Raw genomic sequence first — 57671 nt, forward strand, 5'->3', positions numbered from 1 at the left:
GCCCAGCAGCCGCTCAAGCCCTGGCGCGTCAGCACGGAGGACGGGCTGCTGGATTTGAGTTTCAGCCCCGAGGGCGCGCGCCAGCAGAATCGCAATCTGCTCATCGCCGCCAGCCAGTACATCCAGCCCATCGGCACTTTCAGCGGCTGGGTCAAGCCTGCGGCTGACGCAGCGCCCTACGCGGTCAGCGATCTGCTCGGCGTGACCGAGGACCATCGCTCGACTTGGTAGACAAGCCCCGGGTCAATCGCCCAAGTCAATCAGCGCCGCCAGTGTCTGGCCAGCCAAGGCCGCAGGCAACTCGTAATCCGCCAGCACCCAAGCCTGGGTCTGGCTGGCAGCGGCCTGGCTCAGCAAGTCATGGACCCAGCGGCAAGAGCGACCATCCAGCGCGGCATAAGGCATGTCTAGCAGAAGCAGTTGAGCCCCACAGAGCGCCGCGGCCAACAAGCCGAGTTTGCGGCGGCTGCCGGTGGACAGCATGTACATCGGCTTGGCCATGTGCTCCGCCAAACCCAGGGCCTCGATCAAAGCAGGCTCCTCAGCCGCACGCCAGCCCGGATAGCTGGGCCGCAGCGCCGCCAACCACGCTTGTGCAGGCTCGGCGTCATGCTCCGAGGACTCCGGGCATTGGTAGTACAGGGATAGGCCCTCACTACGACGAAGCTGCCCGCTGCTGGGCGCCAAAACGCCGGCCATCAAACGGAGCAAGCTGGTCTTGCCGCGACCATCGCCACCGCGCACCATGCTCAAGCCGGGTCGCAGCGAAAAGCTCAAATCAGTCAACAAAGCACGGCCGCCCACCTCCAGGCACAGGTTCTCCACGATCAAGAAGGCGGCATTGGGCAAGCGGGTGGACTTATCTGGCGAATTCATGGCCAGCATTCTGCCTGCCGCGGCCAGCGCTGCCGCGACTGCCTGGCCCTTGAAAATATACGTTTCATCTGCATATCGTATAATTTTCGCCATGGGAATCGTCAAAATTTCAGACCAAATGCATGAGAGCCTGCGCATCGCCAGCAATGCGCTCTCGCGCTCCATCAATGCGCAAGCCGAGCATTGGATGCGCATCGGTATGGTGGCCGAGCTGCATCCTGACCTTGATCACCGCGAGATCAGCCAGCTATTGATTCGCGCCGAGCAGGCAGGCGGTTTCGATCTCGCCACCGTGGCTGCTTGTTGCGCCAGTGAGTTAGGGCAAGCCAAAGTCACACCGACGCACAAGCCCAATAAATCCGACAAGAACAGCAAAGCAGGTCTGCAATGAAAAGCATCAAAATTCGCAGTGCCAATGAAGTGGCCAAGTCCCGCGAGGCCGGCAAATTGGCCGCCCAAGTGCTGGCCATGATCGCGCCTCATGTGCAGCCCGGCGTCAGCACCGAAGACCTGGACCGCATTTGCCACGACTACATCGTCAATGACTTGAAGGTCACGCCCGCCAATGTGGGCTACCACGGCTTCACCAAGACCCTTTGCACCTCTGTCAATGAGGTGGTGTGCCACGGCATCCCCTCCGGCAAGAAGATTCTCAAGGCAGGTGACATCATCAATATCGATGTGGCCGTGATTAAGGACGGCTGGTTCGGCGACACCAGCCGGATGTACTTTGTGGGTGACGCCATCAGCCCCTTGGCGCGCCGCTTGGTCGACACCACTTACGAGGCACTCTGCGCCGCGATCCGAACCGTTCGCCCCGGCGCCCGCCTAGGCGATGTGGGCCACGCCATTCAGACGGTAGCGCACCGCGAAGGCTTCAGCATCGTGCGCGAGTACGGCGGCCACGGCATCGGCGACATCTATCACGATGAGCCGCATGTCTTCCACTTCGGCCAGGCCGGCCAGGGCCTGGTGCTGAAGGAAGGCATGATCTTCACCATCGAGCCCATGATCAATGCCGGCAAGCGCGGCATCCGTGAACTAGCCGATGGCTGGACCGTGGTCACTCAAGACCGTTCCTTGTCGGCCCAATGGGAGCATATGGTCGCGGTGACCTCCGATGGCTTCGAAGTGCTAACACCTTGGCCAGACGGCTACGGCGACTACCCCGGCATCAGCTGACGCTGTAGCAGAAAAGTCGCTTAGACCAGCACTTCGACGAACATCGGCTGGCTCAAAAAGCCAGCCGGGCTGGCGCTGGCCCCGTAGGCGCCGGATTGAAACACCACAACCAGATCGCCGATCTCGGCGGGCGGCAATTGCATCCGGTCCGCCAGCAAGTCCAGCGGCGTGCACAGCGGCCCCACCACCGACGCGAGTTCCAGGCTCGCTGACTCAGCCCCGGCAGCCACCGCACGATCCGCCACGATGGTGACCGGATAGTTCTTGCGGATGACCTGGCCGAAATTGCCAGACGCTGACAGGTGGTGGTTCAGTCCACCGTCGGTGACCAGATAAACCTGGCCACGCGAGACCTTGCGGTCGACCACCCGGGTCACGTACACCCCGGCCTCGCCCACGAAGTAGCGGCCCAACTCGATCACGAGCGAGGCGCTGGGCAGATCTTGAGCCGCACGCTGCACCAGCGTAGCCAAGTTGGCCGCAATCGGCCCCAGATCCAGCGCCGCTTCGCCCGGGAAATAGGGAATGCCGAAACCGCCACCCAGGTTCAAGAACTTGACCGGGCTGGGCGCATGGGCCGCCAGGCGCAGAGCCAATTCATACGACTTCTGCTGCGCCTCACAAATCGACTCGGCACGCAGGTTCTGCGAGCCCGCAAACAAGTGGAAGCCTTCGAAAGCCAGGCCCAGGCGGCCGATCTCCTGCAGCAGCGCGGGCACCTCTTCAGCATCCACGCCAAACTGTTTGGGGCCGCCGCCCATCTTCATGCCAGAACCCTTCAGCTCGAAGTCCGGGTTGACGCGAACCGCCACCCGCGCAGGCAAGCCCAATCGCGCCGAGGCTGCCGCCAGCACGGGCAACTCGCGGGCCGACTCCACATTCACCAGGACGCCGGCCGCCACCGCCTGATTCAGTTCGATATCCCGCTTGCCTGGCCCGGCAAAGCTGATCTCGGCCGGGTCAGCACCGGCGTCCAGCGCCACTTTCAGCTCACCGGCCGAGGCCACATCAATGCCGTCCACCAGGCCTGCCATCAGGCCCACCAAAGCGGGCATGGGGTTGGCCTTCATCGCGTAGTGCAGCTTGATTTCAGGTGGCAAGGTTTGCCGCAGCTGCGCCACGCGGGCGCGCAGCAAGTCGCGGTCGTAGGCGTAGAACGGCGTTTGCCCCACGCGCGCAGCCAAGCGGCGCAGCGGCTGCTGGCCCACCAGCAAATCGCCCTCTACGCGGCCGAACTGCGTCATGGGGGCATGCACAGGCGCGGGGCGGCTCGGTGCGGGAGGCGAGATGGGGCTATCAGTGGCCGAGCTGGACATGGTGCGAGGGTTCTCGATCAGAGTCTGCAATAGAAAAAAGGATGCGCTGAAATTGAGCGTTCGGGACTCAGGCCTGATCGCGCCGCTCCAGCCACTGGCCGGCCAAGAGCTTGCGGTCGATCTTGCCATTCGGATTGCGCGGCAAAGGCCCCGCCTGAACCTCGATGCCCGCTGGCACCATATAGGCCGGCATGTGCTGGCGGCATTGCGCTTGCAAGGCCGGCAAATCCACGCCCTCGGCGCCCACAGGCGCGGTAACGATGACCTGAATCGCCTGGCCCAAGCTTGGGTGATCAACGCCAAAGGCAATGCATTCCCCCACCAGCTGGGTAGCGTAAAGAATCTCTTCCACCTCGGTGGGGCTGACGCGATAGCCCGAGGTCTTCATCATCTCGTCGCGACGGCCGACAAAGTACAAATAGCCCTCGGCGTCCATGCGCACGTTATCGCCGGAAAACACCGCGTACTCCGGCAGCTGCAAGCCGGCCTCACGGCCTGGCGCCCCTGCGGGTAGCAGCTTGTAGCGCTCGGCGGTTTTCTCGGCATCATTCCAGTAGCCCAGGCCCACCAAGGCGCCGCGGTGCACCAGCTCACCCACCTCGTCCGGCGCGCAAGCGCTGCCGTCTTCGCGCAGCACCAGAATTTCGGCGTTAGGAATTGCCTTACCAATCGAATCCGGCCGACGATCCACCTCGGACGGCGGCAAATAGGTGGAGCGGAATGCCTCGGTCAAGCCGTACATCAGGAAGGGACTGGCGCTGGGCGCGCGCTGGCGCAACAAGCCCAGGGTCTCACGCGGCATGCGGCCGCCGGTATTGGCGAAATAGCGCAGCTTGGCGTCAATGGCGGCAGGCCAGTCCAGCTGAGCCAGCTGAATGTAGAGCGGCGGCACGGCGGTCAGGCCAGTGACGCCTTCGCGCTCCATGGCCCGCAGCACATCTCGCGGCATCAGATAGTTCAGCAAGACCACCCGCGCGCCCACGTGGAAGGCGGTGGTGAGCTGGCTAAAACCCGCATCGAACGACAAAGGCAAAGCGGCCAGCAGCACATCGTCCGCCCGGTTTTCCAGGTAGGAGGCCACGCTTTTGGCGCCTGCCACCATATTGCGATGCGACAAGACCACGCCCTTGGGCCGGCCGGTGCTCCCCGAGGTGTAGAGAATGGCGGCCATATCGGTGTCGATGACGCGGTAGCCTGCACGCGGCGCGGTCGCAACAAAGTCGGCCCAGAGAGGTAGGCGCAAGCGGGCATCGAGCGCAGCCGCGCCAATGTCAGCTACGCCCTGCCCGCCATCGCCAGCACCGGTGAGCAGCACATGGCGCAAGGAAGCCGAACCGGCCAAGGTGTCTTGCAACATGGCCAGCCGCTCAGGCGAAGTCAGCAGCACTTGCACGCCACAATCCGCCATGATGAAACCCACCTGCTCGGGCTTGAGCAAAGGGTTGATCGGCACGAAGACGCAGCCCGCCGCCGGCGCCGCGAAGCTGGCCACCACGGTCTCAAAACGCTTTTCAAGATAGATGCCAACCCGCGTGGCACGCGGCAAACCCAGCGCCATCAAGCCCGCCGCGAAGCCCTCGATCTGCGCGCCCAGCTCGGCGTAAGTCATCTGCTGCGAGCCAAAGCTCAAGGCAATCGCTGCCGGCCTGCGCGCCGCTTGAAGCAGCGGCAAATCATGAAGAAGCACCGAGAGGTCTTGCTGAGCGTCCGAAGAGGTGGCTGTCATGCGGTCAATAGCTGGTTGAACGGTGGCGTCACCATGGGAGGAGACGCCAAGGAAATCGCCAAAATGTAGCGTATCGCCAGAGCTTCGCCACCCTCGTCCGGAGGGGAGCGCCACTTTTTAACCCGCCCCATGTCTTGTCAAGTGCAGGTTCCCGCAATATTTCCTCATTTGGGCCTCGGATCAGGGGGGCATCCACACACGGAACTGAAAAATCCCACGGGTAAGATGCGGCGTCTCTCAATCAGCAAGACCGCCCCTGTATCCGGCACCTCGACTCCATGACTACTGAAAAGCACGTGTTGCGCATCCTCGACGAAGTTCTGAGCTTGAATGGGCGCAGCGCCACCTTCAACCGCAACACCTTGCTGTTAGGTGCGCTGCCGGAGTTGGACTCCATGGCCGTCGTCAGCCTGCTGACCGCGCTGGAAGAGCAATTGGGCATTGTGGTGGCGGACGATGAGATCGACGGCGCGACGTTTTCCAGCGTCGGTTCCCTGACTGACTTCGTCGCCGCCAAGTTGGACTGAGCGGACGCAGCAATCGCCCGCAAAGCATGAGCAAAGCCCAGCCCTTTTTTCTTGCCTCACCCCAGGGCAAGGGCCAACGTTTTTGCATTTTTCATCCTGCCGATGGCATTCAGCGCGGACGGGTTCTGCACATCCACCCCTTCGCCGAAGAGATGAACAAGTCACGTCGCATGGCGGCGCTGCAGGCGCGGGCCATGGCGAAGATTGGTTTTGCAGTTCTGCAAATCGACTTGTTTGGCTGCGGCGACAGCAGTGGCGATTTTGGGGACGCCAGCTGGCAGGACTGGCTGGATGATTTGAGTGCAGCCGCAAAGTGGCTGGCCACTCAAGGCGATGAACCTCTGTGGCTATGGGGCCACCGTGCCGGTTGTTTACTCGCCTGTGAATTGCTGGCCCGCATTGACGAGCCCACGTGCAATTTGCTGTTCTGGCACCCCCCGGCTCAAGGCCGAGTGTTGCTGCAGCAGTTCCTCCGGCTGAAGTTGGCCAACGGTTTGCTCGACGGTGGTGGCGGCACGACCATGGAGGCCTTGAAGACGCAATTGAGTAGCGTAGGCCACGTTGAAATCGCGGGTTATGCGCTCTCGTCCGAGCTTGCCGCCGGTCTAGAGGCGGCTAGCCTGAACATACCCGCCCAATCACGCATGCGGCTTACGGAGGCACATTGCTTCGAAATGTCCAGCCAACCCTCGCTGGAGCCGGCGCCCGCCTTGGCAAGCGCTTTGGCGCGCTGGCGAGAGCAAGGTTTAGCCATCCACCATCATCCGGTCACCGGCCCAGCCTTTTGGCAAACAAGTGAAATTGAAGATGCTCCTGCTCTGCTGGCGAGCACCTTGGCGACCTTAACTGCCAGGCAAGCCGAGGAAAGGAGCAATCTTTGATGGCTGATGCAGGTAGTTTTGACGCCACGACGATGGCCGATGGGGAACGCAAGGAAATTGACGCCGAACTGTGCCTGCCCTATCAAGAGCATGCCTTGCAGTTCAATTGCGAGGAAGACCAATTGCTGGGCTTGGTCTGTGCGCCTCGAGTAGTCGCGCCTGAGGTCAAGACGGCAATCCTGATTCTGGTCGGAGGCCCACAGTACCGAGCAGGCAGTCATAGGCAGTTCACGCTGCTGGCTCGATTTTTGGCGGAGCAGGGCTATCCCTCCTTGCGACTGGACTATCGCGGCATGGGTGACAGCGAGGGTGCGCAACGCAGTTTTGAGCATGTCTCCAAGGACATTGCCGCTGCCATCGATGCTTTGCTGGCCGGTACCACCAGCAAGATTCAACAAGTGGCAATCTGGGGTTTATGTGATGCTGCCGCTGCCGCGCTTTTGTACTGCGGTCATGCGAACGATGCCCGTGTACGCGGTTTGTGCCTTCTGAATCCCTGGGTGCGATCCGACACCACCCAAGCCAAGACCCAGATCAAACATTACTACGGGCAGCGTTTACGCCAGCCAGAGTTCTGGAAGAAGTTATTGAGTGGCAAGGTTGCAGTGACAGCGCTGACGGAAGTACTACGCACAGCCAAGCAGGCGATTTCTTCATCGACAAAAAAAAGGATGGCACCGCTTGCGCCATTTCAGACAAGGATGGCAAAAGCCTGGGCCTGTTTTGATGGCCGAATCCAGTTAATCATCAGTGGCCGAGACCTAGTAGCGAAAGAGTTTTTGGACAACTGCAAGAATGCCCCTGAGTGGCGCGGACTGCTTAGCGAAGAAAAGGTCTGCACACTGACTATTGCGCAGGCAGATCACACTTTCTCCAGTTACGAATATCGGCAGGCGGTGCACGCGCAAACGCTGGAATTCATCCGCAAGCTCAACGCATAAAGGCACTAAATTGGCAGCATACCGCACCTTGATCTTGGCACTTCTGGGCCTGCTTTGGCTACAGTCAAGTAACGCAGCAGTCAGCGAGGCATTATGCGGCTCCCTACGAGGCACCCATTACGGCCCCTACGACTATCGTCCAGCCAACTATAAGCCGGACGTTAACCGCCTATCACACGCAGAGCGACGCGCCCTAGTTGAAGATTACCACTTCACGCCACGGGTGGAGAACCTTATCGGCGCCCAATCCGGCGAGCGAGTTGGGCCGCCCGGCAAAGACCTTTCTTATACCCTACGTGCATTCCCAAACAATCATCGCGCCTTGGTTTCGGTTATGCGCTATGGAGAAAAATTCAAAACAGAAAGTCCACCCGGATTGCAGTATCCGGTGGAGTGCTATTTTGAGCGCGCCATTCGATTTGCCCCTGACGATGTCATTAGCCGAATCCTCTACTCGACGTATTTAAAAAAATACAATCGCACCGCAGAAGCGGCCGAGCAACTAAGAATTTCGACTGATCTCGCCAAGGATAGTCCTTTCAGTCATTACAACATTGGCTTAGCTTATTTCGAATTAAAAGACTACTCCGCGGCTTTGCAGAGTGCTTGGCGAGCCAAAGAGCTTGGCTTTGATCGCATCGACCTGAGCGAAAAACTCAAGGCCGTGGGGCAATGGCGCGAACCTCCTGAAGCAGTCGAGCCTCCTACTTCGCCAGCTGCCGATGCAGCAAGTGCTGCCGCTTCGAGTCCGGAATTAGTTGAGAAATGAGTGCTGACTATCTTGAGTAATCTGCCTCATCAACCCGCATTGGCGAAGAGCCCCCCAATTCCACGCCTGCCTGTCCTTGATTGGCAAACCTTCACTGGGCCCCAGTCTTCAAGCTTGCCTTGCTTGCTGAATTTGTCGGGGGCCGAGTTCACGAACAGCGGGCGGGCATCGATCTTGATCGCGCTGGAAATGTTTGGCATTGGCAAAGGCGACCAAGTATTGGTGCCGACCTATCATTGCCCGACCATGATTACGCCAATCATCAAGGTAGGGGCCGAACCTATTTTCTACCCCTTGAACGACGACGGTTCTGCGGATTTGCGCTGGATTGAAACCCAAGACATCAGCCGCGTTCGCGTCATTCTAGCCGCCCACTTTTTCGGTCTTCCGCAGGCCATGGCTGAATTAAGGACTTGGTGTGATACCCGAAAGATTAGGTTGATTGAAGATTGTGCTCATGCACTCTTTGGGATCAGCGATGGTCGACCTGTTGGCAATTGGGGGGACTTGGCAATTGCCAGCTTAACTAAGTTTTTGCCTGTCCCAGAAGGTGGTTGCCTCATCAATAATTCAGGCTTGCCAAATTTCCCACTTCTCAGCAAGCCGACGGCCAAAGAACAGGTCAAAGCGGCCTTCGATATTGTCCATGCAGGCGTCAATCACGGCCGACTCAAGGGCTTACGTTCCACTCTTGAATTCATGCTGAGTTTGCTTAAATTTGGACGCAAGCAAGCCCCCCTCATTCAAGCAGACGATGGCGTCGGTTCAAGCAACAGCCTCGAATTCAATCTAGGACCAACCCACCAAAAATTGACTGGTGCATGCCGTTGGTTGGCCTTGCAAACCCCCCGGCAACGTATTGTTGAAGGACGGCGGCAACAGTATCTATTTTTCGCACAGGCATTTCAGAGTTGTGAGTTCGCGCGACCACTGGTCGCCGAGCTTCCCGCTGACGCTGCCCCCTATGTTTTCCCCCTCTGGGTGGCTGACCCGGATCCCGGCTATTTCGAGTTGCGCCGCCTTGGCTTCCCGGTCTCGCGCTGGGACCGTCTGTGGCCAGATGTCAGTCATATTACTGGTGACGTCGGCCAGGAGTGGTCGCACCACATCCTGCAACTGGCCTGCCATCAAGACCTGACCCCGGACGAAATGCGCCGTATGGTGGCCATGATCAAAAGCGTCTATTCACCCACCAAAAGAACAAGTAAGGGCGAAGCATGAGTTGGTCCATTCATCCAATCCAAGAATTCGCCGCGCACAGCAGCGCCTGGGACACCTTGGCGCAAAGCCGTGTCGGGGCGCCATTTTTGCGGTCCGGATTCATTCAACCCGCGTTAGCTGCGTTCGGGCGCGGCGATGAATTGCTTTGCTTGTACGCAGCGCAGGGTCAATTGCGCATCGCGATGATTTTGACCAAGCAAGGCAAAGGCAAAGGCATGTGGCAAACCTTCCAGCCCTCGCAATTGCCACTCGGGGCCTTTCTCAGCGACGGCTCCGTGGACATCGAACTGGTTGCCCCCCGCCTTTGGAGCAAGCTGCCCGGCCTATGCCTTGGCCTGGGTCTAACGCAGCTGGATCCCAGTTTCGATCCGCGCCCGGCTGATTCACTCAAGCGTCAGAGCAAGGATTACATCCAAACCGCCTGGGTGGACATCAGTGGCAGCTTCGATGCGTACTGGGAAGCTCGGGGCAAGAACCTCAAGCAAAACACCCGCAAGCAACGCAACAAGCTACAGACCGAGGGCATTGAGCCTCGCCTCGAATGCCTGCAGGCTGTGGCTGACATGGGGCCTGCGATTGAGCAATACGGACGCTTGGAGAGCGCAGGCTGGAAAACGGCTGACGGTACGGCCATCCATCCCGACAATGAGCAGGGGCGGTTTTACCGCCAGATGTTGGAGAGTTTTGCAGCTCAAGGGCGAGCGCGGGTTTACCAATACTGGTTCGGCGACAAGGTCGTGGCCATGGACCTGTGCATCGAGGACAGCAGTGTCATCGTGATTCTCAAAACCACCTATGACGAATCCTACAAGGCAGTTTCCCCCTCCACCTTGATGCGCCAAACCGAATTCCAGCAACTGTTCGAAGAACAAAAATTCAAGCGAATCGAGTTCTACGGCAAGGTAATGGAATGGCACACCCGCTGGACGGACGTAGACCGTGGGCTTTACCACGCGAATTTTTTCCGCTTCGGGGCGATCCCCAAGCTCTTAGCGATCAAGGCCAAACTCAGCAAGCAAAGTTGATCACAGTCCATGAACACTAGCCCAAAGATCGCGGTCATCATTCCCTTCTTCCAAAGGGAGTCCGGCATTCTCGACCGCGCATTGAACTCCGTCCTCGCCCAAGGCTACCCTGCCGACTCGATCTATGTGCTGATCATTGATGACGGCTCGCCCGTCCCAGCCAAGGCAGAGTTGGAGAACAATCCCATCACACAGCAGTTGCGGGTTCATGTCGTTGAGCAGGCCAATGCTGGCCCCAATGAGGCGCGCAACACTGGCTTGGCCAATTTGGAACCGGGCACCGATTTTGTCGCCTACTTGGATTCGGATGACGAGTGGATTGGCCAGCATTTGCAGCGTGCTGTGCTCGCGCTGAGCTCAGGTAAAGGCAATGCTTATTTCGCCAACCTATTCCATCTCGGTGACACCACCAACGAGTTCGACAAGGCCAAGCGAGTTCGCCACGAAGATCACCCGCCTCTTGGCAGTGACCCCAGTCTTCGCGTCTACCAAGGCGATATGGTCCATCAAATCGCCACCGCCAACATCATCTTCATGCCCTCGCTGGTGATTAACGCTGCGAGCCTAGGCAAGGCCCGTTTTCCGCAGGCGCATCGGCATGGCGGCGGTGACTACTTGTACTGGATGGACCTGATCAGCCATGGCGCCCGCTTTGTCTACTCGACTGAAGCCGAGGTTCGCTGCGGCAGCGGTATCAATATGTGGTACGGCAGCGGCTGGGGTACAGACGGCTTGGCGATGCGCATCGTGGACGAAGCACGCTTTCGTCGAAAAGTGCTGCTCAGTTATGCCCAGGCCGAGCGAACTAAGTCCAGCTTGCGATCACGCTTGGCAGAGCTACAGGCCAATATGTTGCAGGATGTACTGCATCGACTGCGTGCTCGCAAGAAGGTCAACTGGCGCAATGTGTCGATGTTCTACCGTGAGAACCCCCCCAGTCTGGCTATGCTTGGTCATATCTTTGGCACCATCAAAGCAAAATTGGGCTGGGCTCGATGAGCGGTACTGTCCGCAAGGCCTTGCTCTGGTCTTTTGCTGAGCGATATTTCAGTCTAGGAATAACCGTGGTCAGCACCATGGTTTTGGCGCGCCTGCTGACACCCGCTCAGGTGGGCGTATTCTCAGTGTGTGCCGCCTTCACCGCCATCGCCGGCATCCTGCGCGACTTCGGCGTTAGTGAGTTCCTGATCCAGGAAAAAGAACTGACGAAGGACAAGATCAAGGCCGCCTTCGGCATCGCCATCGTTGTGGCCTGGTCGATTGGCCTGATTGTTTTTTTCTCCCGCTCCTTTGTCGCCAGCTACTTCGCCGAGCCTGGGGTCGCCAAGGTGCTGGCGGTGTTGAGTCTGAACTTTTTCATCCTGCCTTTTGCCTCTCCGGCCTTTGCCCTGCTCAATCGCGAGATGGCGTTTCGCAAGATTTTCATCGTCCAGACCGTGGCCAACACAGTGCAGACGGTTTCAGCCATTTCCCTGGCGCTGAATGGCTTCAGCTATATGAGTCTGGCCTGGGCGCCGGTGATCAGCATCACTTGTCAGACACTACTGCTGAGTTATCTGCGGCCGCGCGACTCCTTTGTGTGGCCCAGCCTGAAACACGCCAACAGCGTGCTGGGCTTTGGCTCGATGTTCGTCAGCTCGCGCGTCATCGAGACTCTGACCAATAACACTCACGAATTCTTCATTGCCAAGCAGTTTGGCTTTGCCTCGGTAGGCATCTTCAGCAAGGCCGCCGGCCTAATGGATTTGTTCCACCACAATGTGGCCTCAGCCATCATGCGAGTTGCCACCCCGGCTTTTGCCAAGGATCACCGTGCCGGCAACTCCTTGGTTGAGTCCTATGCGCGGGGAACGGCCATCCTGACCTCGCTGTCCTGGCCCTTCTTCGGCTTTGTGGCGATTGCCTCTGGCCCCATCATCCGGGTTTTGTTCGGCGCCAACTGGGATGCTGCAGCTGCAGTGGCCACCATCTTGGCAATCACCATCTTGCCGAATGCAATGATGAACTTGGCCCCTAATCTGTTGGCCGCCACGGGCAACATCAAACGCCGGCTCAAGGTCACGCTGGTCTATGCGCCCATTCACATCATTCTGATTGCCCTGGCTTCCACCTTCAGCCTCAAAGCCATGGCGGCGGTCTTTGGTCTGAGCAATGCCATCATGGTGTTCCTCTATCTACGCCAAGTCAGCGCGATTCTTGAAACCCGCATCAGAGACATCCTCCGCCCATCGCTAGCCAGCCTGTGGGTGGCCTTGGTCTCGGTAAGTTTGCAGGCCCTAGCATTTGAAGCTTGCGTGCTATTGGAACTGCCCAGTCTGATCAGCCTGATCGTCACCGGTGTTGCCGCCGTGTTGGGCTGGATCCTCTGCGCTCGCGCCATCAATCACCCAGCATACATAGAGCTCAGTCGCCTGGTGCTGGATGCCTGGAACAGAAAAAAAGCGCGAAGCGCCAAGACGCCATGAAGATAGGAATCGTCACCACTTGGTTTGAACGCGGCGCCGCCTATGTATCGCGCCAGTATCGCGATGTGCTGGCCAAGGAGCACGAGGTTTTCATCTACGCGCGCGGTGGCGAGTCCTATGCGCAGGGCGATCCGAATTGGGATACCCCCGACGTCACTTGGGGTCGCCAACTGCCGTCCAAAGTGCCAACAGAGATGTGCCTGAAGGATTTCGAGCATTGGATTCGGGCCCACCAGATCGAGCTCTTGATCTTCAACGAACAATGGTGGTGGCCGGCTGTGGCCCATGCCAATGCGCTCGGCGTGATCACCTGCGCCTACATCGACTACTACACCGAGACCACGGTGCCCTTCTTCGGCATCTACGACCGATTGATCTGCAATACAAAACGCCACTTGAGCGCTTTTGATTGGCACCCCGGGGCCGTTTTCGTGCCCTGGGGCACGGACGTCTCGGTCTTCAAGCCGCAAGCCCGACCAGCCTCGGCCTCAGCAGACAAGCAAGAGGTCGTTTTCTTCCATTCGGCCGGCATCAGCCCCGGGCGCAAAGGCACAGACCTGCTGCTGAGCGCGTTTGCGCATGTGCGCGGGCCCGCCAAGCTGTTGATCCACATCCAGCGCGACCTCAAGAAGGCCCTGCCCGAGCAAGCTGCCCTGATCGACCAACTGCGCACCGAGGGCCGACTCGAGACCGAAGAGCGCACCGTCACTGCGCCTGGGCTCTTCCATCTGGGCGATGTCTATGTCTACCCCACTCGGCTGGAGGGCATAGGCCTGACCATCATGGAGGCGGCAGCCTGCGGCCTGCCGGTCATCGTGACCGATGCGCCGCCCATGAATGAGTTCATCCGGCACGAACACAATGGCCGCCTAGTGAAAGTGGCGCGCCACATCGCGCGGGCCGACGGCTACCTCTGGCCTCAGGCCATCGTGGACGTGGCCAGCTTGACCGAAGCCCTGCAGTGGTATGTCGATCACCCGCAGCAACTCAGTACCTGCAAGGCCCAGGCCCGTGCGCATGCAGAGCAGCACTTTGATTGGCAGCGTGCCGGCGAGAGCCTGTTGCAAGCCCTGGCCACGGCCAGGAAGCGGCCGGTCACGGACGCTGATGCACTGCGCGGCCGCATCGCCGATTACACCGAACAACAACGCCTGCAGAACCGTATTAGCGGCAATCTATGGCTGCGCATGTGGCTGAGCTATCGCACACCGGGCCTGCTGGCACTGCTGAAAGGCCTGCGAGATTTCCTGACGGGCAAGCCTCTTAAGAAAGCCGCTGCACCATGAGCAAACTCAAAGTTTTGGCTATCTTCGGCACCCGCCCAGAAGCCATCAAGATGGCGCCCGTGGTGCTGGAATTGCAGCGCCACCCGGATCGATTCGAGGTGCTGACTTGCGTCACGGCCCAGCACCGCCAGATGCTGGATCAGGCCCTGTTGCACTTCAATCTGAAGCCCGACTTCGACCTGGACATCATGCAGTCCGGGCAAGACCTGTTCGACGTCACCTCTCGCTGCCTACTGGGACTGCGCGCAGTGTTACGCCAGGCCAAGCCCGATATGTGTCTGGTGCATGGCGACACGACGACAAGCTTCGCCGCTGCCTTGGCGGCCTTCTACGAACAGATTCCCGTTGGCCATGTAGAAGCCGGACTGCGCACTCACGAGCGTTACTCGCCTTTTCCCGAGGAACTCAATCGCAGTCTCACCGGCCGCCTGGCCAGCCTGCACTTTGCCCCCACGGCCAGCAGCCGGGACAATCTGCTGCGCGAAGGCATCCCCTCAGGCGACATCTTCGTCACCGGCAACACCGTCATCGATGCCCTGCTTTGGACCGTGGATCGCTTTCAGAATCAGCCCGAGGTGCGCGCCCGCCTGCATGAGCAAGTCGTGCAAAACGGCTACACGGTGGGCGAGCGGCCTTTTGTATTGATCACGGGCCACCGCCGCGAGAACTTTGGTGAGGGCTTCAAAAACGTTTGCCAGGCTTTGCTGCAAATCGCACGCAAGCGCCCCGACATCGATCTGGTCTACCCCCTCCACCTCAATCCCAACGTCAAGTTGGTGGTGGAGGAGATGACCGCCGGCCAGGCCAATATCCATTTGATCCCGCCACTGGAGTACGAGAGCTTTGCTTACCTGATGGATCAATCCAAGCTGATCCTCACCGACAGCGGTGGCATCCAGGAAGAAGGGCCCAGCTTAGGCAAGCCAGTGCTTGTCATGCGTGACGTGACCGAAAGGCCCGAGGCCGTGGCAGCAGGTTCGGTGCGCCTGGTGGGGACCTCGACCGAAAAAATTGTCGCTAATGTGCTTGAGTTACTGAACGATTCACAGGCCTACCAAGTCATGAGCCATGCCCAAAACCCATATGGTGACGGCAAAGCCGCAGAGCAAATCGTCGATATCCTGGGCCGCATCAAACCCTGATCTAGCTGCCCGCATTCCGCCCCTCGCTCAGTCCCGCTCTTAGGACCCCGCGCAGGGGCGCCGCTACACTTGAGCCCATTCAGAGCAGGTTTGGCCAATTGGCTAGCCTGCCCACAAGAACTCAAGGACGCACCGACCATGCAGATCACCATCAACTCGCAAATCACCGTCGCCAATGACAAGCCCTTCGTCTTGTTTGGCGGCATCAATGTGCTGGAGTCCAAAGAGTTGGCCCTGCGCGCTTGTGCCGAGTACGTTCGCGTCACGCAAAAACTTGGTATTCCCTACGTCTTCAAAGCTAGCTTCGACAAAGCAAATCGTTCCTCCATCCACTCCTACCGTGGCCCTGGACTGGAAGAGGGGCTCAAGATCTTTGAAGCAGTAAAGGCCGAATTCGGCGTGCCCCTGATCACCGATGTGCATGAGCCATGGCAAGCCAAGCCGGTGGCCGAGGTGGTGGACATACTGCAACTGCCGGCGTTCTTGGCGCGGCAGACTGATTTGGTCGTGGCTCTGGCTGAAACTGGCCGGGTCATCAATATCAAAAAGCCCCAGTTTCTCAGCCCCTCGCAGGTGCTCAACATCGTCGAGAAATTCAAGGAAGCAGGCAATGAGCAACTGATCCTCTGTGACCGCGGTACCTGCTTCGGCTACGACAATTTGGTGGTCGATATGTTGGGCTTTGGCGTGATGAAGAAAATCTGCCACGACTTGCCCGTAATTTTCGACGTTACCCATGCCCTGCAACAACGAGACCCGGGTGGTGCCGCCTCCGGCGGACGCCGCCAACAAGTGGCTGATCTGGCCCGTGCGGGCTTGGCTGTGGGCTTGGCGGGACTATTCCTCGAGGCGCATCCCGATCCGGATCAAGCCAAGTGCGATGGCCCAAGCGCCCTGCCCCTGGACCAGCTGGAGCCCTTCCTGAGCCAGCTCAAGGCGCTGGACGATCTAGTCAAGAGCTTCCCTGCCCTGGACATTCGCTGATCACCTGGCGCCTATAGTCAGCCGCCCGCGCTGACCCGATCAAACAGTGCTGCAAGCGCCACAGAGCGCTGGGCACGGGACGCGTCTGCAACGACGCTGCCCCGCGGCAGCTGAGCCACTCCTGCGCGCAACTTGGCCACCCATTGCGGCAAGGCTGCGGCAATAGCTTCGGCGTTATCCAGGGGCAGCACATCCGGTAGGCCGGCCGCTCGTAAGCAGGCAGCGGTATCTCCCGCTGCATCTGTCAGTGCCAGCACAGGACGATTCGCGCGCAAATACTCATAGAGCTTGGCGGGCACTTGGGTATTGCAGTTAGCTGCCTGCAGCAGCAGCAAGCCGTCGACCGACATCATTTCCGCCAAGGCCTCTTCATAGGGCAGCGGCGGGCACAACTCGACGAAGTCCGATACGCCGGCAGCCCTTGCCATTTCCATCAATTCTTCCTCGTGGGCTGAACCCCGAAAGCGTAGGCGCAGTTGGGCTGGTTTGAGTTGGTCGCAGGCTGTTAGGTGGGCCAGCGCGGCAAACAAGGGGCGTGGATCCCGCTCCCAGGGATAGACGATGCCGCTATGCAACAAGACCATCGGTTCTTCTAGCTTGGTGCGCCCCTCGGCACCCACCATATTCGCTGCAAGCGCGAGTTTCTTTTCCGCCGCTTGAAAACTCGGCTCGTCATAGCCGTTCTCCAGAAGAGAAATATCGTCTGCCCGCTGCGGATACCGTTGACGGTAATACTCCAAGGCGCCCGGTGTAGTGAATGTGCAATGGCTGGCTTGGTCAAAAACAATTTGCTCTACCCGCCGATATGAGGCCCAAATTTTGGGGTCGCGCGGATATTCATCATGCGCCATCGGATCACGAAAATCAGCCACCCAGGGCAAGCCGGATTTGCGCTGCAAATCCGCCGCAATCAAGTGCGCCGTCGCAATCGGGAAGGTGGACCAGATCAGGTCAGGTTGATAGCGCTTGATCATCTGCAGGCCCTGGCGCACCGCATCAAAGCGCCAACTCAACCAGCGATCGGGGCGCGCCATCCAGCCAGGGTAGCGGCCAAAAATCGATAACTGCCGCGCTGTATCCAGGGCAAAAGCACGCTGGACCACCAAGTCGGGGGGGATCTCAGCGAGCAAATCCGCGCTGGTACTGGGGTAGGCTCTTGGGTTGGCGCTCAGGACCAAAGGCTGCCAGCCCAGCGCAGGCAAATGCTGGGCGAAGCGCAACGTTCTTTGGATGCCACTGCTGCCCGCTAGAGGCGGGAAATGGTAGGCAATCATGAGAACTCGACGATTCAATGGGGCTCCGCGGAAAATCTGAAGCTGATGATACTTGAGCGAAACGCTGAATTCGCCCCCGTAAACAAAGGGCAATCAAGTGACGACTCGCTCATATCGCTGCAACGGCCATCGGTTATATTCGCTCGGCATTTCCGATACTGCGCTACCTGTGTAAAAGATCCCAGTTTTTTGATAAAGACCGAAAATGACAGCACTTTCCCGCGCCTTGTTGACCGGCAACCCACGTTTCAGTGCTGCGAAACAGCCACAGGCGCAGGACAACCAGGGCCTAGAAGCCGCGTGGCGACAAGCTTTTGCCAACGCAGGCCCAGCGCAGGTACTGGCTGGCATCGAGGGCAGTTTCGCTCTCGGCATGGATCTTGACGACGGCCGGACGGTGCTGGCGGTGGATCGCTTTGCCATCGAAACCCTGTGCTACCGGGTAGTTGGCAATGAGTTGCGTTTTGCCAGCCGGGCCGACGAGTTGGCCAGCGGAGCCGAAATCGATCCGCAGGCGATTTACGACTACCTCTACTTCCACGTCATCCCGGCGCCACGCACCATATTCAAAAATGTTTTCCGCTTGCCCGCCGGCCATTTCGCGGTTTTCTCACAAGGGAAGCTCAGCGTTCAGCCCTTCTGGACCGCCGATTTTCAGCCGCTCAGCAAGCCCGATTTCGGCACACTCAGGAGTGAGTTTTTGCAAACTCTGGCGGACTCGGTGCAGTCCCAGTTGGACGGCGGCAAAGCGGCGTGCTTTTTAAGTGGTGGCACCGACAGTTCCACCATCGCTGGCATGTTGGCTCGCGTCAGCGGCCAAAAACCGGCCAGTTACTCCATCGGCTTCGAGGCCGAGGGCTATGACGAGATGGAATATGCCCGTCTGGCCGCCAAACATTTCGACACCGAACACCACGAGTACTACGTCACCCCCAAAGACCTGGTGCAGAGCATTCCCTTGGTGGCGGGCTTCTACGACCAGCCCTTTGGCAACTCCTCAGCCCTGCCCGCTTATTACTGCGCCAAGATGGCCAAGCAAGACGGCGTCACCAAGATTTTGGCGGGTGACGGCGGCGATGAGCTATTCGGGGGCAACACCCGCTATGCCAAGCAAAAGGTTTTCGGCGTCTACGACGACATTCCTCAAGGCCTGCGGACGACACTCGTCGACCCCCTGCTGTTGAACCGCGCGGCTGAAGCCACGCCGCTCTTGCGCAAGGCGAGCAGCTATGTGCGCCAGGCCAAGGTCCCAATGCCTGGCCGCTTCCAAACCTACAACCTGCTGGAACGTCTGGGAGTCGCCGAGGTTCTATCGCCCGCCTTCCTCCAGTCGGTCGATCAAGCTAGCCCGCATGACCAGCAGGCCCAGGTCTGGGCGGAGCCCAAAGCCGATCATCTGGTGGATCGCATGTTGGCCTTCGATTGGCGCTACACCCTTGCCGAAGCCGATCTGCCCAAGGTTCGCGGCACCACCCAGTTGGCTGGCCTGAAGGTGGGCTTTCCGATGCTGGACGACCGCATGCTGGCCATCGCACTCAAGCTGCCACCGCAGTACAAGCTCAAAGGCTTGAAGCTGCGCTGGTTCTTCAAGGAGGCCCTGCGCGGATTCCTGCCTGATGAAACCATCACCAAGAAGAAGCAAGGCTTTGGTTTGCCCTTCGGCGTCTGGGCCAACCGGAATGAAGAGTTAAAGGGCCTGGCGGCGAATTCGCTGGAGAGCCTGCTTGCTCGCGGCGTGGTCAATAAGACTTTTGTCCGCCAACTGCTGGATCAGCGCTTGGCAGAGCACCCGGGCTATTACGGCGAAATGCTCTGGATTTTGATGATGCTGGAACAGTGGCTACAGCAGCACGCGCCCAACTACAAAGTCTAAACGCCTCTTGCGGACTGATTCCGCATCAGGCCAGCAAGTTGCGCATCAGGCGCAGACCAAAAGCTCCCTTGCTACGGTCCCAGGGTGTGAATCGCTGGAGTTGCAAGGGGTCTGCACCTTTTCCAGAGGCGCCCCAGGCGGTTGAAACGGCGGTCTTGAAACCCAACTCGCGCACCATTTCCACATGCTCGGGCAAATAGTCACGGCCGGGCTTGCCATTGGGGTAGGCAAATAGGCTGCAACCCTGCCCTAGCAAGTCCTCCAAATAGCATTTGCTGTCGAGGATTTCTTGCCTAGCAATCTGAGGCTCGGTTCTCGCCAAAATTGGATGCGAGACTGTGTGCGCACCGATCTGCATGCCCGCATCATGCAGGAGTCGAACGCCGTCCGGGCCCATCATCAGTTGCTCCTCTAAGCGCGCACCGCTTCGCTCGAGTAGATCTTCAGCCGCCGCCAAACGTTCTGCAATAGGCAGATATTTGATCGCTCCGATGATGGCCTCAATGGCTTTGCGGCGTGCTGAGGCGTTGCTCAAGGCAAAGCGGCCATACGCACCAAAGTCCAACTCAGGCTGGCGACAATGACGAACGGCTTCTATGACCGTGTCATTCCACATTCGCCCACCCTGTAAAAAACCTGTCGCAATGAAGAATGTCGCAGGCAGGCCATGCTTTTGCAGAATTGGCAAAGCAACCTCGTGGTTATCGGCATAACCGTCATCAAACGTGATGCAGCATGCACGCCCCGGCAGCCGACCTTCAACCAACATCTGGCCTGCCTGATCCAAGGGCAGCACTTCAAACCATTGCTTCAGCCAAGCGCAAATCTGGTCAAAGCGCTGGGCATCAGGTTCGTCTTGAAATATTTCATCCGGACGGGGCAGTACCCGGTGAAACATCAAAACTGATAGTCGCCCTGAAGCGGCCGTGGCAGAAAGTAGTTTGAAACCCTGACGAATGAAATCCATAGTCGAGCGCGAAAGATATGGGAATAAGTCTCAGGCTAGAGGCATGAAGACGACTAAGTCAAGTTGCGTGCCCGGGCCCGATCCGCGCCAAGTTCTAAGGGTGAAGGCAACTCCTTCACCTTGCCATCCATGAGGCGACAGGCTAGGACCACCAAAATCATAATGTTATAGGGTAAGTCGTAATACGACAGACTTAGAAATGCCCCACCAACGAAGTAGCCAACCAAACTCACCTGGCACATTGCACCCAAGTCGGACAACCATTTATCCTCAGCAGCGCTACTTGAGCATCGGTAAAGACGTCCAGCCGACCGCCAAACAAAATACCAAAGCAACAAGAAGAGAAACAAGCCCACAAAACCATGCTCACCCAGCACCATGAAGTAGATACTGTGCGCCGCATGCACAGCATTGGGGTCAGGTGCATATAGGGCAAAAAGGGAGCCCGAGCTCACCATAAAACCACCACCAAAGAAGTTATGGGAGGCAAGATTAAAAGCCATCCACCAGGCATTGATACGCCCCCCGGCCGAGGCGTCCTGGTCATAGGTCTTGATGGTGGACATTCGCTCGGTCCAGCTATCAGGCATGAATATGATAAGCATCACACCCAGAACCAGGAACACCAAACCCATTTCTAGCTTGCGCTTACCTCGCCACCAAAGGACCAGCGTCATCGCCGCAATCGCCAACAATGCCCCCCGCGACTGGCTTCCCAATGCAGAAGCGGCGCATAAAAGCATGGCCATGCTGAGTGCTCGGCTCGCCCACTTAGCCGTGGCGGGCAGTTGCATCTGCAAAAATCGAATCAAGGGAATCACCATGATCAGGGCCAAGGCAATCTCGTTATTGCCCTCGATATAGCTACCCTCCGGCCCCCACACCCGGTAGCTACCACCTGTGGCAAATGTGAATACGCCGCCCTTCACACCATAGAACCCAATCGATGCCACTATGGTCCAAGCAAGGGCCATGATGTGCTTCTTGCTGTAAAGCACCAGCATGGCCACCAAAATCATGAAATCGATTTTCATGACCCGGGTCCAGAGCTCGAAACTGCGGTCGAAAAAGAAAGAAAACGGCAATGTGATGCACATCCACAGCATGAATAGCATCAGCACACCAGACTCACGGCTGACAAAATAGTTAATCTTGTCCTTGGTCAGCAGAATGCCAATCATGGCTGAGCCAGCCATCGCTGCCGCTACCGGCAACTCACTCAAGCGATAACTGTAGGCATGCGGGTTCATGATGCTGATCCAGGTCCAGCCCATGATGCCAATCCAGGGATGCTTGATTGCTTTGAAGATCAGCCAAAGCAACACCACGCCCAAAACCAGGTCACGCATCGCGCACCGCCCTCCGCTGAGTGACGGCCGAATGGGCCCCACTTAACGAGCAAATTCGGCCAACACCGCATGCCGCCGCGCCACGAAGTTGCTCTAGGCGAGCCGACGTCCTCACCCGACCCGGCATAGCGGCCAAGAACCGCCTGAGCGCAGCAGCACGCGCTGTGCCGTGCCCTTTCGTCATGGACACTAACGAGCCCGGACTTGCAGACACACCTACGCTTGCCTTAGTGACACAAGACCAGAGCTGCGGTCCCATCACCGGGGATTCATCTTTGCCGTTTGCCACTAACTCAGGACGCTGAATTTGGGCCAAAAAAACATGTTCCAGATGAATCCTGTAAGCGGGCAACTTCGACAAGGCCGAAGGCATTTTGAGATTCGACATTACGAAGTCATCAGCGTCGCGGCTCGATCCTTAGCGCCAGCACGTGCCGCCAGTTTGACCACACGTTTTGCATTACCCAACCAAGTCAGATCCAAACGGCTAATCGTGTCATAGGCGCCACCGCCAAGACGGAGTCGCAGTTCAGAGTCATTGCTCAAACGGGCCAATGCTCGGGCTAAGGCGCCAATCTCATTCGGGTCAAAAAGCAAGGCATTGCGATCATGTTCCAACACCTCCGCAATATTGGGCTGATTTGGTGCCACAACGGCCTTGGCCAAGGCCAAATACTCGAACAGTTTCAAGGGCGAGGCGTATGCGACAACAGCAGGCTGCAGGGCAATATCAAAGGCCGCCACATAAGCCGGCACTTGGTCGCGCGCAACCACACCAGTGAACCGGACTCGGTCGCCCAAGTTCAACTCTTGCGCCAAGTGTTCCAAGTCTGTTCGCGCTGGGCCGTCTCCGACGATCAGCAGCTTTGCATCAAGCGGTGCATCGGCGCCCGCCATCCAGCGAATCACGTGATCCATGCCATGCCAATCGCGCACGAAACCGGTGAAGCCCAGCACAAGAGCCTTCTGCCAACCTAAGGCTTGCTTAGCCTGCTCGGCCGTAGGCGCTGTAGCAAAGTGATCCTCATTGATTCCGTTAGGGATCACAACGATACGCTCCGGTACAACGCCCGCTTGTTGTACCAAGCCGCCAAGTACCGCAGTAACAGGCAACACAAAGTCGGCACCGCGCCACACCAAGCCTTCACTCCAGCGAGCCAACCAAGTCAAGCTCAGGCCACCAAACTGCCCACGCTCTTGTGCTAAGGGGGCATTGACTTCAAGCAGTAGCGGCAGTCCCGTACGCTTTTTGAGCATCAAGCCTGCCAATAAGAACAGGTTGTAGCGCTCGTAGATTACATCGGGCTTGAATTCCTTCGCGGCCTTGGCCAGGCGCCAATAGGCCAATAACGAGTAGCCGAACTCGAGGAGCTCGTAGATCGCTTTGGGCAAACGCTGCCTCAGTCGCTGCACCCAACTGACATCCGCGCCCATCTGTGCGCCTCGATTGGCACTGCTGTCGGCTTCCGCCCCCTGGCCGGGAGCCACAACTCGAACCTCATGGCCCAACTCACGCAGCGAGTGAATCATCTCGTCGATGTGGACCGCTTGGCCATCCTTGGATGCTGTTCGGTGGTGATACAGAATTTTCATCGTTGCCCTGAAAAATTACTTGACTTGAGGCGCGGCCGTCTCGCCCATCACATTGCGCAAGAACGCGTCATACATCAGCAAACTCCACATGGGTGTGCTGTAGTCGCGGCGGCCGCTTTCATGCTTCTCAACCATGCCCTGCAAGGCGCTCACGTCGAACATGCCCGACTCCACCAAAGGCCCTGCCAGCAATGCGTCTCTAACGCGCTGTCTCAGCGGCCCGCGGAACCAGCGGGCCAGCGGTACGGCAAAGCCCATCTTCGGTCGGTACATGATGTCATTGGGCAGATAGGGCTCCATCGCTTTTTTGAGCAGGAACTTGCTCTCGCCACTGCGCATCTTCAAGGATGACGGCAGGGTCGCAAGCCACTCCACGATCTCATGGTCCATCAAAGGCTCACGCACCTCCAGCGAATGCGCCATCGAGGCACGGTCCACCTTGGTGTTGATATCACCCACCAGATAGGTGTGGGTGTCAATGTACTGAATCAGGGCCAGTGGATCATCGGTGCCGGCGTTCGCCGCATGGCGGCTGAATACTTCACATGCCGTGTAGCCGGCGAGTTCGGACTTGAAGGAATTGCTGTACAGCGCCATGCGCTCTTTGCCGCGCAGCAAGCTCATGGTGTGGAAATAGGCTTGCACCGAATCACGCGCCATGGCTTCAAAAGTAGTCTTGGCACGGAACACGCGCGGCGCCCAATCGGCCTTGGGATAGAGCTGGCCCAGCGCGCCAAACAGCGGTCGACGCACGCCCATGGGCAGCGTGGCGCGCAGGCGCTCTTCCATCAGGTGATCTTTGTAACGACGATAGCCGCCGAAGGTTTCATCCCCACCATCGCCACTCAAGGCAACGGTCACATGCTTTCGTGCCAACTGGCAAACACGGTAGGTCGGTATGGCCGAGCTGTCCGCATAGGGCTCGTCGTAGAGGCGCGCCAGGGTGTCGATCAGGTCGAAATCATCACTCTGCACGGTCTCCACCCGGTGGCGGGTGTGATACCGGTCCGCCACGGTCTGGGCAAAGGCGGCCTCGTTGAAGGCAGGATCATCGAACGCGATGGAGCAGGTATTGACCGACTCATCGCCTGATTGCCGCGCCATCATCGCCACCACCGCACTGGAGTCAACGCCACCGGACAAAAATGCCCCCAGCGGCACCTCGGCAATCATGCGTAGACGAATCGATTCCTGCAGCTTGGCAGTGAGGGTCTCACAAGCCTCCTGGTCGCTAATCTTGGCATCCAGGCTGAAGCGCACATCCCAGAAACGGCGAGGCTCCCCGACACGTTCACCCCGCCGAATCAACAATGTACTGGCGGGTGGTAGTTTTTTTGCTTGTTTGAAAATGGTGCGTGGTTCGGCCACATAGCCCAGCGCGAAATACTCTTCCACCGCACAGGGATCGATCTCGCGCTTCAGGCCCCCATGGGCCATCAGCGACTTCAGCTCCGAGCCAAACAGCAAGCAGCCATCATCGAGCAGCGCATAGTAGAAAGGCTTGACGCCAAGGCGGTCCCGGGCCATGAAAAAGGTCTGCTGATTGCGATCCCACAAGGCAAAGGCAAACATGCCGCGAAAGCGCTGCACACATTCAGCGCCCCAGGACTCCCAGGCATGAACGATGACCTCGGTATCGCTCTTGGTCTTAAACACATGGCCAAGAGCCTGCAGCTCGGGGATCAGGGATTGGTAGTTGTAGATCTCGCCGTTGAAGACCACGACCACCGATTCATCTTCGTTGAACAAGGGCTGCTGGCCGGTGGCGATGTCAATGATGGACAAACGCCGGTGCCCCAGCCCCAAGCCTGGCTCCAGATGCAAGCTGCCCTCGTCAGGACCGCGGTGCAGCTGGGAATCGTTCATGCGCTGCAGCACAGCACGCGAGATATCTCGCTGGCCGCGCGTGTCAAAAATTCCGGTGATGCCGCACATAATTCAGCTCAGTCGTTGTTGGAGTGCTCGAGGCCGCTTGCTGCGCGGCGCCGGCTCATATCCGTTTGGAAAATCCACAGCATGAAGCTCAGGCCGCATTGTGCTTCGGTCCGCCAGCCGGCCCAGCTACGGCTATCCCGCGTTCAGGGTGCTGAACCACGCCATTCGGAGATCGCCAAATCAGCCCGAGCTTGACGCAACCTACCTTCATGGCGAAAACGCCCGCGAGGTCTGCCCGGCAGCAGCGGTCAGCTTGCCTTGGCCATCGGCCAGCAAAGCCGCGTCGCGGGTGGCCTTCAGTAGCGTAGTAAATGCTTCAAGGTTGTCGCGTGCGAAAGCGCTCAGCAAGGCCTCGTCGGGGCCTAGCGTGGATTGATCGGCATAGAACACCAGCACGGCGGCGTCATCCCCGCGTCCGATCAGTCGATCAAAGGCGCCATACAGCTTGGCCTGCCAATCACTTGTGAGCAAACGGCCATTGATCCAATACAGCTGCCAGACCCGTAGGCGGCTGCCTGCCACGCCTTCATGGCCCATTTCCTTGCGACGCAGTTCTGCCGTGCGTACACGCATGGAGTACACGGGACTTGCCTGTTCACGGCTGCCCGAGGCGACCTGGCTCCAAACCGCGTCCTTTGACGTCACTAGCACATTGTTCGAACTGATCAGCTTGCTATTGAAGCTTTGGTGACGGTAGTAGCCCAGATACAAGCCGACCGCCGCCTCCCCGGGCTTGGCATAACTGGCTTGCAACACCGCACGCGGGTTCTCAAAAGCCGGCGTGAACACCGGCGCCGGGCCGGTCTGCAAAGCCCAGCCTCTATCACTCAAATCGGGTGCCGCCAATGTCACATCCGCCGAACGGGCGTTCACCAAGATCGAATGGAGGAAGAAATGCGGAGTGCCCAGCAACACCAGCAGGCCTGCCAAGGTCAATGCTGTCCTGACTGCCATGGAACGAACATCGCCGGCCTCGCTCAGTGCGGCCGCGGCATCTGTTGCCTTTGGCACGACATTAACCTCGCTGGCGGCTACGCCGGGCTGCGCATCAGGCTCCGACCATCGCGCACCGATCATGAACATGAGCAACATGACGGCACCGAAAAAGACCCAGCCGTACACCAGGTGGTCAGCGCCGGCCGCGAGCTTATTGCCAGAAACATGGCCGAGCAGCACGATCAGATAGGCTCGAATCCAATTCGCAGCCAAGGGCAGCACGATAGCCACGCCAACAAAAATCCAGCGGCGCATGTGGGAACGGTAATTCAGATAGGCGAACAAAGTACCCACCATCACCGAGGCCATCAAATAGCGGATGCCGCTGCAAGCCTCCACCACCGACCAACTGCCTGAAGGGATGACGAACTGCAAGCCTTCTCGGAACACGGGAATGCCGCTCAGTCGCAAAGCAGTGACAGTGAAATCAGCAGTCCACTCCATCAACTGAGGCATCACGAATTCACCGAAAGGCACGGAGAAAAACAAGAAGCCCAGCGGGAAGGCAATGCTGCGCGCCACTTGCCAGCCCAGGGTGGCAGGCACCAAAAGCACGATCAAGCCGACAAGCGCAAATTGGGTGGCGGCATTGACCACCGCCAATTCTGCAAACAGCCACAGCGCACAAAGCGCAGCAATGAGCAGCAGGCACAGTGGCGCCGGGCGCGGGTTCAAGCTCGCCAGCAGCGCACGCTGGCGCCAGATCAGCCAGAGCGAGATGGGCGGCACCACAAAAGCATGGGCAAAGGTTTCGGAGCGATTCCAAATCTCCACCATGGCCAAGCCGGTATCCCGGAACAACCACAGAAGCGCCAAAAGGCCCAATAGAAAGCCAGGCAAGGCGGCTTGCCACGCTTTTGATAACTTCAAATCTGATCGCATCATGCGGCTTGGTTTTCGGTGCTCGCCATGGCTTGGGCGAGATGGCGATCGAGCCCAGCCAAATGGGCATCCCAGCTATAGCTGGCTTGAACACGGGCACGGCCGGCCGCCCCGATGCGGGAGGCTAGTTGCGGGTCGGCCAGCAAGGCGCTCAAAGCCCGCACAAAGTCGGCAGGCTCGGTGGCACCCATCAGTTCTTGCCCATCGATCGCATCAATGGCTTGAACGCAACTCTGCGCGGCCACCACGGGCTGACCCATGGCCATGGCCTCCAAGATCTTGTTCTGTATACCGCGCGCCAAACGCAGTGGCGCCACCACGGCAGCGGCGTGCTGCAGATAGGGGCGAACATCGGGCACGGTCCCCGACACCGAAATACCCTCCCCGGCCAGCGCCTGCACCGCCGGCGTCGGGCTACGGCCCACGATGTGAAAGTGCAAGGCAGGCCACTGCGCGCGCAAGCTCGGCAAGACTTCAGCGGCGAACCAGATCACGGCATCCGCGTTCGGCCAATAGTCCATCGCGCCGGTGAATACCAGCGGCAACTGCCCGGCTGGAAAAGGCGATGGACGGTCCTTCGCGGGCGCGAAAAACTCGGCATCAACGCCATTGCAAAGCGACTCGACCGCGGCATGGCGCCCGGGCGTCAGCTGGCGGAACAGAGCCACCTCTTTGTCGGTGACGAAAAAGGAACAAGCCGACGCGTCGGCCGCATCCGCCTCAAACGCCAGCAACTGCCGCCCTTCCCTTCGATACAGCCAAGACATGGGCCAGGTGCGCGAGTTGGCGTAGTCCGCCCATTTGGCGGAATCGACGTCCACAAAATCAATCAACACCGGCACATCCGCCCCACCCCGCTGCAGGCCATGCGCGTGTTTCACGTACTGCGCCATCGGCGACGAGAACACGATGACAGCGTCGAATCCATGTGCCTGAGCCATCTCTTGAACCCAGCGGACCATGCCGGCATCGCGGTAATAGGGCAGGCTCAGGGCTTCGCCGCTCAGCAATCCCTGCAAGGACTTCAACTTAGCGAGGCCGGGCTGAAGTTCGCTCACATACAACTCGGTGCAGTACTCCCTTACCTTCGCGATGTACTGACGGTCATCCGGGTCATCAACAAAGGTCGCCAAAAAAACCTGATGCCGGGCGGCCAAATGCTTGAGTAAATGGAAGGAGCGTACCTTGTCACCCTTGTTGGGCGGGTATGGCAGGCGGTGGACCAGGTAGAGAATCTTGGCCATCGCTCAGGCAAGGTTGCGAACAATGAAAGGACCGAGCCAATTCGCCACACCGAGGGGCAGCTTGCGCCAGGCCTTGATCAGCAACTGGTACTTGGCATTGGAAGGATTGTTCTGCGGCACGCTGTCGCGCTTGAAGAGCTGGTACTCGTAGTGCAGCGGCGTCGGCTCAAAGCCCCAGTTCTTCTTGAAAGCGTAGGAGCCTGTGCCCTGCTTGCTGCGACCATAGTCAAACACCTTGAGCCCCTTGGCGCAGGCGCGCCGCATCAGCTCCCAGTACTTGAAGTCATTTGCGGCCAAGTCGCGTGCCGACTCATCGTCGCCGGCGTAATAAGGCAGGACTTCGTCGCGGAAATAGAAGCTCAGCACCGAACTCAGGGCGCGGCCTTTGTCGTCGGTGACGGTGAGCACTTCAGCGTCCGCGCCGAACTCATCCAGCAAGGCTTGGAAATAGCGCTTGGGCATGGCCGGCGTGCCATGACGGTGCACATTGTCGGCATAGAGCGAGAAGAAGCGCGAGGCGTCCGCATCGATATGGCTTTGCAGACCATTCTTCAGGCCTTTGCGCACCATGGCGCGCTGCTTCCGCGGGATGGCCAGCATATTGGCCTCTTCCTCCGGGAATATCTCCTTGCGAAAGGTGACGTAGAGGTCTTGCTTGGGCCAGTCAAGGTGCTGTGGACTGGTGTTGCGGTATTCCAGATGATCGACACCCAGACTTTGCGCAATGCGATGGGCCTCTTGCTCCAAGCTCGCGGCCACTTCCGCGTCATCGGCCACCACGCCGCCGTAGACAGTAAAAGGCAAGGCCACCAGCGAGTGCCCAAACAAGCGGCTCTTGACCTGGCCTAAAGGTAAGACGCCAACGATCTCGCCGCCGCGCTCGGCATAGAGAAAAAAGCCCTGATGGCGAAACACATCTTCCACCATACGCAGCCAACCGGCGCGGTGAAAGAATGTGGCCTGCGGGCTGGCGAACACAAAAGCATCCCAGCGCTTGGCATTGGCACTATCGCCTGACTGAAGGCGCTTGATCTGGACGTCGGCAGGGCTCATTCAGGCAGCAGCGGCAAGTGTGAGGGACTGAGCCACAGGCGGCTGAGCCAGAAAAATTTCGTCCATGCGTCCCCAGGAAAAATCGCTCAGCAATTGAGCAATACGGCCATGGGTGCGGGGGATGTTGACGTAGTGGCGGAAGCGCGATTTACCGTCGATGCCGGCCACACGTGGCTGTTCGGTGTCGATCTCCCAAGGGTGGAAATAGAACACCGCAGGCTGCTGGTCGATCTCATTGACCTGGCGAATCATCCAACGCGACAGGGCATAGGGCAGCAAACGGAAATAGCCGCCGCCACTAGACGGAAAGTTGCGATTGAACTTGCGCAAGGTGGTCACCGGCACCTCCAGCAAGCCCTCGCGCACCGGGTAGGCAAAGCGCGGTGAATCGGGCATGCCGTAATGGTCATGCTGAATCGGGTAGACGCTGGAGCTGTAGCGATAGCCCTGCTCCAGCAAGGTGTCGAAAGCCCACAAATTACGCTCGCCGATGGAAAAGCTCGGGGCGCGATAGCCCAGCACCGCTTGCCCGCCCAGATCCTCCAGCAGCTTCTTGGCGCGGCCAATATCCTCTGCAAAGGTCTGCGGGTTCAGGTCACTGACTCGCTCATGGCCATAGCCGTGGCTGGCCAACTCATGCCCGCCCGCCACGATGTCGCGCACCAACTGCGGGTAGCGCTCGGCGATCCAGCCCAGGGTGAAGAAGGTGGCCTTGGTTTGGCGCTCATCCAGCAAGGCCAAAATGCGCTCGATATTGCGCTCGACCCTGCACTCTCTCGCATCCCAATCGCTGCGCGCGATATAAGGCGCAAACGCCGAGACCTGGAAGTAGTCTTCCACGTCAATCGTCATGGCGTTGCGGATCGCCCCTGCCCTTGTTGCCATCAGCATAAAACCCCTGTTGTGCCGCCGGCTTGGATCCCTTTGGAACCGCCGATCTAGACGTATTTGGAATTGAACTGCGCCGAGCCCTAAGACTCAGTTCGACTTGACCGCCTCCACCAACTTTTGCAGCAAGGCCAGCGTTTGCATATTCACGCGCTCGAGGCGCACCAAGCTGTTCTCAATGCGCTGAAAGCGCTCGGCCATAGCCTCGTTGCCAAGGCTAGCAAACTCAGTTGACAGACCTGCGACGTCGCCAGCGTCAAGGCGCAAGCGCGACAGATCCAGAGTTAGGTCTTGATCGGGCTGCTTGCCGGCCTCATTCGCCACCGCTTTAGTCGGCGCCAATTCCTGGGCGATGTCTCGCAAGGCTTCATCCACTTCCGCCAAGCCCAAATGGGTCTTGCCGGCCATGAAGCCCAAGAGCAAGAGGCGGTCACACAAAGAGTTGATACGACGCGGGATGCCGCCGCTGGCCTTGTAGATGGCAGGGAAGGCATCGGCCTCAAAGCTGGGCTTGCCGGTACTGCCCGAGCACTTCAGGCGGTGCTCGATATAGCGCTGCGTTTCTTCCTCGTCCAGCGGGCCGATATGGCAGGTTGCTGCCACACGCTGACGGAATTGCTCCATCTCGGGCCGCTGCAAGATACCGCGGAATTCGGGTTGCCCGACCAAAAAGGTTTGCAGCAGAGACTGATTGCCGAATTGAAAATTCGACAGCATGCGCAGCTCTTCAACCGCCCGCGCCGTCAGGTTCTGCGCCTCGTCCACGATCAGCAAGCAGCGCTTGCCGTGGCTGGCTTGATTGACGAAATAGGCCTCCAAGCTCATCAGCACTTCGGACTTAGGCAGATCCTTGACGCGCACGCCAAAGGCCGCACCGACCAGGCGCAAAGTGTCTTCCGCATCGACTTGCGTGGTGACCAGATTGCCGATCACCACATTGCTGCGATTCAGGCTGTCCAGCAAACCTCGCAGAAGCGTGGTCTTGCCGGCGCCGATTTCACCGGTGATGACGATGAAGCCGTCATTGCGCAAGACGCCGTAATCCAGGTAGGCCTTGGCCCGGCGATGCTGCTTGCTGCCGAAATAGAAGTTGGGATCAGGGCTGAGCTGGAACGGCTTGCTGCTGAGCCCATAAAAGGATTCATACATGGGCTAGAACTGGTGAACGAGTGTGGCAAAAACCGCGTTTTCACGGTAAGGCAGCAGCGAACTGTCGAAACGTGCAACCCGCCCGCCCAGCGAGACGCTAGAGCGCGGGTTCAGACGCATGGTCCAATTCGCAGTCACTGAACGCAAGGTGGTGCTCGAACTACTCACGGCATTCGCGTCACTTAGTGTTTCAGACTGTGTGTAGCTCACATTGGCGCTGGTCGTAGGCGTCAAATTGCGCGCCAGATTGATGCTGCCATTGCGCTGGACGATGTTGCCGGTTTGCCCACCCACGCCACCCGGGGGCACGCCGTTGCCCAGCTGCTTGGTGGTGGACTGCGTCGCCGATGCCGTCAAGGTCGTACGCAGCGCTTCGAATGAGAAAGACAGCCCTTGCGTGCGCACCAGGGTCGGGCCAGCATTCAGATAACTGTTTGCGGCCGCTGCATTAGCATTCAGACCGAGCTCAAGCAAGGTTTGGCGGACTTTGGCATCACGCTTGATCGGATCGGGCTCAATCGACGCATATTGGGTGAAGAGCAGATCGTAGTTCGTGTTTTGACCTGGCAAATTGCCACTTGTCTGAGTCGAAACGTTTTGCGAATCAGACACCCGCCAAACCGAGCGAGGCATGCGGTGTTCAAAGCTCAGCAGGTGCGAATTGCCGTAATCGTGGCTCTGCCAATCCGCCAGCAAGGTGGTCCGCGGCGTTGGCTGCCAATTGGCGCTGGCCCCGTAACTATTACCCCTTGTGGCGACGCCGAGCTGATAGTCAGAGCTCTCGCGCCCCGCATTGACCCGGAACAGCCAGTCAACATCAGGTTGATACCTCAAACCCAGTGAAACCAAGGCCGTGTTGTTGTCCACGCCAGACTTGAAGTGCGAGCGCTGCGTGTTGCCATTGATCCACCACCCCACTTGACCAAAGCTGGCACTGTCCAGGCGAAAGTTGCTGCCGACCACGGTGCTATCACTCACCGAAGTACCCTTGGCATTGGTTTCGGCATAAGTGCCGCGTAGCTCGTAGCTCGCCAAGCCGAACAAACGACCTCGCACAAAAGGCGAGAAATTGACGGTGGCAACCTCGGTGCTGTTCGGGTTGTTGAGCGACTGATCAACGCTTTGCTGACCAAAGGCCGAAGTGAGTTGCCGGCCAATCGTGGCGCGCCCGTCCACAAACAAGAAGTTATCAATCAACTCAGCCACGCCGCTGGCCGTCAGCGACTGTTGAGTCCTATCCTTCTGTTCGCTCTTGCCGTAGAACACGCCGCTGACAGCGTAGTCCAGCGAACCCTTCAACATCCCTGTCTTACTGGCCAGCGTCAAGCCAGGAGAAAGTACCGTGATCAAGGCCGCATCTTTGGCACCCGAGGACAAAGTATTGTTGTCGGTCCAGGTTTGGCTCAGCGTCACCCTCGGCGTGAGGGAGGTACCCGACCGCCCCACCGGCGCCGCCTCCTGCGCCTGAGCCTGCGCCGTGGCGAATGCAGCCAGGCAAGCCAACAGCGTGGAGGCCCGGCTGACGCGATGTAGCGACGGCGTGTGCAGAAGGCTCTTCACCGCGAGCGGCGAAGCGTCATGCCGATCAGCTCTTGCTTGATTCACTGGCATAACCGTAGCCGTAGCCGTAGCCGTATCCATAGCCATAGCCACCAATTGCGTTGGTGCTGGACTGGTTCAACAACATCATCTTCAGCGGGCAACTCTCGATCGCGGCAAGCGCTTGCATCACCGCGCTTTGTGGCGTCTTGCCCGCTTGCACCACCACCACGATCTGGCCCATATGCGAAGCCAGCACGCGCGATTCAGTCGTCAACAGCAGGGGCGGCGAGTCAAAGATGATGATTCGGTCCGGGTAGCGCTTGGCCATGTCGTCGAGCAAATGGCTCATCGCATCGCTGGCCAGCAACTCGGTCGCCCGGGGGTGGGGAGTGCCGCTAGGCAACAGGGTGAGCTTGTCGACATTTGTGCGCAGCATCACGCTGGCCATGTCAACAGAATCCTCCAGCACATCCAGCAAGCCCGGCCCCTGAGGCAGGCCCAACATACGCAAGACAGAAGGTCGGGCCACGTCAGCATCGACCAACATCACGGTGTTGTCCATTTCCGCCGCGATGCTCAGCGCCAGATTCAGCGAAGTGAAGCTCTTTCCCTCACCCGGCAAAGCGCTGGTCACCATGATCAGATTGGCGTGGTTCAGGGTCACAGCGCCCTTACCCATCGCGTTCTTGATCAGCGGCCGCTTAATCACACGGTACTGGTCCGCGAAATGGGAGCGTCCGGCATTGGGCGTCAAGAATCCCTGCTCCGCCAAGGCAGTGAAATCAAGGTCCACGCGTTTGCTGGCTGGGTGATGGGGCGTCTCAATTGGCGCACCCGCGGTACCGGGCACGGCCATCCCTACATCCGCACCAGCTTGTCCGGGCGCAGCTCCCGCCCCAATGGCCTGCACATCGTCCGGCATTGACACGCCGGCCTGGCGCAGTTGCTCGAGGCGTTGGGTGGCTTGCTCAATCAGGCTACTCATCTCAACCCACCTGCCGATTCATAAAAATTGCCATCACTGTCAGCCCGATCGCGAAAAGTACGAAAAAGCTCGCCGATGCAACGCTGAATCGGATCATGTCCATCCGGTGCCGACGCCTGTCCTCATCCGTGGTCAATCGGGTCACCACACCCAAGATAGGCAGATCCACCCGCGACCGAAGCTCATTGACATCGTGAAAAACGGGGCGCAATTGGCTGCTGACAAAAGCGGCAAACATGCCCAAACCCAGCGCCAAGACCATAGCCACAGCAAGCAGCAACAAACGGTTTGGCGCCACTGGCTTGGGTGAGACTCGCGGCGGGTCGATCAAGCGAAAGTCGGCCACACCCGATGCCACATCAAGCTCGCCCGAGATTGCAGCTGATTCGCGGCGTGACACCAAGTCTTCGTAGTTCTTCTTGTGAATCGCGTAATCTCGATTCAGCTGAGCGCCTTCGGCTTCCAACTGGGGTGCCGTCTTAACAGCAGCCATCGCTTGGGCGTAGCGGCTGGAATACTCATCCACCCGAGCCTTCATCGCCGCCACCTGCACCTCATAATTGGCCAGCAAGCGTCCCATTTCCTGGAACGCTAGGTTCGTATTGCCACCCGAGCCGACAGTTGGCGCGGCCAACGCGGCCTTGCGCAGTTCGGCAACCTCTTTCTTCTTTTGCGCCTCGAGTTCCTTCAGCGTCTTGCGAGCACTGACGATATCGGGGTGCTGCTCGGTGTAGCGCTGCAATAGCGCGTCGAGACTGCGGTTTTGAACATCGATCCGAGCATCAATCTCAGGCGTCGAAACAGCCGCCGCAGACTCCTGCAACGCGCTTTGCACCGCGCCGCCACCTGCCGAGCCCTTACGCTCTGCCTCAAGCTGCCCCTTAGCAGCATCGCGTGCATTCACAGCTTCGCGATAATCTAAGCGCGCACGCTCAAGCTGTGCACTGATTTCACCCAAGCGAGACGCGGAATCCTTGCCATCGCCCGACATGGTTTGAATATTGCGCAGGCGGAACTCCTTCAAGCGCGACTCCGCCTCCTCCAACTTCGCTTCATAACCCTTGATTTGCTCGTTGATGAAGGTCGTGGCAGTGGCCGTATCCTTGCGACTCGAACCCAGGCTCGACTCCAGAAAAATCGAAACAAAGGACTGCACCACCCGCTTGGCGCTTTCCTGATCGGTATCCCGATAAGCCAAGGTGTACAAATTATCCCGAGCCGTGCTTTGAATCGATAAATTTTTGGTCACCGTCTCAATCGTGGCCTCTTGCTGGCTCTTGGACTGGTTTTTAAGATCCAGATCAGCCATGCGGACCAGCTTCTCGACATTGGGTCGGCTGATCAAAGTGCGACTGAGCATCATCACCTGTTGCTCGACGTCGGGCTGCACCGCAAGCCCCGTCATCAAGGGCTTCAGGATTGACTGCGTATCCACGTAAATACGTGCACTCGCCTCATACCGATCAGGCAATATCAAAACAACAACGGCGCCAACTAACCCGGCAATCCAGGCCACCGCCAAACCGGTCCAGCGATGCTTCCACATCGACTTCACGACGGCCAGCAATTGAGCAATCAACAAATCCATTGAGGCGACTTTTCAAGTTCAAAGCGAGGAGATTCGCAATGTCGACGAATCGAAAGAACTAACCCTGGGTATCAACTAAGCCTGGCGAGCGCAGCACAGGCAAGCCAACTCAAAACAAGCTCTGCGGAATGATTAAAATATCACCTGGCCGCATTTCAACATTGGCCGACACATCACCGCGCTTGATCAGATCCTTCAATCTGACTGAATATTGCTTATTGCCTTCGCCAGAACGAACAATCGTCGCTTCATTGCCAGCAGCAAAATCGGTCAAACCACCCACTGCAATCATGACATCGAGGACCGTCATTTTCTGCTTGTACGGCAAGGCCTGGGGCTTAGACGCTTCGCCAACCACCCGAATCTGTTCGCTGTAAGGCCCAACAAAGCTCGTCACAATCACCGTCACCACCGGGTCGCGGACGTATTTACTGAGTTGCTGCTCGATATCCCTGGCGATTTCAGTGGAGTTTTTACCCTGCGCCGTCAACTCATCAATCAGCGGCGTGGATATTTTCCCGTCAGGCCGTACCGGGACACTCATCGACAATTCCGGATTACGCCAAACGATGATATTGAGTGAATCACCCGGACCAACAATGTAGCTATAACTTTCTGTGGATGCGGACACCGGAGCCGGCGGCAAACGCCCTGCAGTTGAAGCGCAGCCCGTCAAAAATGTCAGCGCGGTCAAAGCACCGCAGACCAACACGCGCTGGCAACCGCGCAGCCAGAAGATAGATTCAGTTTTTTTCAAGGCAATCCCCTCAACAAAATTCACAATCGAACCGGCCTACGCAATCACCGGATTGAACCACATCAACACCGCACTTAGCCCTGCAAGTTGTGTGGCGAGCACAACTCATCCGTGATTCAATGCCCAAATCAGGCCCGCATCCACCTTCAGGGCAAAGCCCGGTGAAAAATACCATCAAATCCACATGGCCGACCCGCACCACTAAACCCAGGTGAAGGCTCAATTTTGAAAATTGTATCGACCTGGTGAAATTATATTATCTGGATCGAAAACGGCTTTCAATTGACGAATAACCTTCCAGTAATCCGAATCGGCAGACACCACCTCCGGCATCATATCTACGCGCGCCCGATACACCTCCAAGCCCTGTGCCTTCACCTCCGCATGCAAGGCTCCAGCACACCGATGCGCCCGCTCAACAGCGGCCGGATCCGCGCGATCAAAAAGCAAATTCGTGACTGCCACCATTGAATTGTCAGTTTCGATATTGACGGTCACATACAAATCATGAGCGAACCCTGCCGCGATTTCGGTCATGCGCGCCACCAGCCTCGCCGCAAAGGCGCCATCCATCGGCAATGCCGGGCTGATAAACAACATTCCACAGTTTGATTCGGCCAAGCGTTCGGCCGGCAGATCAGACCGGCCAAAGCGCCACAGGAGATTGTCTATCGCAGCATCGGTCGGTATACCTGCAGCCAGACCATGCAAAGGCCGAATCGCTGATATCGCTGCCGCGTTTGCTTTAGCCCACGGTATGAACCGAAAACGATTCAACACCGCATAGCCCAGATCCAATTTGAAATCGTCAATGAACATGACACGAGCCACCTCGCCCATGCGCGAACGCACCTCATCCATCGCGGCTTTTACTTGCTTGGCTGTGCCAGCGATACCACCCAAGCTAGTCCATTGATCAGGCGCCACCAAAGCCAGAACCCGGTCCGCCTCACGCGTCAACTCCCCACCGGACAAGCCCCCTTGCGTCTCAAGATATTGAACGATCCCATACATCAAACTCGACCTAGTTCGCGCGCGATTACCAATATGAGTTACGCTGCCCATCACCTTTTCACGCTTCAATCCAGCCAAAAGGTCAATAAACCTCGGCAAGTCGCGCTCGTTCAAAAGTGCAAGCGAAACAGCCACCTGTTTGGCTGGGCGCGGCAACAGCTTGAAGCAGGCACTCGTCACAACACCAAAATTCCCCTGGAAGAACAAGCCATCAAGCATTGGACCCAGGCCAAAAGGATGGCAGTGCGCCAAGGGTGACGCGTCACCCAATCGACGAAAGCCCGTACTCAGAACTGTCCCAGCCCCCGTCACCAATTCCATGCCAAACAGATCATCGCGGCGGGGCCCCAAATAGCCTACCCCCCGATCAAGGGCATTGCCAACGATGCTGCTGTTTCGAGCCGATCCAGTGACGTTGAAAAATAGCCCAGGATGATGGCGCAGCAAGAAATCCGACAACTGACCTTGCGTAACCCCAGGCTCGATGACCGCAACAGGATTCGAGACTGAAATTTGATCCGCATTGAGGATACGGTCGAGCCCACTGAGATCCATCAACTCAATGTCCGAGCCAGCCTGAGGCATATGCCCATAGCCCCAATTGAGACCCGTCGAGGTGGGATGCAAGGCAATCTTGCGCCGCCGCGCCTCAAGGACAAGCGCTTGAACCTCCGCGACTGACTTGGGGCGATGCACCACGCCTGAAAAGGCGGCAGCACCGGTGACATCTTTCGCAAGAATTGATTGATCCGCATTCACTTTCAGCACTCCAGTCGCGTTGCCAAGCAAGTATCGATCCTTATCAGGATCTCATCCGCCTCAGGATTACACCACCACACCTCCGCAAGCAAACGTCGGAATTCTTTACAACAATACACCTGCCTCGTCAGGGCAAATTCGTAAGTGCTTGTTGAACAACACTTTTTTACACCTGGCACTAAACCTGCTTCAGTTGACGTGCTTCTTCTTTTTCAACCGGGGTACGCAAATGAAACTGAAACTGTCTTCCATCGCAGCAGTCGTCGCACTCGCTGCAACTACGCTGACCGCTAACGCTAGCGTCATCGGCATGGCTGATCTGACGATCGGTCTGCTGGCCATCCGTAATCTGGATACTGGCAAATTTGTGCTCGAAGACGATGTCAAAATCGTTGGTGGCACCCGCACCAGCAAGAGCAGCGCCTTCCTCAATGGCGTGAGCGCCAACGACTCTAAGTCGGCCGACGCTGTCGGCAATGCTGACGCACTGGGCCAATGCTTGGGCGCTTGCGGCGACGCAGCCCTCCTCGCAGCCTATGGCGGCAACCTGGTCAACAACAACGCTACGACGCACATCAACCTGCCCCAAGTGCCGGCCGTCACGTACGCTTTGGGCGACAGCCAAATTCTGGGTAGCGCCTTGCAAGGTGGTTCGGCTGGCCTGACACGGGCCAACGGCCAGATCAGCGGCCCAACCAATTTTGCCAATGCAAACGGCAACCTGATCAATGAAGTGTCGGTAGAGGCGGTCTTCACTGCTGTCTCCACGTTCAACGCCGATTTCTACGCGATCTACGACTCCTTCATGCGCACCTTCATCGATGCACAGCATTACGGCAATAACGGCAAGTCGTCGACCTCCGCTGGCATCAACTTCAATTTGACCGTGTTTGACGAGACCGATGGTGTTTGGCTGCAACTCGGCACCGGTCAAGACGGTGCCTGGCAGCCAAGCGGCATGAATGGCAGCATTTCTACCGCGACGGCAAACAATGGTTCGGCTAAGAAGGTCGAGAACAGCGGTGCGGTTGATTCGCTTGACGTTGTCCTGAAGGCAGGCCACTCCTACCAATTCACTGCTACTCAAAACAGCTCGGTGCAGATGAGCTCTATTCCTGAGCCAGCCAGCTTGGCCCTGGTTGGCTTGGCGCTGACCGCAGTTGGCTTCGCACGCCGCAGCAAGAACGCCAAGTAATTTGACTCGATTGAGCCTCAGTGGCTCAATCAAAAGGCCCCGCATTGCGGGGCCTTTTTTTTGCCAGTCGCTCTCAGTCGGGACGCGCCAACAGCTTCGCAACTAAATCAACAGGAATCGCGTAGCTGATGCCAGTCGGATGCGTCAAGGCCGACTCTCTCGATCCCTTGATCAGCACCATATTCAAAACGCCCACGACGGCACCAGTTTCCAGATCAAGCACCGGTCCGCCGCTATTGCCAGGATAGGCCGTCGCATCGAGTTGAAGAATATTGAAACTGCCCTCACGGAGCTTTCGAATCGACTTCTCGTTCAAAGCATGCGCAGCACTCTGCGGCAATGCAATCGGCGCAATCGAAGAAATAATCCCACGATGGGTTACCAAGGAAAATCCCAGTGCTCCGCCAACCGGGAAACCCAGAATAGCGATGGCCTTACCCTCTTGCGCCACTTGCTCCCCCGCCAACGGCAATGGGAGAAGCGCATCTCCAAGAACTTTGAGCAGCACCAGATCACGCTCACGATCAAGCTTGAGGACCTCGACCTCACGCAGCACCCACCGGCCAGATGAGCCCGTTGCCGATTGAACCACTAAGCGCCGCCCGCCGGCTAGCGCACCAGCCTCAGGCAAGACATGGCTATTCGTAATAACAAGATTCCCTCGCGCCGCGACAAAGCCAGTGCCACGAAACATAAAACGAGGACTATCGGTTTCCCCGAATGTACCAACCAATAGTACCGAGCTTCGTGCGCGCCTGATCAAGGCTGGCAGATCAAATTGGTCGCCAGCCTTGCTTGCGCTCAACTCATCCGCGACGCTGGAAACTGCAGGCGCAGAAAGCGCAGTCAACGCAACCAGTGCTGATCGCCGATTCAAATTATTGCTCGCCCAGTTCATGCCATCGAAAGGTCGGCTGATGTTTGGCCCATTTCGAGAGCCGTGACGCAAGCGCGCCAAACGTCGTCGGGCTCCTCCACACGGAAGCCATAAAACACGCCAGCATCCGTCACTTTGGAGCGCAATGCCACGGCCGTGATCTCAGATTTATCGGCACTACCCAAAACAATACTGGCATGCCCAGACATTTGCAGCGGCACGTCAATCCTGCACTCGGCCTGGAAGCCAGACAATGATATCTCTATGATATTCAAGACAAAATTCCTAGGAACACCATTTAACTCAAAATGTATTTGAGCGGGGCACCTAATGGAATAACGTTGATGACGCCGCAGGGGATGCGATTCAAGCGCAGTACCTGACAGCATTGGCAACACCCGACGATACTCGATCAAATCATAAATTGACCAGAGCAAGGACTTCTTGCGATCATCCATTGCCTCAAATACTTTGCTTTTTTCATTAAAAAAGTAATCAAGCAATGCCGGGGTCATGACCGGATCATTGGTGGTGAAATACCTTCTCTTTGGCAGCTTTATATTAGGCAGGCTTTGCAAGAAGAAATAGCGATGTAAGTTCTTTCTACTTGGCCGCCCCTTGTATCCAGCCTTAAATACTTCGGCGGCATGCTTCAAATCCAATGTCGCACCGACTGCTGGCGCACCATTTGCAAAGTCATACTGATCCACTACATTCGCTTGCAGGCGCTCAAAAAACAACAAAGCCTCGTACAGCTCGATTTTCTCTGGATTGACGGCGATAACCAAATGGCGCGTATCAAAGTATTCCGTGCAATATTGATGCATGAACTTCATCAACGGAAACAGAATTGCACCGCCGGTAGCCCGGAAGTCTGGATGAACTGCCAAGGCTGATATTTCTGCGATATTGCCGCCCTTCGCCCTTACCTGCTGAAGATCAAAGACTGACTGCAAGGGAAATCCAAACACCCCTTCTCGAATCATTGAGATGGTGCCAACCACCTTGCCGTCATACTTGGCACACAGGGTGGTTGTCGTCGGCAACGCGTGATAAATCGTGACACGCATGCCCGAAGGATCCGGCAACATAAATCCACTCGCGACATAAGCGCCATGCAAAAGCTTGAAGCAGTCCTCTAATTCCGCCTGGGTGTCCGCGATTTTCAATTCCAGCCGAGCGTCCGGCGACGGATCACACTCCACCATCTGACGATATATCTTGAAGCGCAAGTGGCTGGGCAACACCCCAAAAAGTCTCCTCAGGCCTTGATGGAATTTCTTTTTCAGGCTGGAACCGCGGATTTTTGTCATACATCGTCCCTACACATGATATTTCAAGCGTAAATCGCTGCCACTAAACCTATTGCTACCGAGAGTAGCAATAGTGAAGCCAAGCAAGGGCAACCTACACGGTATCAAAGGCCGGCAGACAACTTCTTGACCACATCCTGCGCCGGGAACTTGTCACCCAAATCAGCCAACCGTTTCAACTCTTCCTTCGCCTCGGCCTTCTTACCGGCATTGACATAGAAGGTTGCAAGATGCAGTCGGTGCAGATGGGCACCCGGCATCAAATTCACTGCCTGTTTTTGCACCTCGATGGCCTTATCCATTTGGCCCCTGCTCGCGTAAATATCAGCCAAAGTATCAAGCAAAGGCGCCTGATTTGGCTGCAATTTCACTGCCCGCTCAGCGTACTCCAAGGCCTCAGCCTTCTTCTCCCGATTCAAAAGCCATGCCACATTATTCAATGCGGACGCATTCTCAGGCTGCAATTTGAGTACGGCCCGGTATTGCTGCTCCGCTTGGTCATATTGCTTTGCCGTCAAGGCCACATCACCCAAGTAATAGATAAACGCAACATCTCCCGAGTTCTTCTGCAACCAGCGCGTGGCAAATGCGCTCCCCTCCGCAGCTTTACCACCAGCCAAAAAAGCGTAATGAAGTTTGATCGCGACGTCCGTACTCGGTTTCTTGTTCAGTGCGGCCTGGTAGGCAGCAGTTGCGACGGCCCAGTTCTTTTTCTCACTCTCAAACTCGCCTTCTAAAAGCTGTCCCACGGCATCATTGGGATGTTGAGCTTGAACGACCTTGATAACCTTGCGCGCCGCGTCAGTACGCCCACGCCCTTCCTCAATAGCAATCAACATTCGTTGGGCAGGCAAAAAACGCTCATCAATTGCCAAGGCACGATTTAAGTTCTGTACCGCGCCTGCCGGATCCTTCATGGATACATACAACTCCGCCAAGCGCATCAGTGGTTGAACCGAATTAGGCTGCAAGGCCATCCACTTATTTGCAGTGGAGACTGCCTGATTGGCTTCTCCGTTCAACTGTTCTACTTGCGAGAGCGCTGCCAACATATTTGGCTGGTCAGGTAGAGCAACGGCCCCATCACGGGCCAAAGCCAGGGCAGCCTTCAATTCCTTCCGGTCAATCAATTTACGAATCAGCAATAGGCGCGGGGCTGCCTCATTCGGGGAATCCTTGACCAACTTGGCAAGTGCCTCCTCTATCTCTACGGAAGGCTTGCCAGACAACGACTGAAGCTCAATGATGCTCAGTTGCGCCTGCAAATTCTTAGGTTCAAGGGCCAGAAGTGCCGTAAGTCTAGCGATGGCGGCATCAGGTTTCTTGTCGCCCTGATCAAGCGCAGCCAAGGTCGCCACAGCAGGATAGTACTTTGGGTCAATCTTGAGGGCACGCTCAAATGCTGCACGCGCCGCCACCTTATCCCCTCGCATGAGTTCCATGCGGCCGCGAAGATTATCGGCAGTGGGACGATCCGGCTGCTTCTTCGCGATCGTCTCAAGCGCACGGCCTGCAGAGTCCCACTGCTTAAGATTCAAATAGGAACTAAATAAAGCCAAATCAGCAGTTATTTCCTTGTCGGAACTCGAAATAGCCTTCAACTCGTCAAAGCCACTTTCGCCGCCTTTTGACACCTTGGCCAAGGCCAGCGCAGTGCGACTTCTAATGTCTTTCGGATTGTTTTTGACTGCCTTTGAAAAGTAATTCTGAGCAGCCGCTGAGTCACCCTGCTGCAGATACGCTTCTGCCGCTAAGGAGTAAGCATTTGAATTGACTGAATCATTGGTCAGAAGTGGCTGCAAAATATTGAGCGCCTTGGCCGGTTCACCATTTCGAATATAAATTTGGCCGAGCATGAGTCGACTCGGCGCCTGCATCGACTCAGGCGCGCCCTTGACAAATTTCTTCAGGTGAGATTCAGCCTGGATAAGAGAGTTCCTGCGGAATTCGACGACCCCCGCCAACTGCATTGTCCTGAGACTATCTGGAGCCACCTTCAAAAGATACTGCGCCTGTTCTTGCGCAGTCTTCAAGTCCCCGGTTTCCAATGCGATCATGCCTTGGAAGAATCTCGTCTGCGGATGGTCTGGAAATATCTTCGCTAAGTCAGCGACATCCTTTTTTGCCGCTTCAATATCCTTCTTACTAAATTCTGTCCAAATGATGGCAACGTAGGAGAGCAGATTTTTCTTGTCAATCTTGATAGCCTGCCGATAGGCTGCCAATGCGGCTTCCGAAGATGCGCCGCTTTCCAGCATAGCGTCACCCTTCAACTGCCATGCATCTGCATTTTTTGGCGCAAGGCCAATTACTTCATCAAGCACCGCCATTGCGGCAGGAAAGTCGCGCTGGTGAATATACATTCGAGCTTGTAGCAACTGCGCAGAGACATTTTTGGGATCAGCAGAAAAAGCCTCCTGCAGCGCGCTCTTGGCCTCATCCCCTTTGCCTTGCTGCGCAAAGGCTAGCGCAACAGTCGCCTTCAACTCCGCAGTGGCAGCCGGACTCGCCAATTTGGATTTGGCAAAGCGAACCAACAAAGGTTCAAACTTTCCTTGAGCCAGCAAGCTTTTCGCCAAATGCGGGGCGACTTCTTCTGCGGAGTAACCTAGCTCTAGCGCCTTAATCAGCTCAACTTCAGCTCCAACCGCATCTCCGGTTTCAAGCAGCAGTTTGCCGAGCAAATAGCGAGCCTCAGGATTCGCCGGTTGTTTCTGCAAGGAATTCTTCAACTGGATGACTGCAGCACTTGACTCATTTTTTGAAATGTGCTCTTTGGCCGATTTCAACATGCTTTCGGCCGACCCTCCAGAACAAGCCGAAAGCGCAACCATCAAGCTCAGCAACAATGGCGTCACGGCATGGCTCTTGAAATTCATGCGAATCATCCTGGTTAAGCAATCAAGTGATATTCAGTTTAGTCATCAAGTCGTATAAAGTGGGGCGACTTACCCCCAGCATTAACGCCGCCTTACCAATGTTGCCATTGGAACGCGCCAAGGCATTGACCACAGCCTCGCGCTCAGCAGCTTCGCGCACCGCCTTGAGGCTAGGGAAGCCGTCTCCGGACTCAAGATCTGGCATTTCGACAGGCAGGTCAATATCTTGCATGGTGACCCGGTCGCCGTCAGCCATGATGGAGGCTCTTTTCACCACATTTTGCAGTTCCCGAACATTTCCGGGCCACTGATGCAATTCAATGGCCCGTACGGCTTCTTCAGAAAAGCTCATAGCAGCACGGCGTCGGTCTGCTGAGTATTTCTTCAAAAAGACATTTGCGAGCAACACGGCATCGCCGCAACGCTCTCGCAACGGTGGAATCTCCAGCACGATTTCGGCCAAGCGATAGTACAAGTCTTCCCGAAACTTGCCTTCGCTGATCAAATTCCTCAAATTCTGATGCGTCGCCCCAACCACCCGAACGTCAATCGGTATCTCCTGACGCCCGCCGACACGCTCAATGCTTCGCTCTTGCAAGAAGCGCAGCAATTTAGCCTGCAACGCCATTGGTAAATCACCAATTTCATCCAGCATCAAAGTGCCACCGTTGGCGGTTTCTATCTTGCCAACGGTAGTTTTTGACGCGCCAGTAAAGGCGCCCTTCTCGTAGCCGAAGAGTTCGCTTTCCAATAAGTTTTCTGGAATCGCCGCGCAATTGATGGCAACGAAACGACCTTTTCGTTTCGAAGTCTCATGCAGCCCCTGAGCCAGCAACTCTTTGCCGGTGCCACTTTCACCAAGCAACAACACAGTCGCGTCGCTGCTCGCAACCTTTTCCAAGGTTCTGCAAATGCGCAGCATGCCAGAGTCACGGGTGACCAAGCCGCTTAGCGCTTCGGTCTGCTGGGCAGCCTGCAAACGCCGATTTTCCTGCTGTAACTCATACAAACGATAAGCCCGTTCCACTGTCAAACTAAGAACTTCAGGTTCGACGGGCTTCGCTAGAAAATCGTACGCGCCGATCCGAATGGCACGCAAGGCATTTTCTTGATCATTTTGCCCAGTCAAGACAATGACTTTTACGGCTGGATCAATCTCCAGTAGCTTCTCTAAACAACGAAAGCCCTCAGAGACTGAATCGCGGTCTGGCGGCAAACCCAGGTCCATCGTGACCACCGACGGGGAATAGCGTCGAAATTGCAACACTGCAGACGCAACATCGTCCGCAACAACTGATTCATAGCGATCTAGAGACCACTTCAATTGTTTTTGGAGGGCCAGATCATCTTCTACGATCAACAACGGGGCCAAAAGGCGATCAGAACTCATTGATGCAGGGGCTCAGAATGGTCAGACACTACTGAAGTATGGAAAAGTGGCAGCAAAATAGTTACCACCGTCCCATGCTCTATTTTGCTTTCGACTGAGATTTTGCCTCCCAGCTCCTGCAAATACTGATAGCTTTCATAGGCGCCAATGCCCATACCTGACTCTTTTGTCGACTGGAAAGGCTTGAAAAGGCGATTTTGAATGAAATCTTCAGTCATGCCACAACCATCGTCGGTAATCTTTACACAGGCTTGGCTTCCAGAGCGTTCCAATACCGCGACAACCCGGCCACCCCGTGATGTGGCATCTAGGGCATTTTGCACCACGTGACCGAGGACCCGCTCAATTCGATCATCATGCCCTCGGGTACTGACGCCAGTATCCAACTGCAGTTCGAGTTTTCTTCCTTTTGCAGCTGTAGTATTGGCCAAGCGCTTTAAGATCTGCGCAAGATCAACCCCGCTAACGACACCGTGCGGTTTTTCCCCCTCGCGCAGCTGAAGCATCAGTTGACGCATCTTCGTCAATGAATTTTCTACGGTATCGAGCATATCTTGTTGGAACTCTGGGTTGTCGCGCAAGCGCTGAGCATTCTTCAACATTAAAGAAAGCTGAGTCACGATGTTTTTAAGATCATGGACGACAAACGCAGACATTCGGTTGAAAGAATCGAACTTCTTTGATTCCAGCAACGCTTCGGAAGCCAGCATTTGAGCCAGATAGCTGGACGCTTGTCGACTGGCAGTTTTCAACAGATCTCGAACTTCCCAGTTAATTTCAATGCTGGCGCGCGAATGCCCAAGGATCACAAAACCAAACAATTCATCACCAACCAAAAGGGGAATGAACAACCAGTATTTCGTGTCTGAGAGCAACCAAGCTGGCACGTGTACATCCCGGTACTGCGCCGGCTTGGTGCGAACGTCGTCGAGGTCAAGGATCCACGCTTGTTGGCGCAAAAACTCACTGAACTGCGAATTTGTAGGCTCAAGGTTTGCATCGGCCGGCAAATTCCAGCAGGCAGTTTGATTCAGTATTCGGTCTGAGCTGCGTTGCAGCCATAGCGATCCAGCAGGGCTCTCCACCAAATTCGCCAACGCCCGGACGACCACGATGCCCATGCCTTGCGATGCATCGCCTGAAGATAGCGTCGCCGTAAAGCGCAGCCACTCTTCGCGGTAGTCATATCGGTAATTGAAGAAATTCTTGCTGATATAGACTTTTAGCCTAGATCGCATCGATCCTGACAGCACCAGCGCGGCAAGTGCCAGCAAGGCACCCGAAACCAGGGCCAGTTGCAAGGCGCGACCCCACTCACCGCCGGTAAAGCGAACGTAGTATCCAATGGCCGAAACAAGCAGCAAATAGCTCCCCACAAGCAAAAGGCTTGCCGAATGGAATACTGCCGCACGGGAAACATGAAGCTTCTCGAGCCAATTGACATGACGCCGCGATGCGACGAAGAGCACGGGAACGGCGCAGGCATGAACAGCCGACCTGACCACCAAAGCATCGCCGTCAAATTGACGAAAGAGGGCTGCTTGAGAATAGGTAAAAAGGTCAAAAGCAAAGATGGTGCCCAAGCCCAGGCAAACCGGCTTGACATTCCAACGCGAATCTTCGGTGGCATTACGTAGTAATTGCTCCACCAAAAGCAGGCCCAACACGGCCTGAGCCAAGAGCGCAAACGCTGAATAGCGCGCCAGATCGCTTCCTAGTTTCTCGTCTGCCCCTCGAGCGATGAGCAAGACCAGGCCAAATCCAAGGCTAGCAAGAACAAATGGCAAGAACTGAGAAACTGACCCGTTCAGTTTTTTTTCGGCATTTGGCCGAAGCAGTAGCAACAGGAAGCCAAACCAGAGGCCATAGCGCAGCCAATCCGCAAATGGAATCACCAGTAGCACTAAGGTGTTCTGGCCAACCTGCCATTTCCCTAGCAGATTGAAACCTGCCCAAATGCCGCTGCACAAGAGTGCCGACATAAAGGTCAGAGAAACTGGATTGACCTGAGCCGTTCGGGTCAACCAAAGCCGGCGCCCGAAATACAGAGCGAATGCAGCATACGCCAGCATCGCCAAGCCATCGCCAATCAATGCAAGATCCACTAAGCCACTAAGCATGCGTGATTGGAACATGCGGTCGGGCCCGCCAGAGCTCCTGGTATTGTTACCAGGAAAAAATCTTGACGATTAGCGGGCACCTTTACCCGTCAGCACCACGGCGACGGTTTCAAGCATGATCAGCATGTCGAGGAACATGGTGTGGTTCTTGACGTAATAGAGGTCGTACTGCAGTTTTTCAACCGAGTCTTCGACCGTGGATCCATATTCATAGCGCACCTGCGCCCATCCGGTCACGCCAGGCTTGACGCTCTGACGCACTGCAAAATATGGAATCTTGTTGATCAACTCGTCAACAAAGTACTGGCGCTCCGGGCGAGGGCCGACCATGCTCATATCGCCTTGCAAGACGTTGATCAATTGCGGCAGCTCATCGATACGCACCTTGCGGATGAAACGACCAACCTTGGTCACCCGGTCATCATTCAGCGTCGCCCAACGGGGCTTGCCGTCCTTTTCAGCGTCTGTGCGCATGCTGCGGAACTTGATGACCTTGAATGGCTTGCCATTCAAGCCCACACGTTCTTGGCGGTAGAAAACTGGGCCGGTGGACTCCAGCTTGATAAAAACCGCGGTCACCAGCATGACCGGCAGGGCGGCGATAAAAATGAGCGAAGCAGAGACAACGTCGAACACGCGCTTGATGGCGGTGCGCACCACACCTTGATTGAAGCCATCGCCGAAAATCAGCCAGCCTGCATTGACGTGGCTAATCTTGATTTGCGCCAGAGTCTTCTCGAAGTGCGTCGCAATATCAACAACGCGAATGCCGTACAACTTGCAGTCAAGCAGTTGGCGCAGAGGCATGCTGCCGCCACGACGCTCAGACAAAGCCACCACGATTTCGTTGACATTAAGGCGGCGAGCGGTATCCGTCAGGGTGCCTTGCATCTGGATGATCTGATCCTCGGCGATGCATGAAGTCTCTTCGTTGGGGCCAGGGAGATAGCCAACGATCTGAGCCTGGGGGTCAGATGCCTTCAGCGTGGCACCTACCGACTTTGCCGGCGCACCGCAACCAAAAATCAGGATACGGCTACGCGATTGCGTCGCGGAGTGCGCAGCGTACACCCGGTGCACCATCACAGCAGCCACGGCGACCATGGCGCCCAGGGTAATCAGCTCGCGGTGCCCTGTGTTTGTCGGCAGGAAACTGAAAATGGCGTAGGCAAGTGGCAAGCCGAACATCAAGCCCAGCAGCGCACGGGCACAGGACTCAGTAATCGAGCGATTGTGGACATGCTGGTAAAGGCCACTCGCCGAATTGATGATGAACATGCAGCCCGCGAGGGACAAGCCATGTGAAGCCACAAAGGGGATTGCAGAAGCTACAGCTTCACCTTGACTGAGCACCACCGCCACGACAGCGAACAGAATCAATCCCAAGTCGAAAAGGACATGAAGCAGAGTCTGCCTGTGCAGGTAGTGACTGAAAATCCGGACCATGTCATTCCCCTAAGAATTCCAACTGCACCCGATTCGTTGGTGCTTCAAATATGTCAAATCGACGACCGTTACATGACGCATCGACAGGCCAATTGAAGCCGCCTTACGAACCCAAATCTAGCCAAATCTTGCGCTGAGACTTTGCTGAATTTGCGAGGTGATCATGCCTGCACAAGCCGCCATTGAAAGCCCCCCGTTTGAAGGGGGCGGCTGAGTAGCATTTCTCACTTCGCTGGCAATAAAAAGCCTTCGCATGCCCGCCTGCGCAATCGTGGTGGAGTAGATCGCAGGAATTGCCCTTTCGTGGTGGTCAACTTGGGCGCGAGCGTGCGTATTGCACAGGCCCGCAGGGCTTCTCGGAAGGAGGGGCAAATTGGACACAGTCCGGCAAGCGGAAAGGTAAAAAAGACCAACACGCAAATCAGTTGCTCAGCAAACTGAGCAAGCCCGCTTCATCAAGAATGCTGAGGCCAAGCTCCTGCGCCTTGACGAGTTTGCTCCCCGCTTCTGTGCCGGCAACGACAAAGTCAGTCTTTTTGGAGACCGACCCACTGACCTTGCCGCCGGCAGCTTCAATCAGGTCCTTGGCCGCGTCCCGCGACAAAGTCGGCAAAGTGCCGGTCAGCACCAAGGTTTTGCCCAGCAAGGGCTTGGGGCCCTGATCGGCCGCCGCGCCCTGCCCTTCGGGCCATTGCACACCAGCGGCCCGCAGTTGCTCCACCACTTCACGGTTGTGCGGCTGGGCAAAGAAGTGATGGATGCTTTGGGCCACGATGGGGCCGACATCTCGGACCTCCAGCAGTTGCTCGACGCTGGCGGACATCAAGGCATCGAGCGAGCCGAACTGACGCGCCAAATCCTTGGCCGTGGCCTCCCCGACTTGGCGGATCCCGAGCGCAAACAAAAAACGCGCCAAGGTGGTTTGCTTGCTCTTTTCCAGCGAGTCCAGCAAATTCAAGGCGCTGCGGTCCGCCATCCGAGCCAGTGCAGATAGCTTGCCCACGCCGAGTTTGTAGAGGCCAGGCAGGCTGTTGACGATGCCTTCATCAACCAACTGCTCCACCAATTTATCGCCCAGGCCCTCAATATCCATGGCGCGACGGCCGGCAAAGTGCAGCATCGCCTGCTTGCGTTGGGCCGGGCAAAAGATGCCGCCGCTGCAGCGGTAGTCCATGCCGCCACGCTCGCGCAGCACCTCGCTGCCGCATACCGGGCAAGCGCGCGGAATCCGAAAGTTAGGCACATAGCTGGCGCGCGTTCCGGGCATACGACCCACCACCTCGGGAATCACATCACCGGCGCGCCGCACAATCACCTGATCCCCCACCCGCACGCCTTTGCGGCGCAGTTCGAAGACGTTGTGTAAGGTGGCGTTGGACACCGTGGTACCGCCCACAAACACCGGCTCCAGCTTGGCCACCGGCGTGAGCTTGCCGGTGCGGCCGACCTGGATCTCGATGTCGTTCAATTGCGTGATCTGTTCTTGCGCCGGATATTTGTGGGCCACCGCCCAGCGCGGCTCGCGGGTCACAAAGCCAAGGCGCTGCTGCAAGGCCAGGCTATTGACCTTGTAGACGATGCCATCGATGTCAAACGCAAGGCTGTCGCGCTTGGCGCCCATGGTTTGGTGAAAAGCCACCAAGCCTGCCGCCCCCTGCACCACCGCGCGGTCCGCACAAACGGGTAGACCCATGGCAGCCAAAGCGTCCAACATGGCGCTGTGCGTTGCAGGCAAGTCCCAACCCTTGACCTCGCCCAGCCCATAGGCAAAAAAGCTCAAGGGGCGCTGCGCAGCCAAGGCGGGATCGAGTTGGCGCACCGCACCGGCAGCGGTATTGCGCGGGTTAACGAAGGTCTTCTCGCCGGCCTGGCGCTGCCGCTCGTTCAGGGCCTCGAAATCATCGCGGCGCATGAACACCTCGCCGCGCACCTCGATCACCGGCGCATCCACCGATTTGAGCCGCAAGGGAATCTGTCCGATGGTTTTGATGTTCTGCGTGACATCTTCGCCGGTCTCGCCGTCGCCACGGGTGGCCGCTTGCTTGAGCACGCCGAACTCATAGCGCAGATTGATGGCCAGCCCATCGAATTTCAACTCAGCGGCGTACTCCACGCCTGGCGCCGCCTCGTCCAGCTCCAGCTGCTTGCGCACCCGCTGGTCAAAGCCATGGGCCCCACTGGCCTCGGTATCGGTTTCGGTGCGGATGCTGAGCATGGGTACCGCATGCCGAACCGGGGCGAAACCATCCAATACTTTGCCGATGATGCGCTGAGTCGGGGAGTCCGGCGTCAGCACTTCGGGGTGATCTCGCTCCAAGGCCTGCAAGGCTTGAAACAGGCGGTCGTACTCGGCATCCGGCAGGCTGGGCTGGTCCAGCACGTAGTACAGATGAGCGTGGTGATTCAAGACCTCGCGCAAGCTGGCGGCTTGTTCGGCGGGCGAGGCAGACGGGGTGGAACTTGAAGGGGGAGGGCTAGGCAACTGACTCATAGCCGGATTGTCATTCAAGCCGGCGCGCTGCCAGCGAATGACGGGCCAATGTCACCGAAGCAAAGGATGCAAATCAGGCAAGGCGCAACTCAAATCAAGGCCCGTCGCGGCTCAAGCGCCCGCGCCATCATCCCGAACTGGCACGCGCGCGATCATCACCTGGTCGACCCGGTGGCTGTCCACGTCCACCACTTCGAAGCACCAGCCCTCCCACACCACTTGATCGGTGCGCTTAGGGATGCGGCGCAGCATCACCATCAGGAAGCCGGCCAGGGTGTCGTACTGGCCCGCATGGGGCCAAGCCTCCAACTCCAAAGCGCGCTGCACTTCGGGGATGGGCGTGATGCCGTCGGCAAGGAAGGAGCCATCGTCACGACGCACGATTTGCTGTTCCTCGTCATGCGAGGCAACCAAATTGCCCATCACCGTGCTCATCACATCGTTCAGCGTGATGATGCCCACCACCAAGCTGTACTCGTTGACGATGACGGCAAAGTCCTCATGCGCCTGGCGGAACTGACCCAGCGCCTCTGACAGGGTCAGGCGGTCCGGAATGATCAAGACCTTTTTCAACAGGCCGGCCGACTGGCTGCTGCGCAGATTGATGGCTTCCTCACGCAACACGCGCTGGAACAGATCGGTGGAATCCACATAGCCCATCACCTGATCGATCTCGCCGTCGCAGACCAGATAGGTGGAATGCGGGGCCTCGGCAATGCGGTTACGGATCAGGGTGTCATCGTCATCCAGCGAGAAGAACACCACATGCTCGCGGGTCGTCATGGCACTCTCAACCCGACGGGTATCCAACTCGAACACGTTCTCAATCATCTGCTGCTCGGCATCGGCCACCACACCCGCCAGATTGCCAGCTTCAGCCAAGGCCAAGATGTCGGCATGAGTAATGCTGTCATCGCGCGCAGCGGGCAGACCCAACAAACGAATCAAGACCTCACTCAGCTGGCTGAAAGCCCAGGACAAGGGCTTGAGCAAGGTGCACAACACCAGCATCGGCCCGATCAAAGCCAGCGCCACCCGCTCCGGCTCATTCATGGCCAGCCGCTTGGGCACCAGATCGGCCAAAACGATGAAGAGCGAGGTGATGCTGATGAAGGACAGCGCGAAGCCCAAGCTCTGCGCCTGATCCGCATCCAGCACCAGTTGCAGCGCAGCCGCGAAATGCGGCGTCAAAGCGCCCTCACCCACGATACCGCCCAGAATGGCCACGGTGTTGACGCCCATCTGCACCACGGTGAAGTAGTGGCCCGGTTGCGCCTGCACTTCCAGCACCCGCTCCGCACGCGCATCGCCTTCGTCGGCGAGTTGGCGCAGCTTGAGTCGACGTGAGGCTGCTACCGACAGCTCCGCCATCGAAAAAAAGGCGCTGCCAGCGATCAGCAAGGCGATGAACAGAAAACTTAGGCTCAAGTGGCTCCCTCCGTTAGTCCCAGGTGAGAGTGTAGCGAGCGCCTCAGCAACTGCCGCCAAAGAACCGAGCCGATTGCCCTAGCGACTCAAGCTCAAGGTCAGCCTCAATCAGCTGAACATGCGTCGCGCGGCCAACGAGCCGGCAGCCAGGTCGCGCGAACCCAAGGCCTTGTAAAGCGTGTTGAGTTCTTGCCCGATCGAGGCGAAGGCATGCAGATTGAGAATCTGCCCGCGGTCGTCGCACACGTCCGCATCGATGTCTCGCGCCAAGCCACGCGCGGCCTCTTGCCAGGAGGCAAATGGCTCCAGCGCCTCTGGGGTTTGCGGCACATCCAGGGCCAAAGCCAGCTCGCGCAGCGAGGATTGCTGCGGGTTCTCGGCCAGCGCGGCCTGTGCATCAAAGCTCAGTGTCAGGATGGGCGGTGCGCCCTCCTCGGCCGAGGCCATCACCAAGCGGCCCGGCATCGCGCCCGGCACAAAGCCATGGCGCAGCGCCATTTGCTGCACATAACCCAAAGTCCAGGCGGCATTGCGGGCCCGCAGCACCACGGCCAACTGTGCGTCATGTTCGCTAGCGAAATGGTCCAACTCGCGGGCGCGTGCCACCACATCCAGCATGTCGGGGAATTGCACAAAGGCGCCCACGCCGTCGGCAAAGCCCTGCACCTTCTGCACGAACTCCGAGTATTCAATCTCGTTCATCGCACCGCTGCGATTGGCCATTTGCACACCGGCCTGAAACTCGCCGTAGCGCTGACCGGGCATGGGCAGCTCCCACTCGCCGCTCTCGGCATTGAGCCCTTCGATGTGGAAGGGCTTGGTGCCGGCGCGGCGGCTGCCGGGCAGATGCGACAAGGCCATCTCGCCACTGATCGGCGCTTCCAGGGTCAGGGTGGCAATGGCGTCAATCAAGGCATCAATGCGGGCCGAGGGCTTGCGGCTGGGCCGCGCCACTACCGGCAGGCTGTCGTCGCAGACCTGCGCCTGCCCGTCCACCTGCGGCTCAGCGCTGTCGCCGGTGAGCGGGTTCAAGCCGGGCTCAAGCCGCTGGCCGTCCATCAAGGGTTCGAGTTGTTCGGCACGGCGCGGCCCGGCCTTGCGGGCGCTCCAGGCGCCATGCGCCACAACGGCGGCCAAAATCAAGCCACCCAGAATGGCCAACATGGTGGTCAAGCTCATGCCACCTCCGCCATGGCCAAGGCCTTGTCCATGTCCACCGCCACGATGCGCGACACCCCCTGCTCCTGCATCGTCACCCCAATCAATTGTTCAGCCATTTCCATTGCAATCTTGTTATGTGAGATGAAGAGGAACTGCGTGCCACTGCTCATCTCGGCCACCAGCTTGGCATAACGCTCGGTATTGGCGTCATCCAAAGGCGCGTCCACCTCGTCCAGCAAGCAAAACGGTGCTGGGTTGAGCTGGAAAATGGCGAACACCAAGGCGATGGCCGTCAGCGCCTTCTCGCCGCCCGAGAGCAGGTGAATCGTGCTGTTCTTCTTGCCCGGTGGCTGCGCCATCACCTGAATGCCGGCATCCAGAATTTCCTCGCCGGTCATCACCAGCTTGGCCTGGCCGCCGCCGAACAGCGTCGGGAACATGCGGCCAAAGTGCATATTGACCTGATCGAAGGTGGCGCCCAGCAAGTCGCGTGTTTCCAGGTCGATCTTGTGGATGGCGTCTTCCAGCGTCTTCATGGCCGATTGCAAATCGGCGCATTGCGAATCCAGGAAGGTCTTGCGCTCGCGCGCCGCCGTCAATTCGTCCAGCGCCGCCAGATTGACCGCGCCCAGGGCCGCCACCTCACGGTTGATGCGGTCGATCTCGCCTTGCAGGCCGTAGAGCTTGACCTGCCCCGCTTCCACGGTCTTGGCCAACTCGTCCAGGTCCACCGCGGCCGCGCTGAGTTGCTCCAGATACTGCGCGCCGCCCAGTTGCGCCGCCTGCTCTTCCAGCTGCAGCTTGGTGATGCGCTCGCGCAAGGGATCCAAGCTGCGCTCAAACGTCAGGCGCTGTTCATCGGCCTTGCGCAAGCGCAGGCTCAAGTCGTCATAGCCGCTGCGCACAGCGGCCAGCGCGTGTTCACGCTCCATCTTCAGGGCCAGGGCGTCTTGCAAACCGGCTTGTGCGGCGGCGTCATTGAGTGTGCCCAGCTCGCGCTGCAAGCTCTCAATCGACTGCGCATTGGTCTGCTGCTGCTGCACGGCCGTTTCAATCGAGCGCTGCAACTCGCCGCGCCGCGAGGCCAAAGCGCGGGCGCTGTACTGCGCCTCCTGCGCGCGGCGCTCCAGGGCGCGCAATTGCTCGCGCGCCTCGGACAGCTTGCGCTCGGCGGCAATCACCCCGTCGTCCAGCTCGGCATGGCGCTCCTGGGTGTTGGCCAGTTGCAGATCGAGTTCTTCAAAGCGGGCTTCGCCAGTCATACGGCGTTCCTGCAGCTCCTCGTTTTGCGCGTCGATCTCAAACAGCTCGTCTTCCAGCTGCGTGCGGCGGCTGCTGGCGGCTTCGGCTTGCTGCGACAGGCGCAACAACTCCACTTGCAGCTGATGGGCGCGGCTTTGCGCCTCACCGGCTTCGCGGCGCAGGTTGAGCAGGCGCTGCGAGCCTTCGGTGTAAGCAGCCTCGGCGCGCACCAGAGCGCTCTTGGCGTCTTCCGCGATCAGGGATTGCGCGCGCAGGTCCACCACCAACTGCTCAATTTCCTGGGCACGCGCCAGCATGCCGGCTTGCTCGGTATCAGGGGCGTAAAAGCTCACCGCGAACTGGCTCACCGCGTGGCCGCCGGCCGTCATGATCAACTCACCATGGGTCAGTTGGGCGCGCGCGGCCAAGGCCTCGTCCATAGACGCAGCCGTGTAGACGCCCTCCAGCCAGTCATTCAGCAAAGCCTTCAGGCCGGCGTCTTGCAAGCGCAGCAAATCACTCAGGCGCGGCAGCGTTTCATGCGTGTTGGCAATGAAGTTATTCGGTGGCGAATAGAAGGCCAGGCGAGCCGGCGGGGCATCGCTGGCGAAGGCGCGCACCGTTTCCAGCCTGCCCACTTCCAGTGCACCCAGGCGCTCGCGCAGCGCCGCTTCCAGCGCGTTTTCCCAGCCGGCTTCGATGTGCAGCTTGGTCCATAAGCCGGGCAATCCGTCCAGGCCATGCTTGGCCAACCAGGGCTTGAGCTTGCCTTCGGTCTGAACTTTTTCCTGCAGCGCACGCAAAGCATCCAGGCGCGCCGACAAATCACCTTGCCGACCTTGCTGGGCATTCGCGTCCTGCTGGGCCTGGCGGCGCGCTTCGTCGAGCGCCGGCACCTGTTCCTGCAATTCCTGCAGGCGCGCATCGGCAACATCGCGGCTCTCATCGGCCGCGGCACTTTGCTGCTTCAGCTCGTCCAAACGCGCGGCGTCCGGAGCGACCAGAGCTTGGCGCTCGGTTGCGAGGCGCTCACGGCGAGTGCGCAGCTGGCGGCTTTGCTCGTCGATGCTGCGACTCTCAGCGGCCAGCACCTGGATCTGCTGCTGCACTTGCACCACGGCGCTGCGCTGCTCATTGGCCTTGGCTTGCGCGGCGCGCACCGCGTCTTCCGCATTGGGCAGATTGGCTTGCTGCTCTTCGGCCTGGGCGGCCAGGATCTCGCTTTGTTCCTCGGCGCCTGCGATCTGTTCGGCAATGTTTTCCAGCTCGTCCTGCGCCTGCTGCGAACGCTCCAGCCACTGGCCGTTCTGCGTTTGCAATTCAAGCAAGCGGGCTTCAACGCGCTGGCGCCCCTCCACCACATAGCGGATGCGTTCTTCCAAGCGGCTGACTTCCAGCTGCGCCTCAGCAAAGCGGCCTTGCGAGGCGTGCAGCTCATCGCCGGCGGCGTAATGGGCTTGGCGCACTTCTTCAAGCTCGGCCTCCACATGGCGCAACTCGGCCATGCGGGACTCCAGCGCGTTGACTGCCTCGGAGTGTTCGGCCTTGACCCGCGTCTGCTCGGAGGTGGCATCCCGATGCTTGAGGAACCACAGCTGATGCAGCTTGAGCGTGCCGCTGTCTTGCAGGCTGCGGTAAGTGGCGGCCACCTCGGCTTGCTTTTCCAGCTTCTCGAGGTTGTTGTTCAGCTCGCGCAGGATATCGTCCACGCGGGTGAGGTTTTCGCGCGTGTCCTTGAGTCGGTTCTCGGTCTCGCGGCGGCGCTCTTTGTACTTGGAGACGCCGGCGGCTTCCTCCAAAAACATGCGCATCTCTTCGGGCTTGCTCTCGATGATGCGGCTGATGGTGCCCTGGCCGATGATGGCGTAGGCGCGCGGCCCCAGGCCCGTGCCCAGGAACACATCCTGCACATCACGGCGGCGCACCGGCTGGTTGTTGAT

At 58.0% G+C, this 57671-nt stretch carries 44 protein-coding genes (2 of these 44 only partly in view); 16 read left to right on the top strand and 28 right to left on the bottom strand.

Annotated elements, in window-relative coordinates; translation table 11 throughout:
• Positions 1 to 231: the 3' end of a DUF2804 domain-containing protein gene (locus AABB87_RS06335; protein WP_341970472.1), read on the top strand. 780 nt of this gene lie to the left of the window's left edge; the window shows 231 of its 1011 coding nt (coding positions 781-1011); its start codon lies beyond the left edge, outside the window; it ends in the stop codon at positions 229 to 231.
• Positions 232 to 243: 12 nt separating this feature from the next.
• Here the strand turns inward: AABB87_RS06335 and AABB87_RS06340 are convergent, their stop codons facing one another.
• Positions 244 to 876, bottom strand: a complete 633-nt coding sequence (locus AABB87_RS06340; protein ID WP_341970473.1) for an ABC transporter ATP-binding protein — start codon at positions 874 to 876, stop codon at positions 244 to 246.
• A gap of 91 nt (positions 877 to 967) precedes the next feature.
• Between AABB87_RS06340 and AABB87_RS06345 the strand changes: the two genes are divergently transcribed.
• Together AABB87_RS06345 and map are read left to right on the top strand one after the other, a co-directional pair.
• Positions 968 to 1267, top strand: a complete 300-nt coding sequence (locus AABB87_RS06345; RefSeq protein WP_341970620.1) for a ParD-like family protein — start codon at positions 968 to 970, stop codon at positions 1265 to 1267.
• Entirely contained in the window at positions 1264 to 2058 is a 795-nt protein-coding gene (gene map / locus AABB87_RS06350; protein ID WP_341970474.1) for a type I methionyl aminopeptidase, read from the top strand. The genes AABB87_RS06345 and map overlap by 4 nt, the downstream gene beginning before the upstream one ends.
• 20 nt (positions 2059 to 2078) lie before the next feature.
• On the opposite strand, the gene AABB87_RS06355 is transcribed toward map, so the two are convergent.
• Both AABB87_RS06355 and AABB87_RS06360 read right to left on the bottom strand, forming a co-directional pair.
• Entirely contained in the window at positions 2079 to 3374 is a 1296-nt protein-coding gene (locus AABB87_RS06355; RefSeq protein ID WP_445944838.1) for a pyridoxal-dependent decarboxylase, exosortase A system-associated, read from the bottom strand.
• 67 nt (positions 3375 to 3441) lie between these two features.
• A complete protein-coding gene (locus AABB87_RS06360) occupies positions 3442 to 5100 on the bottom strand; it encodes an acyl-CoA ligase (AMP-forming), exosortase A system-associated (RefSeq protein ID WP_341970475.1) in 1659 nt (552 codons plus the stop codon).
• Between the two features lie 278 nt (positions 5101 to 5378).
• Between AABB87_RS06360 and AABB87_RS06365 the strand changes: the two genes are divergently transcribed.
• The 11 genes from AABB87_RS06365 to kdsA all read left to right on the top strand — a co-directional run bounded on the left by AABB87_RS06365 (position 5379) and on the right by kdsA (position 16341).
• On the top strand, positions 5379 to 5627 hold the full coding sequence (locus AABB87_RS06365) for an acyl carrier protein (RefSeq protein ID WP_341970476.1): 249 nt from the start codon (positions 5379 to 5381) through the stop codon (positions 5625 to 5627).
• 26 nt (positions 5628 to 5653) lie between these two features.
• Entirely contained in the window at positions 5654 to 6508 is an 855-nt protein-coding gene (locus AABB87_RS06370) for a hydrolase 2, exosortase A system-associated (RefSeq protein WP_341970477.1), read from the top strand.
• Complete coding sequence (locus AABB87_RS06375) at positions 6508 to 7449, top strand: hydrolase 1, exosortase A system-associated (protein WP_341970622.1); 942 nt, start codon at positions 6508 to 6510, stop codon at positions 7447 to 7449. The genes AABB87_RS06370 and AABB87_RS06375 overlap by 1 nt, the downstream gene beginning before the upstream one ends.
• 28 nt (positions 7450 to 7477) lie before the next feature.
• Positions 7478 to 8218, top strand: coding sequence for a tetratricopeptide repeat protein (locus AABB87_RS06380; protein WP_341970478.1), 741 nt, complete (start codon positions 7478 to 7480; stop codon positions 8216 to 8218).
• A complete protein-coding gene (locus tag AABB87_RS06385) occupies positions 8219 to 9439 on the top strand; it encodes a DegT/DnrJ/EryC1/StrS family aminotransferase (RefSeq protein WP_341970479.1) in 1221 nt (406 codons plus the stop codon).
• Positions 9440 to 9495: 56 nt separating this feature from the next.
• Positions 9496 to 10464 carry a GNAT family N-acetyltransferase gene (locus tag AABB87_RS06390; protein WP_341970480.1) on the top strand — a complete coding sequence of 323 codons (969 nt, stop codon included), beginning with the start codon at positions 9496 to 9498 and terminating at the stop codon, positions 10462 to 10464.
• Between the two features lie 9 nt (positions 10465 to 10473).
• Positions 10474 to 11463 (top strand): glycosyltransferase family 2 protein, encoded by a 990-nt coding sequence (locus tag AABB87_RS06395; RefSeq protein WP_341970481.1) that lies wholly within the window; start codon positions 10474 to 10476, stop codon positions 11461 to 11463.
• On the top strand, positions 11460 to 12929 hold the full coding sequence (locus AABB87_RS06400) for a lipopolysaccharide biosynthesis protein (RefSeq protein WP_341970482.1): 1470 nt from the start codon (positions 11460 to 11462) through the stop codon (positions 12927 to 12929). The genes AABB87_RS06395 and AABB87_RS06400 overlap by 4 nt, the downstream gene beginning before the upstream one ends.
• Positions 12926 to 14215, top strand: coding sequence for a glycosyltransferase family 4 protein (locus AABB87_RS06405; RefSeq protein ID WP_341970483.1), 1290 nt, complete (start codon positions 12926 to 12928; stop codon positions 14213 to 14215). The genes AABB87_RS06400 and AABB87_RS06405 overlap by 4 nt, the downstream gene beginning before the upstream one ends.
• A complete protein-coding gene (gene wecB / locus AABB87_RS06410) occupies positions 14212 to 15357 on the top strand; it encodes a non-hydrolyzing UDP-N-acetylglucosamine 2-epimerase (RefSeq protein ID WP_341970484.1) in 1146 nt (381 codons plus the stop codon). The genes AABB87_RS06405 and wecB overlap by 4 nt, the downstream gene beginning before the upstream one ends.
• A gap of 138 nt (positions 15358 to 15495) precedes the next feature.
• Positions 15496 to 16341 (top strand): 3-deoxy-8-phosphooctulonate synthase, encoded by an 846-nt coding sequence (gene kdsA, locus AABB87_RS06415; RefSeq protein WP_341970485.1) that lies wholly within the window; start codon positions 15496 to 15498, stop codon positions 16339 to 16341.
• Between the two features lie 17 nt (positions 16342 to 16358).
• Here the strand turns inward: kdsA and AABB87_RS06420 are convergent, their stop codons facing one another.
• Positions 16359 to 17708: a glycosyltransferase gene (locus tag AABB87_RS06420; RefSeq protein WP_341970486.1), complete on the bottom strand. Its 1350-nt coding sequence runs from the start codon at positions 17706 to 17708 to the stop codon at positions 16359 to 16361.
• 112 nt (positions 17709 to 17820) lie between these two features.
• On the opposite strand from AABB87_RS06420, the gene AABB87_RS06425 reads away from it, so the two are divergent.
• Positions 17821 to 19488, top strand: coding sequence for an asparagine synthetase B family protein (locus AABB87_RS06425; protein WP_341970487.1), 1668 nt, complete (start codon positions 17821 to 17823; stop codon positions 19486 to 19488).
• 25 nt (positions 19489 to 19513) lie between these two features.
• Here AABB87_RS06425 and AABB87_RS06430 read toward each other — a convergent pair whose 3' ends face one another.
• From AABB87_RS06430 to AABB87_RS06495, 14 genes are all read right to left on the bottom strand, one after another.
• The gene (locus tag AABB87_RS06430; protein ID WP_341970488.1) at positions 19514 to 20455 is read right to left on the bottom strand and encodes a polysaccharide deacetylase family protein; all 942 of its coding nucleotides are present in this window, start codon (positions 20453 to 20455) and stop codon (positions 19514 to 19516) included.
• A 53-nt stretch (positions 20456 to 20508) separates the two neighbouring features.
• Entirely contained in the window at positions 20509 to 21804 is a 1296-nt protein-coding gene (locus tag AABB87_RS06435; protein WP_341970489.1) for a putative O-glycosylation ligase, exosortase A system-associated, read from the bottom strand.
• 387 nt (positions 21805 to 22191) lie between these two features.
• Positions 22192 to 23397 carry a glycosyltransferase family 4 protein gene (locus AABB87_RS06440; protein WP_341970490.1) on the bottom strand — a complete coding sequence of 402 codons (1206 nt, stop codon included), beginning with the start codon at positions 23395 to 23397 and terminating at the stop codon, positions 22192 to 22194.
• 15 nt (positions 23398 to 23412) lie between these two features.
• Entirely contained in the window at positions 23413 to 25332 is a 1920-nt protein-coding gene (locus AABB87_RS06445) for an XrtA/PEP-CTERM system amidotransferase (protein WP_341970491.1), read from the bottom strand.
• A 207-nt stretch (positions 25333 to 25539) separates the two neighbouring features.
• A complete protein-coding gene (xrtA, locus tag AABB87_RS06450) occupies positions 25540 to 27198 on the bottom strand; it encodes an exosortase A (protein ID WP_341970492.1) in 1659 nt (552 codons plus the stop codon).
• Positions 27199 to 27209: 11 nt separating this feature from the next.
• Positions 27210 to 28454 carry a TIGR03087 family PEP-CTERM/XrtA system glycosyltransferase gene (locus AABB87_RS06455; protein ID WP_341970493.1) on the bottom strand — a complete coding sequence of 415 codons (1245 nt, stop codon included), beginning with the start codon at positions 28452 to 28454 and terminating at the stop codon, positions 27210 to 27212.
• A gap of 3 nt (positions 28455 to 28457) precedes the next feature.
• Positions 28458 to 29507: a FemAB family XrtA/PEP-CTERM system-associated protein gene (locus tag AABB87_RS06460; protein ID WP_341970494.1), complete on the bottom strand. Its 1050-nt coding sequence runs from the start codon at positions 29505 to 29507 to the stop codon at positions 28458 to 28460.
• The gene (locus tag AABB87_RS06465; RefSeq protein WP_341970495.1) at positions 29508 to 30359 is read right to left on the bottom strand and encodes an XrtA system polysaccharide deacetylase; all 852 of its coding nucleotides are present in this window, start codon (positions 30357 to 30359) and stop codon (positions 29508 to 29510) included.
• Between the two features lie 126 nt (positions 30360 to 30485).
• Positions 30486 to 31544 carry an XrtA/PEP-CTERM system-associated ATPase gene (locus AABB87_RS06470; RefSeq protein ID WP_341970496.1) on the bottom strand — a complete coding sequence of 353 codons (1059 nt, stop codon included), beginning with the start codon at positions 31542 to 31544 and terminating at the stop codon, positions 30486 to 30488.
• Positions 31545 to 31547: 3 nt separating this feature from the next.
• Positions 31548 to 33104, bottom strand: coding sequence for a TIGR03016 family PEP-CTERM system-associated outer membrane protein (locus tag AABB87_RS06475; protein ID WP_341970497.1), 1557 nt, complete (start codon positions 33102 to 33104; stop codon positions 31548 to 31550).
• Between the two features lie 25 nt (positions 33105 to 33129).
• Positions 33130 to 34071 (bottom strand): XrtA-associated tyrosine autokinase, encoded by a 942-nt coding sequence (locus AABB87_RS06480; protein ID WP_341970498.1) that lies wholly within the window; start codon positions 34069 to 34071, stop codon positions 33130 to 33132.
• A gap of 1 nt (position 34072) precedes the next feature.
• Positions 34073 to 35659: an XrtA system polysaccharide chain length determinant gene (locus AABB87_RS06485; RefSeq protein ID WP_341970499.1), complete on the bottom strand. Its 1587-nt coding sequence runs from the start codon at positions 35657 to 35659 to the stop codon at positions 34073 to 34075.
• A gap of 109 nt (positions 35660 to 35768) precedes the next feature.
• Entirely contained in the window at positions 35769 to 36353 is a 585-nt protein-coding gene (locus AABB87_RS06490; RefSeq protein ID WP_341970623.1) for an XrtA/PEP-CTERM system exopolysaccharide export protein, read from the bottom strand.
• Positions 36354 to 36635: 282 nt separating this feature from the next.
• The gene (locus AABB87_RS06495; protein WP_341970500.1) at positions 36636 to 38189 is read right to left on the bottom strand and encodes an FAD-binding oxidoreductase; all 1554 of its coding nucleotides are present in this window, start codon (positions 38187 to 38189) and stop codon (positions 36636 to 36638) included.
• Between the two features lie 151 nt (positions 38190 to 38340).
• Here AABB87_RS06495 and AABB87_RS06500 point away from each other — a divergent pair, with 151 nt between their 5' ends.
• A complete protein-coding gene (locus tag AABB87_RS06500; protein ID WP_341970501.1) occupies positions 38341 to 39384 on the top strand; it encodes a PEP-CTERM sorting domain-containing protein in 1044 nt (347 codons plus the stop codon).
• A 73-nt stretch (positions 39385 to 39457) separates the two neighbouring features.
• Here AABB87_RS06500 and AABB87_RS06505 read toward each other — a convergent pair whose 3' ends face one another.
• From AABB87_RS06505 to smc, 10 genes are all read right to left on the bottom strand, one after another.
• Positions 39458 to 40282, bottom strand: a complete 825-nt coding sequence (locus AABB87_RS06505) for a S1 family peptidase (protein ID WP_341970502.1) — start codon at positions 40280 to 40282, stop codon at positions 39458 to 39460.
• Positions 40279 to 41574 carry a GNAT family N-acetyltransferase gene (locus AABB87_RS06510; protein ID WP_341970503.1) on the bottom strand — a complete coding sequence of 432 codons (1296 nt, stop codon included), beginning with the start codon at positions 41572 to 41574 and terminating at the stop codon, positions 40279 to 40281. Before AABB87_RS06510 ends, AABB87_RS06505 begins: the two co-directional genes overlap by 4 nt.
• Positions 41575 to 41678: 104 nt before the next feature.
• Complete coding sequence (prsT, locus tag AABB87_RS06515; RefSeq protein ID WP_341970504.1) at positions 41679 to 44453, bottom strand: XrtA/PEP-CTERM system TPR-repeat protein PrsT; 2775 nt, start codon at positions 44451 to 44453, stop codon at positions 41679 to 41681.
• Positions 44454 to 44475: 22 nt separating this feature from the next.
• Positions 44476 to 45843 carry a PEP-CTERM-box response regulator transcription factor gene (gene prsR, locus AABB87_RS06520; protein WP_341970505.1) on the bottom strand — a complete coding sequence of 456 codons (1368 nt, stop codon included), beginning with the start codon at positions 45841 to 45843 and terminating at the stop codon, positions 44476 to 44478.
• The gene (gene prsK / locus AABB87_RS06525; RefSeq protein WP_341970506.1) at positions 45840 to 47978 is read right to left on the bottom strand and encodes an XrtA/PEP-CTERM system histidine kinase PrsK; all 2139 of its coding nucleotides are present in this window, start codon (positions 47976 to 47978) and stop codon (positions 45840 to 45842) included. Before prsK ends, prsR begins: the two co-directional genes overlap by 4 nt.
• Before the next feature lie 54 nt (positions 47979 to 48032).
• Positions 48033 to 49409 (bottom strand): TIGR03013 family XrtA/PEP-CTERM system glycosyltransferase, encoded by a 1377-nt coding sequence (locus tag AABB87_RS06530; protein ID WP_341970507.1) that lies wholly within the window; start codon positions 49407 to 49409, stop codon positions 48033 to 48035.
• A gap of 421 nt (positions 49410 to 49830) precedes the next feature.
• Positions 49831 to 51918, bottom strand: coding sequence for an NAD-dependent DNA ligase LigA (gene ligA, locus AABB87_RS06535; protein WP_445944839.1), 2088 nt, complete (start codon positions 51916 to 51918; stop codon positions 49831 to 49833).
• Positions 51919 to 52011: 93 nt separating this feature from the next.
• Complete coding sequence (locus AABB87_RS06540; RefSeq protein ID WP_341970509.1) at positions 52012 to 53328, bottom strand: hemolysin family protein; 1317 nt, start codon at positions 53326 to 53328, stop codon at positions 52012 to 52014.
• Between the two features lie 108 nt (positions 53329 to 53436).
• Positions 53437 to 54507 carry a cell division protein ZipA C-terminal FtsZ-binding domain-containing protein gene (locus AABB87_RS06545; protein ID WP_058719800.1) on the bottom strand — a complete coding sequence of 357 codons (1071 nt, stop codon included), beginning with the start codon at positions 54505 to 54507 and terminating at the stop codon, positions 53437 to 53439.
• Positions 54504 to 57671, bottom strand: the 3' portion of a protein-coding gene (smc, locus tag AABB87_RS06550; RefSeq protein WP_341970510.1) for a chromosome segregation protein SMC. The gene runs 348 nt beyond the window's last position; only the last 3168 of its 3516 coding nucleotides appear in the window; its start codon lies off the right edge, out of view — the gene reads right to left on this strand; its stop codon occupies positions 54504 to 54506. The genes AABB87_RS06545 and smc overlap by 4 nt, the downstream gene beginning before the upstream one ends.

Source organism: Roseateles sp. PN1 (assembly GCF_038419725.1).
GTDB lineage: Bacteria > Pseudomonadota > Gammaproteobacteria > Burkholderiales > Burkholderiaceae_C > Paucibacter_A.

Excerpts from the sequence above, each read along its gene's own strand:
- AABB87_RS06340 (WP_341970473.1), bottom strand. The coding sequence starts at position 876 with ATGAATTCGCCAGATAAGTCCACCCGCTTGCCCAATGCCGCCTTCTTG.
- AABB87_RS06345 (WP_341970620.1), top strand. The coding sequence starts at position 968 with ATGGGAATCGTCAAAATTTCAGACCAAATGCATGAGAGCCTGCGCATC.
- map (WP_341970474.1), top strand. The coding sequence starts at position 1,264 with ATGAAAAGCATCAAAATTCGCAGTGCCAATGAAGTGGCCAAGTCCCGC.
- AABB87_RS06355 (WP_445944838.1), bottom strand. The coding sequence starts at position 3,374 with ATGTCCAGCTCGGCCACTGATAGCCCCATCTCGCCTCCCGCACCGAGC.
- AABB87_RS06360 (WP_341970475.1), bottom strand. The coding sequence starts at position 5,100 with ATGACAGCCACCTCTTCGGACGCTCAGCAAGACCTCTCGGTGCTTCTT.
- AABB87_RS06365 (WP_341970476.1), top strand. The coding sequence starts at position 5,379 with ATGACTACTGAAAAGCACGTGTTGCGCATCCTCGACGAAGTTCTGAGC.
- AABB87_RS06370 (WP_341970477.1), top strand. The coding sequence starts at position 5,654 with ATGAGCAAAGCCCAGCCCTTTTTTCTTGCCTCACCCCAGGGCAAGGGC.
- AABB87_RS06375 (WP_341970622.1), top strand. The coding sequence starts at position 6,508 with ATGGCTGATGCAGGTAGTTTTGACGCCACGACGATGGCCGATGGGGAA.
- AABB87_RS06395 (WP_341970481.1), top strand. The coding sequence starts at position 10,474 with ATGAACACTAGCCCAAAGATCGCGGTCATCATTCCCTTCTTCCAAAGG.
- AABB87_RS06400 (WP_341970482.1), top strand. The coding sequence starts at position 11,460 with ATGAGCGGTACTGTCCGCAAGGCCTTGCTCTGGTCTTTTGCTGAGCGA.
- AABB87_RS06405 (WP_341970483.1), top strand. The coding sequence starts at position 12,926 with ATGAAGATAGGAATCGTCACCACTTGGTTTGAACGCGGCGCCGCCTAT.
- wecB (WP_341970484.1), top strand. The coding sequence starts at position 14,212 with ATGAGCAAACTCAAAGTTTTGGCTATCTTCGGCACCCGCCCAGAAGCC.
- kdsA (WP_341970485.1), top strand. The coding sequence starts at position 15,496 with ATGCAGATCACCATCAACTCGCAAATCACCGTCGCCAATGACAAGCCC.
- AABB87_RS06425 (WP_341970487.1), top strand. The coding sequence starts at position 17,821 with ATGACAGCACTTTCCCGCGCCTTGTTGACCGGCAACCCACGTTTCAGT.
- AABB87_RS06430 (WP_341970488.1), bottom strand. The coding sequence starts at position 20,455 with ATGGATTTCATTCGTCAGGGTTTCAAACTACTTTCTGCCACGGCCGCT.
- AABB87_RS06435 (WP_341970489.1), bottom strand. The coding sequence starts at position 21,804 with ATGCGTGACCTGGTTTTGGGCGTGGTGTTGCTTTGGCTGATCTTCAAA.
- AABB87_RS06440 (WP_341970490.1), bottom strand. The coding sequence starts at position 23,397 with ATGAAAATTCTGTATCACCACCGAACAGCATCCAAGGATGGCCAAGCG.
- AABB87_RS06445 (WP_341970491.1), bottom strand. The coding sequence starts at position 25,332 with ATGTGCGGCATCACCGGAATTTTTGACACGCGCGGCCAGCGAGATATC.
- AABB87_RS06455 (WP_341970493.1), bottom strand. The coding sequence starts at position 28,454 with ATGGCCAAGATTCTCTACCTGGTCCACCGCCTGCCATACCCGCCCAAC.
- AABB87_RS06460 (WP_341970494.1), bottom strand. The coding sequence starts at position 29,507 with ATGAGCCCTGCCGACGTCCAGATCAAGCGCCTTCAGTCAGGCGATAGT.
- AABB87_RS06465 (WP_341970495.1), bottom strand. The coding sequence starts at position 30,359 with ATGACGATTGACGTGGAAGACTACTTCCAGGTCTCGGCGTTTGCGCCT.
- AABB87_RS06470 (WP_341970496.1), bottom strand. The coding sequence starts at position 31,544 with ATGTATGAATCCTTTTATGGGCTCAGCAGCAAGCCGTTCCAGCTCAGC.
- AABB87_RS06480 (WP_341970498.1), bottom strand. The coding sequence starts at position 34,071 with ATGAGTAGCCTGATTGAGCAAGCCACCCAACGCCTCGAGCAACTGCGC.
- AABB87_RS06485 (WP_341970499.1), bottom strand. The coding sequence starts at position 35,659 with ATGGATTTGTTGATTGCTCAATTGCTGGCCGTCGTGAAGTCGATGTGG.
- AABB87_RS06505 (WP_341970502.1), bottom strand. The coding sequence starts at position 40,282 with ATGAACTGGGCGAGCAATAATTTGAATCGGCGATCAGCACTGGTTGCG.
- AABB87_RS06510 (WP_341970503.1), bottom strand. The coding sequence starts at position 41,574 with ATGACAAAAATCCGCGGTTCCAGCCTGAAAAAGAAATTCCATCAAGGC.
- prsT (WP_341970504.1), bottom strand. The coding sequence starts at position 44,453 with ATGAATTTCAAGAGCCATGCCGTGACGCCATTGTTGCTGAGCTTGATG.
- prsR (WP_341970505.1), bottom strand. The coding sequence starts at position 45,843 with ATGAGTTCTGATCGCCTTTTGGCCCCGTTGTTGATCGTAGAAGATGAT.
- prsK (WP_341970506.1), bottom strand. The coding sequence starts at position 47,978 with ATGTTCCAATCACGCATGCTTAGTGGCTTAGTGGATCTTGCATTGATT.
- AABB87_RS06530 (WP_341970507.1), bottom strand. The coding sequence starts at position 49,409 with ATGGTCCGGATTTTCAGTCACTACCTGCACAGGCAGACTCTGCTTCAT.
- AABB87_RS06545 (WP_058719800.1), bottom strand. The coding sequence starts at position 54,507 with ATGAGCTTGACCACCATGTTGGCCATTCTGGGTGGCTTGATTTTGGCC.